Source organism: Pseudomonas sp. IT-P44, assembly GCF_949768225.1.
GTDB lineage: Bacteria > Pseudomonadota > Gammaproteobacteria > Pseudomonadales > Pseudomonadaceae > Aquipseudomonas > Aquipseudomonas migulae.
The window spans coordinates 170,854-227,928 of sequence record NZ_CATKQM010000024.1; the positions used below are offsets into that span (position 1 = coordinate 170,854).

Below are 57,075 nucleotides of genomic sequence, written 5' to 3' on the forward strand. Positions count from 1 at the left end.
AGAGCTGGCCTCCACCCGCTCGCTGCTGCGGGCGCGGCAGACCAAGTACAACTTCGCGCATTTTATCGGCACCAGCGCGGCCAGCCTCGAAGTCAAACGCCGCGCCCGACGCAGCGCCAGTGCTGATTCCCCCGTTTTGCTGCTCGGCGAAACCGGCACCGGTAAAGAGCTGCTGGCGCAGGCGATTCATGGCGCATCACCCCGTGCGCACAAGGCTTTCGTCAGCATCAACAGCGCAGCGATTCCCGAGGCGCTGCTCGAGGCCGAATTCTTCGGCACCGCCCCCGGCGCGTTTACCGGCGCCGATCGCAAGGGTCGCGTCGGCAAGTTGCAGATTGCTCAGGGCGGCACGCTGTTTCTCGATGAAATCGGCGACATGCCACTGCCGCTGCAAAGCAAGCTGCTGCGGGTGCTGCAGGAAAAGGAATTCGAACCGGTCGGGTCCAACGAAGTGATTCAGAGCGATGTGCGGGTGATCGCCGCGACCTCCACCGACCTTGAAGCGGCGATCAAACGCGGCGAGTTTCGCGCCGATTTGTATTACCGCCTCAATGTGCTGCCGATCCAGGTGCCGCCGCTGCGTGATCGTCTCGATGATTTGCCGGCACTCAGTGAAGCCATCCTTGAGGAGTTGCGCAGTCAGCACGAGCTGAACCACGAGGCGCTGGAGTTGCTGGCCCGACACGCCTGGCCAGGGAACATTCGCGAGTTGCGCAACGTGCTGGAACGGGCGGCATTGCTCAGTGACGATCTGATGCTGAACGCGACCGATATCCGCGCGGCGATTGGTACGTTTACGCTGGTGGAGCGTGTGGCGCCTTTAAAGGTTGAGTCGGTGGCACACGAGACGTTCAGTGAGGCACGTGAACGGTTTGACCGGCAGTTGATTGAATCAGCCCTCGCGCAATGCGGGGGGAAAGTGATTGAGGCGGCGGCGCGGCTGGGGCTTGGGCGGTCGACGTTGTACAAGAAGATGGTGGCGTTGGGGATTGCAGAGTCTCTATAACGAGACATTAATCTCTATTTACAGACATATTTTTGGAGCGCTTTGCGCTCATCGCCAGCAAGCCGGCTCCTACAGGGTTTTCGGTGTTGATGCGATCTTCTGTAGGAGCCGGCTTGCTGGCGATGACGGCCTCCAAACCACAAAAAATCTCAAAACAGAGACAAATACGCTCATCCTCCTCTGAAAAAACAATAAATATCCTTATATTTCAATATGTTGCCACCTTGGCACAAATCTCGCTAAAGCCCTCCCTCACACCGTTTCACCCCACAAAAATAACAATCCAGGAGACACACCATGAGTGTGATCATTGCCTTGGCAGCCCTCGCGCTGCTGATGCTCGCGGCCTACCGTGGCTACAGCGTTATCCTCTTTGCCCCGATTGCCGCCCTCGGCGCCGTCCTGCTCACCGACCCTTCCGCCGTCGCCCCTGCTTTTACCGGGGTGTTCATGGAGAAAATGGTCGGCTTCATCAAACTGTATTTCCCGGTGTTCCTGCTTGGCGCCGTGTTCGGCAAGCTGATCGAGTTATCGGGTTTTTCGCGCTCCATCGTTGCGGCGGCGATTCGCCTGCTCGGCACCCGTCAGGCGATGCTGGTGATCGTGCTGGTTTGCGCCCTGCTCACTTACGGCGGCGTGTCGCTGTTTGTGGTGGTGTTTGCGGTCTATCCGTTCGCGGCCGAGATGTTCCGCCAGAGCAATATTCCCAAGCGCCTGATCCCGGCGACCATCGCCCTCGGCGCCTTCTCGTTCACCATGGACGCCCTGCCCGGCACCCCGCAAATCCAGAACATCATCCCCAGCACCTTCTTCAACACCACCGCGTGGGCGGCGCCGTGGCTGGGTTTGATCGGCGCAATCTTCGTGGTCTGCGCCGGCATGGCGTTTCTGCAGCGCCAGCGCAACAAGGCTCAGCTTTCGGGTGAAGGCTACGGCACCGACCTGCGCAACGAGCCGGAAACCGCTGCCGATATCAAACTGCCGAATCCATGGATCGCGCTGTCGCCGCTGTTGGCCGTCGGCATCATGAACCTGTTGTTTACCCAGTGGATTCCCCAGTGGTACGGCAAGACCCACAGCCTCGCGCTGCCAGGCATGGCCGCACCGGTAACCACCGATGTCGCCAAACTCACGGCGATCTGGGCAGTTCAGGCTGCCTTGCTTGTCGGCATCATCATGGTGTTGGTGTTCGGCTTCCAGGCGATTCGCGGCAAGTTGGCTGAAGGCAGCAGAAGTGCAGTCAGCGGTTCATTGCTGGCAGCAATGAACACGGCGTCCGAATACGGTTTTGGTGCGGTAATCGCGTCCTTGCCAGGCTTTCTGGTGCTGGCCGACTGGCTCAAAAGCATTCCCAACCCGCTGGTCAACGAAGCGATCACCGTGACTTTGCTGGCCGGTATCACCGGCTCCGCATCGGGAGGCATGAGCATTGCGCTGGCGGCCATGGCCAATGACTTCATCGCTGCGGCCCATGCGGCCAACATTCCCCTGGAAGTGCTGCACCGCGTCGCCGCGATGGCCAGTGGCGGCATGGACACCCTGCCGCATAACGGCGCGGTCATCACCTTGCTGGCGGTGACCGGCCTGACCCACCGCGAAGCCTACAAAGACATTTTCTGTATTACGCTGATCAAGACCCTGGCGGTTTTTGTGGTGATCGGTACTTTCTACGCCACTGGCATTGTGTGAGGTATTCATGACGACTCTTTCAGGCAAGACCGCACTGGTCACCGGCTCCACCAGCGGCATCGGCCTGGGCATCGCCCTCAGCCTGGCCAAGGCTGGCGCCAACCTGATTCTCAACGGTTTCGGCGATGCCTCCACAGTGATTGCCGAGGTTGAACAGTTCGGCGGCAAGGTCGGTCATCACCCCGCCGATGTCAGCGACCCGGCGCAGATTGCCGACATGATCGCCTACGCCGAGCGCGAGTTCGGCGGCGTGGACATTCTGGTCAACAACGCCGGCATTCAGCACGTGGCGTCGGTGGAAGATTTTCCCGTGGAGCGTTGGGATTCGATCATTGCGATCAACCTGTCGTCGGTGTTTCACAGCACCCGTTTGAGCTTGCCGGGCATGCGCGCCAAGGGTTGGGGACGGGTTATCAATATCGCTTCGGTGCATGGCCAGGTCGGTTCGGTGGGCAAGGCGGCTTACGTCGCGGCCAAGCATGGGGTGATCGGTTTGACCAAGGTGGTCGGCCTGGAAACCGCCACGACCAACGTCACCTGCAACGCAATCTGCCCAGGCTGGGTGTTGACTCCGTTGGTGCAGAAGCAGATTGACGACCGCATCGCCAAAGGGGTTGATCCGCAGCAGGCGCAGCACGATTTGCTGGCCGAGAAGCAGCCGTCGCTGGAGTTCGTTACGCCGCCTCAGCTGGGTGAACTGGTGCTGTTTTTGTGCAGTGAGGCCGGTAGCCAAGTGCGGGGCGCGGCGTGGAATATAGATGGTGGGTGGTTGGCGCAGTGATTGGGCGATAGACCGCGTTATCGTTCTTCGCGGGCAAGCCTCGCTCCTACAGGTCATGCGTCGTTCATGAAAACACCGATAACCTGTAGGAGCGAGGCTTGCCCGCGAATGGATCTGAAGATAAAAGAAGAGGCAAAAAATGTCCGACATCCTCTGGCAACCTGACGCCAAACGCATCGCCAAGACCCGCATGGACGCCTTCCGGCGCTCCATCAATCAGCGCCACCACCTCGACATTGCCGACTACGCCGCCCTGCACCAATGGTCCATCGATCAACGGGTCGATTTCTGGCAAGCCATCGTCGATTTCTTCGACATCCGTTTCCACACGCAAGCGGATGCTGTGCTGATCGAAGGCGATCACATGCCCAGCGCCCAATGGTTTCCCGGCGCCACCCTGAACTTTGCCGAACACCTGCTGCGCCGTCGTGACGATGCCGTCGCCGTCATTGCGATCGGTGAAAACGGCCAGCGCGAACAACTGACCTGGGCCGAACTGGCCGAGCATGTCGCCGGTTTTCAAAACAGCTTGATCGCCGTCGGTGTCGGTCTTGGCGACCGCGTCGCCGCGTGCATGCCGAACACTTGGCAAACCCTGGTCGCCATGCTCGCCACCACCAGCCTCGGGGCGATCTGGTCCTGCTCGTCGCCGGACTTCGGCACCCAGGGCGTCATCGACCGCTTCGGCCAGATCGAACCGAAAGTGCTGATCACCTGCGCCGGTTACCGTTATGCCGGCAAAGACATCGACCAAAGCGCCAAGGTCAACGAAATCCTTGAACGCCTGCCGTCGCTGCAACAGCTGATCGTGGTGCCTTACGCACGACCCCAGGCGCACATCAAAGACTTCCGCACCCACGCAGGCGTGACGCTTTGGGATGCGTTCTACGAACCGGGCGGCGAGCCGGATTTCGTTGCCGTGCCTTTCGCCCATCCGCTGTACATCCTCTATTCCAGCGGCACCACCGGCGTGCCCAAATGCATCATCCACAGCACCGGCGGCGTGCTGTTGCAGCACGTCAAGGAACACGGCCTGCATTGCGATCTCGGGCCCGGCGACCGCTTGTTTTACTACACCACTTGCGGCTGGATGATGTGGAACTGGCTGGTGTCGGCCCTGGCCGTCGGCAGCGCCGTGGTGCTGTACGACGGCTCGCCATTTCATCCCGGCCCGGAGCGCTTGATCGACCTGATCGACGACGAACGCATCAGCGTGTTCGGCACCAGTCCCAAGTACCTCGCGACCCTGGAAAGCAACGGCGTGAAGCCTCGGCAAAGCCATGATCTCGGCACGCTGAAAACCTTGTTGTGCACCGGCTCGGCGCTATCGCCGCAAAGCTACGACTACGTCTACCGTGACCTCAAGGCCGACCTGTGTCTGGCGTCGATGTCCGGTGGCACCGACATCGTTTCGTGCTTCGTGAACGGCAATCCGCTGCTGGCGGTGCGTCGCGGCGAAATCCAGGGCAAAAGCCTGGGGATGGCGGTCGAAGTCTGGAACGATGCCGGCCGCGCGGTCATTGGCGAAAAAGGTGAACTGGTCTGCACCCGACACTTTCCGGCCATGCCCGTTGGCCTGTGGAACGACCCGACCGGGGAAAAGCTGCGCGCGTCTTATTTCAGCCTGTTCCCCGGCGTCTGGGCCCAGGGCGATTACGCCGAACAATTGGCTCACGGCGCGATGATGATTCACGGACGCTCGGATGCGGTGCTCAACCCCGGCGGCGTGCGTATCGGCACGTCGGAAATTTACCGTCAGGTGGAGAAAGTCCCGCAAGTCACCGACAGCGTGGCCATCGGTCAGCAATGGCAAGACGACGTGCGAGTCGTGCTGTTCGTGCGGCTGGTCGAGGGGGTCGAACTGGACGAGGCGCTGCAACAGCAGATCCGCCAAGTCATCCGCGCCAACACCACGCCACGGCACGTACCGGCGAAGATTGTCGCCGTGACGGACATTCCGCGCACCATCAGCGGCAAAGTGGTCGAGTTGGCGGTTAGGAACGTGGTGCATGGCCAGCCGGTGAAAAACACCGATGCGCTGGCCAATCCCGAAGCGCTGGAGCAATTTCGCAATCGCCCCGAACTCCAGGACTGATGAAGATCAACTGTGGGAGCGGGCTTGCTCGCGAATGCGATACGCCAGTCGACATCACTAGTGACTGATACACCGCATTCGCGAGCAAGCCCGCTCCCACATTTTTCATCCGTGTCAGTCCATCAGACCCCATTCGCCGGGTTGTGCGTTGGGTCCCGGTGATGCGTCGGCATGCAGCTTGAGCCGCAGGCGCAAATTGTTCAGCGAGTCCGCATGCTTCAAGGCCTCTTCTTCGCCGATAGCGCCTTCGATCACCAATGCGTACAGCGCGCAATCGAACGTCTGCATGCCCTGTTCGGTCGACTTCTCCATGATCCCTTTGAGCTCGTCGAATTCATTGCGCCGTATCAGGTCGCCTACGGTCGGCGTGCCCAGCATCACTTCTACCGCCGCCCTGCGCTGACCGTCACGAGTGCGCACCAGACGCTGGGAAACGAACGCTTTAAGGTTGTTGCCCAGGTCATGCAATAGTTGCATCCGCCGTTCTTGCGGGAAGAAATTGATAATGCGGTCCAGTGCCTGATGGGCGTTGTGAGCATGCAAGGTGGAAATCACCAAATGCCCGGTGTCGGCAAACGCCAGCGCATGCTCCATGGTCTCGCGGTCGCGGATCTCACCGATCAGCACCACATCGGGTGCCTGGCGCAGGGTGTTTTTCAGCGCCGTATGAAAACTGCGGGTATCGACGCCGACCTCGCGCTGATTGATGATCGATTTTTTGTGCCGGTGGATGTACTCGATAGGGTCTTCGATGGTGACGATATGCCCGCTGCTATGGCGGTTGCGGTAATCGATCAACGCCGCCAGCGAGGTCGACTTGCCTGAGTCGGTGGCGCCGACGAACAGCATCAGCCCTTGTTTGAGCATCACCGTTTCCAGTAGCACGGGTGGCAACTTGAGGTCTTCGAAACGCGGAATGTCGAGCTTGATGTTGCGCACCACGATCGACACATCGTTGCGTTGCTTGAAAATATTGACCCGAAAGCGCCCGACACCCGCCAACGAGATCGCCAGGTTCATCTCCAGTTCCCGATCGAACTCCAATCGCTGTTCGGCATCCATAATGGACGCGGCAATCGCGGCGATTTCCCCCGGTTTGAACGGCTGGTCGGCCAAGGGTTTGAGTACACCATCAAACCGGGCGCAGGGTGGCGCACCGGTGGACAGGTACAAATCGGAACCCTCCTGGCTGGACAGGGTCTTTAACAGCGCATCGATTTCCATGGCAAAAAACACCCGCGAAGCATTCAATGAACAGAAATGACCCGAAAAATCGGTCATTCAGCGTCTACCGCCCTAGGATAGTAGACGCCGTCACCCCGACCGACGTGCAGGACACCTTGATGAACGCAGTACCCACCGGCAGCGATGCCCAGGCCTTGATTGCCAGACTGGACTGGACGTGCACCCCGCTCGGCGCCGCCAGTGACTGGCCGCAGAGCCTGCGCACAGCGGTGGACATCGTGATTCACTCACCGATGCCGATGCTGTTGCTGTGGGGGCCGCAGCTTACGCAGATCTATAACGACGGCTTCGCGCTGCTGGCCGGCAGCAAGCATCCGCATGCTTTCGGACAACCGACGCACCAGATCTGGCCAGAACTCAAAGACTTTACCGACCCGATTTACAGCGCCGTCCTACAAGGCCAGGTGCGGACTTACAGCGAACAGCGCTTCACCCTGCAACGCGACGGGAATGATTCCGACTTCTGGCTGGATTTGACCTACAGCCCGATCCGCGATGAACACGCCGACGTCGCCGGGATTCTGGTCACGGCCATCGAAACCAACGAACGCCGACGTATCGCCCTTGAACTGGAGCAGCGCTCGGCCGCCAGCCTGAAGGCTCAGCGCGAGACCGAAGAACGCCTGCAACTGGCGCTGGCCGCCACTGACGCCGTCGGCACTTGGGACTGGGACATCGGCGAGGACCGCTTCATTGCCGACGCGCACTTCGCCCAATTGCACGGCATCGACCCGCTACTCGCCAGTCAGTTGCCCATCAGCGACTATCTCGAAGCCGTGCATCCGGAAGACCGCTCGATGGTCACCCGCGGCATCAAGCAGTGCATCACCCAGGGCAGCGAATACGCCGAGGAATATCGCCTGTTGCAACCCGACGGCCAGTTGCGCTGGGTGTTTGCAAGGGGCCGCTGTTACAAGGACCACCATGGCCGGCCGATCCGTTTCCTCGGCGCCGCGCTGGACCTGACCGAACGCAAACACACGGAACAAGCCTTGCGTCAGAGTCAGACCGAGCTGCAACTGATCATCAACGCCATGCCGATTCTGATCAGTTACGTCGACAGCGAGGAACGCTTTCGCCTGAACAACGCGGCGTACCTCGACTGGTACGGCCTGACGCCCCAGGAGCTTTATGGTCGGACCATTCGTGAGGTGCTGGGTGAAGAAGCCTACGCCTTGCGCGCCGAATACATCGCCGAAGCACTGGCGGGCAGGACCTGCTGTTTCAGCATCAGCACGCCGCATCGTGATGGCAGCACTCGACAAGCCTTGATGAATTACCTGCCCCGCCACGGGCCGGATGGCGCGGTGAACGGTTTCTATATTTTTGTGATCGACGAAACCGAGCGCAAACAGACCGAAGAAGCCTTGCGCAACCTCAACGAAACCCTTGAGGAACGTGTCGCCGCCCGTACCCAGCAATTGGCCGAAGCGAACCAGCGCCTGCAAAACGAAATGTTCGAGCGCGAACGTGCCGAAGATGCCCTGCGCCATGCGCAAAAAATGGAAGCGGTCGGCCAGCTCACCGGCGGTATCGCCCATGACTTCAACAACATGCTCACCGGGATCATCGGCAGCCTCGACCTGATGCAGCGCTACATCGCCGATGGGCGTACCGCCGAGATCGGCCGTTTCACCGAAGCGGCGGTGTCGTCAGCCAACCGCGCAGCCGCCCTGACCCATCGCCTGCTCGCCTTCTCCCGGCGCCAGTCGCTGGACCGCAAGCCGCTGAACGCCAACGAACTGATTCATTCTCTGGAAGATTTGCTGAGCCGCACCAAGGGCGACCACATCGAGCTGAAACTGCAACTGGCCGATGAAGCCTGGCCGGTCAGCACCGACGTCAGCCAACTGGAAAACGCCCTGCTCAACCTGGTGATCAATGCGCGGGATGCCATGCCCGATGGCGGCGAGTTGCGTATCGAAACCGCCAATGTCTATCTGGACAGCAGTGACATCAACATTCTGGAACCCGTCAAGGCCGGGGATTACCTGATGATCGCCGTCAGTGACAACGGCACCGGCATGACCCCGAAAGTGTTGGCCAAGGCGTTCGATCCATTCTTCACCACCAAGCCTATCGGCCAGGGCACGGGGCTGGGTTTGTCGATGATCTACGGTTTTGCCCAGCAGTCGGGCGGCCACGTGAGCCTGTTCAGCCTGCCGGGCCAGGGCACCAGCGTGCGCCTGTTCTTGCCGCGCTTGCACGAGATGGAGCCGCAAGATGTGCTGACGCCGGTCATCGGCGAGGCCCCCTCGGCGATAGCCGGGGAAACCGTGGTGTTGGTGGAAGATGATCCGGCGGTGCGCATGCTGGTGTTCGATCTGCTCAAGGAGCTGGGTTATCACGCCCATGAGGCCGAAGATGCGAAGACCGCCCTGCCCCTGCTCGAATCCGGTCTGCGGGTCGATCTGCTGGTGACCGATGTCGGGCTGCCGGGCATGAACGGTCGGCAATTGGCAGAAATCGCCCGTCAGCACCGTCCGGAACTCAAAGTGCTGTTCATGACCGGTTACGCGGAAATGGCCGCCGAGCGTCAAAGCTTCCTTGAGGAAGGCATGGACATGGTGGCCAAACCGTTTTCGGTTGACCTGCTGGCCAACAAGATTCGCACGATGATCGGCCAACCCGAGTGAGTTGAGGCATAATCGCGCGCCCCGCCGTCACGACCGTTGCAAGGTACTCGTCCCATGAAAGCTCAAGCCCGCCATATTCTGGTGAAAACCTCGGAAGAAGCCGAGCAGCTCAAACAACGCATCGCCAAGGGCGAAGCCTTCGATGTGCTGGCCAAGAAGTATTCCACCTGCCCGTCCGGCAAACGCGGCGGTGATCTCGGTGAAGTACGGCCAGGGCAGATGGTCGGTGTGATTGATGCGGTGATTTTCAAGAAGCCGTTGCGGGTGGTGCATGGGCCGATCAAGAGCAAGTTTGGCTATCACCTGGTGCAGGTGTTTTATCGGGATTGAGCGGCTGACTTGAGGGCCTCATCGTCGGAACGCCGCCCGGAGCCGGCTCACTCCCACATTGGATTTGCGGCGTACACAGATCCATTGTGGGAGCGAGCCTGCTCGCGATCCGACTGCGCAGCAGCCGGCCATTCACCACCTACCGCGGAATCAACGCCCCCGGCACCTGAATCACCCGACTCGCCAACCGATGCCCCGCCTCGGCCGCCTCCACCGGGCTCCCCCCTTTGAGCCGACTGGCCAGGTACGCCGCACTGAACGAATCCCCCGCCGCCGTCGTGTCCACCACGCGTTCGACCTTCTGCGCCGGCACCTCGAACGACTCGCCCTCACAACGAATCAGACAGGCCTCGGCACCACGCTTGAGCACCACTTCCGGCGTACCCACCTGCTCGTAAGCGGCGAACACCGCCTCGCAATCGGAAAAATGAAACAACGCCTGTTCGTCGTCGACAGTCAGCAACGCCAGATCCACATACGGCAACACGCTGCGGTACGCCGCCCGAGCGTCCTCGATCGATGCCCACAAACGTGGCCGGTAGTTGTTGTCGAACACAATCCGCGCATCCCGCTGCCGTGCTTCGATCAGGGTTTCCAGCAACTTCTCCCGACCTTGCACACCGAGCACCGCCAGGGTGATGCCGCTGAAATACAGCACGTCGTAATCCGGCAGCGCCGCGAGGATCGGCGCGGCGGCTGGCGTGGTAAAGCAATCGCGGACGGCGGCTTCGTTACGCCAGTACAAAAAGCGACGTTCGCCGGCGGCGTCGGTCTGGATGCAGTACAAACCGGGCAAGCGACCGGGCAGGCGCTGGACCATGTCCAGGCCGATGTTTTCGGCGGCCCAGCTTTGGCACATGGCATCGCTGAAACTGTCATCGCCCAGGGCGGTGACGTAATCAACGCTGCCGCCTTCGCCGAGTTCCCGGGACAGATAGACCGCCGTGTTCAAGGTATCGCCGCCGAAGCTCTGTTGCAGACTGCCGTCGGCGCGGTGTTGCAACTCGATCATGCATTCGCCGATCAGGGCGATGCGCGGGATGTTGGGGCCGAGTGTGTTGATGGTGTTCATTGTTGTGGTGTCTCTGGTGGTTCGGTGGTGTCTGGTCGGGCGCCTTCGCGGGCAAGCCTCGCTCCTACAGGTTTTGTGTCATTCGCAAATGATGATTACGGCACAAATCCTGTAGGAGCGAGGCTTGCCCGCGAAGGCCGCACCTCGGTCTGGAACCCTAGAAACAGGTTTCCATGGTTTCGATGACATTCAACTGCTCATCCACCAGACACCCCGTGCGCCACTTGTCGAACGTCAGGCACGGGTGCGAAGTGCCGAACGAAATGATGTCGCCCACCCGCAACTCAATCCCCGGCGCCACGGTCATGAACGCGTGCTGATCCATCACCGCCGTCACCTTGCAGGCACTGACGTCGTCGCCCGTTGCCGGCACCACACCAGCCTTGTAACGCAGCAACGGCACCGGCAGCCCGGCGTCGTAGGCCACGTCGCGTTTGCCCAGGGCAATCACCGCAAAACCTGGCTCCGGCAACGACTGCACATGCGCCCAGACTTCCAGCGCCGGGCGCAGGCCTTCGTGCAGATCGCTACGACGGTCGAGCACGCAGCATTGCGCCTCTTTATAGATGCCATGGTCGTGGGCCACGTAGCTGCCAGGGCGCAACACGCTGAGGAAACGTCCGCCAGCGTTCTGCGCTTCGAAGGACTCGGCGATCAGGTCGTACCAGGCCGAACCCGACGCGGTGATGATCGGCTTGGCAATGGCGAACGCGCCGCTGTCCTGCAACTGCACCGCCAGACGCACCAGCGACGCGGCGAATGCGCGAATGCCGGTGACCGCATGATCACCATGAATCACGCCTTCATAACCTTCGATACCGGTCAGTGCCAACGCGGGTTGTGCGTTGATGGCCTTGGCCAGGGCGATCACTTCCTCTTCGGTCCGGCAACCGCAACGGCCACCCACCACGCCGTACTCGATCATCACGTTCAGGCGCACACCGCGCGAGGCGAAATACGCGCCGAGGTCAGCGACGTTGTCCGGGTGATCGACCATGCAATGGAAATCGAATGTCGGGTCCGCCAGCAAATCGGCGATCAGCGCCATGTTCGGCGTCCCCACCAGTTGGTTGGCCATCAGCACCCGACGTACACCATGCGCGTACGCCGCGCGGGTTTGCGTGGCGCTGGCCAGGGTAATGGCCCAGGCGCCGGCGTCCAGTTGGCGGCGAAACAAGGCCGGGGTCATGCTGGTTTTGCCGTGAGGCGCGAGTTCGGCGCCGCTGTTGCTGACGAACGCCTGCATCCAGCGAATGTTGTGTTCCAGCGCCTCGCGATGCAGCACCAGCGCCGGCAGGCTGACGTCGCGCACCAGATGGGCACCGGTCTGGGCAAAGCCCTTTTCCACGGCAGCAGTATTTTGGGCAGAAGACATGGTCGAACTCCTCACATTTTCGCGGCCGCGAACAGCCGCTGTTATTCGTTAATGCGACGGGCCAGGCGGTTGGCGTTGTCGATCAACACCCGGCGATAGTCGTTGTAATGCGTCTTGGCATCGGCCCGTGGGGCGACGATGCACAGGGTCGCAATGGCCACGCCGTTCGGGTCTTTGACCGGGGCGGCGAAGCAATGGGTAAAGGTGTCGGCGACACTGTCGAAGGAGAAAAAACCGTCGATACCGGCCTGACGGATTTCACCGAGAAACTGCTCCAGCGGCAGGCGTTCACCGTTAGGCAGGATGAAGTCGTCGTGATCGATCAGGTCGATGATTTCCTGGTCGCTCAGGTGCGCCAGCAACAGGCGCCCGGACGCGGTCCAGGGGATCGGCGCGTTCTCGCCGATGTCCGAGGAAATGCGGAAATGCCGCTCGCCCTCTTTCATCAATGCCACCGTGTATTTGCGCCCGTTGAGCAGGCACATCTGCGCGGTTTCATGGGTCTGGCTGACGATCTCCTGCAGGGCGTGATCGGCCTCGCGGGTCAGGTCGAAATGACGCAAATGCGCCTGCCCGAGGAAGTACAGCTGACGGCCGAGGTAGACGTGACCGTCCTTGCCCACGGGCTCCAGAATCCGCCGTTCAAGCAAGGACGCCACCAGTTCGTAGACCGTGGATTTCGGGCTGCCGATGCCACTGGCAATTTCATTCGGACGCAGGGGCTGGCCGATTTCCTTGAGGAAATCGAGGATATCGAACGCCCGGTCCAGACCGCGAGCCCGGCGCTTGATGGTGTCTTCGGTCATGTTTCAAATTCCCATTCAAAGTGCCGGGAGTTTACCTAGAGTGCTGTGCTGACCGTTAGGCCGCCTTCGCGGGCAAGCCTCGCTCCTACAGATCACCTCGACCTGTAGGAGCGAGGCTTGCCCGCGAAGAATTCACCGCAAATCTCAGGCCTTTTTCTTGTACGCGATGCAGTCGATCTCAACCTTGCAATCAACCATCATGTTCGCCTGCACGCAGGCCCGGGCCGGTGCGTGTTCGGGTTTGAAGTACTCGGAGAAGACCTTGTTGAAACTGGTGAAATCCCGCGGATCTTCCAGCCACACCCCGGCGCGCACCACGTCTTCGAGGCCATAACCGGCCTCTTCGAGAATCGCGATCAGGTTCTTCATGGTCTGGTGGGTCTGCTCGACGATGCCGCCAACAATGATCTCGCCATCCAACGCCGGCACCTGGCCAGAAACGTGCAGCCAGCCGTCGGCTTCAACGGCGCGGGCGAAAGGACGAGGCGTACCGCCAGCGGCGCTGCTGCCGGTGCCGTAACGAGTAATGCTCATGAGTGTTTCTCCTGATTGAAAAGCTAGAAGTTAAAACCGCGTGTTTTTGAGGAACTCAGCCAGACGCGGTGATTGCGGGCGTTCGAACAGCTCCTTGGGAGGCCCCTGCTCTTCGATACGCCCCTGATTCATGAAAACGATCTTGTCCGAGACCTCGAAAGCGAAGCGCATTTCATGGGTCACCAACAACATGGTCATGCCATCCTCGGCCAGGCCCTTGATCACGCTCAGCACTTCGCCCACCAGTTCCGGGTCGAGGGCCGAGGTGACTTCGTCAAACAGCATCAGGCTCGGGTTCATTGCAATCGCCCGGGCAATCGCCACGCGCTGTTGCTGGCCGCCCGACAGTTGCCCCGGATAGTGATCACGGCGCTCCAGCAAACCGACCCGCTCGAGCCATTTTTCGGCGAGCGCGACAGCCTCGTCCTTGTGCAGTTTTTTGACCTTGAGCAAACCCAAGGTGACGTTCTGCAATGCGGTCAGGTGCGGGAACAGGTTGAACTGCTGGAACGCCATGCCGGTCATGGCCCGATGGCGGGCGATGACTTTTTCCGGGTGGCGTATGCGCTTGCCGTTGACCTCGTCATAGCCGATGGATTCGCCATCGAGCATGATCTGTCCGCCCTGGAATTCTTCGAGCATGTTCACGCAACGCAGCAGCGTGGTCTTGCCCGAGCCGCTGGAGCCGATCAGCGTGACCACGTTGCCGCGCTGCATGGTCAGGTCGACACCCTTGAGCACTTCGAGCTGGCCATATTTTTTGTGCAGCCCGCGAATGTCCAGCAGGGGCTGCTCATTTGGAACGTTCGAAACTTGAGGTTGAGTCATGGCAAGGCCACCCGCTTTTCAATGTGCCGGCCGAGTAATTCGATGGCGTAGTTGATGACGAAAAACAGAAATCCGGCGAACAGGTAAAACTCCAGCGTCATGAACGTCCGGGCGATGATCTGCTGGGTGCTGAGCAGCAACTCGGCCACGCCGATCACCGACAGCAGCGTCGAAGCCTTGACGATCTCGGTGGACGAATTGACCCAGGTCGGCAGGATCTGCCGCAGCGCCTGAGGCAACAGCACATAACCGAGGGCTTGATAAAACGTCAGGCCAATCGCCTTGCTCGCTTCCATCTGACCGCTCGGCAACGCTTGCAGCGCGCCGCGCACAATCTCGGCGACGTGGGAACCGCAGAACAGCGTCAACCCCAAGGCTCCGGCCTGGAATGCACTGATCTGCCAGCCCAGTGCGGGCGCCATGTAGAAGCAAGCGAGCACCAACACAAACACCGGTGTGCCGCGAATAATGTCTACGTAAAAACGGAACGGCGCACGCATCCAGAACTTGCCGTAGGTCAGCACCAGACCGGCGACAATGCCGACCATCGTGCCCAGCAAAATCGCCAGTGCCGAGACCTGCACACTGGTCAGGAAGCCTTGCCACAACACTTCGCGGGCAACCCATAACTCATGCAACCAACTGGGTGATTCGTACATGAGGGCCTCCTATCGGCGGATCGCCAGACGCTGCTCGAGGTAACGCAGCATCATGGCAATGAGGTAACAGGCCGCAACATAGAGCGCTGTGGTCACCAGCCAGGTTTCAATCACCCGGTAGCTCTCGACATTGATCTTGCGCGCGTAATAGGTCAGCTCGGGCACGGCAATCGCCGCCGCCAGCGAGGTGTCCTTGAACAGCGAAATGAAGTTGTTCGACAAGGCCGGCAGCACGTTGCGCAACATCACCGGCACAGTGACGTAGGCCTTGACCTGCCACTCGCCCAGGCCGATGGCCAACCCGGCTTCGCGCTGGCCCTTGGGAATGCTCAACAACCCGCCACGGAACACTTCGGTCAGGTACGCCCCGGCATACAGCGACAGGGTGATGATGAACGACGGGATCTTGTCCAGACGAATCCCCAGGCTCGGCAACGCGAAGTAGATCAACAGAATCAACACCAGAATCGGCGTATTACGGATCACCGTCACATACACCGACGCCATCACCCGCAATGCGCGGTGCTTTGAGAGCAAAGCAAACGCCATCATCAGGCCGATCACGCAACCGATGGCGATCGACACCAGCGCCAGCTCCAGGCCCAGGCCGAGCCCCGCCAGCAAGGTGTCGAAATCGCGCCACACGGCGGCAAAGTTCAACTGATAGTTCATGGTCAGCAGTACCTTGAACGGGGCGCGTTATGGGCGCCCCACTCTCACGGGGTCATTTGAATTCGACGGGAAAACCGATGGCCGGGGTGGGCAGATCCACACCGAACCACTGCTTGAAGGACGCCGCGTAGGTCGGGAATTCAACGCCGGTCATGGCTTCATGCAACGTGGTGTTGACGAAGTTCAGCCAGTCCTGATCGCCGCGTTTAACTGCGCACGCGTACGTTTGCGGGCTCCAGGCGTAGGTCGGGCTGCGATAGCGACCGGGGTTCTGCACCATCAGGTACTTGACCGAAGACTGGTCGGTGGCAGCGGCGTCGGCACGGCCGGAGTTCACGGCCTGGTACATCAAATCCACGCTGTCGTACTGATCGACCTTGGCTTTGGGCAGCGCCTGGTGCACCAGTTCTTCGGCGTAAACGTTCTGCAACACCGCCACGGTCACGCTGTCATTGGCCGCCTTGAGGTCTTCGATTTCCTTGTACTTGCTGTTGGCCGGCAACAGCAGGCCGACACCTTCGCGGTAGTACGGCAGCGTGAACGCCACTTGCTGCGCACGGCTGGCGGTCACGGTAATGAACTGGCAACTCATGTCGACCTTGTCGGTCAGCAGGTTGGGAATCCGCGCATCGGACGACTGCACCACGAACTCGACCTTGCTCGGATCGTTGAACAACCCTTTGGCGACCATTCGCGCGATATCGATATCGAACCCCTGCAACTTGCCGTCCGCTCCCTGGAAATGCCACGGCGCATTGGTACTGCCCGTGCCCACGATCAGTTTCCCACGGGCCAGCACGCTATCGAGTTTGCTGTCCGCCGCCTGGGCAACGCCCATGGCAGCAGCCGAAGCTGCAAAAAGAAAAACACACGCTTTAAACAAGGAAGGTCGGCGATGCATGGCAAGCACTCCAGGATGATGTGTATTCCGCTATACCGGAACTGAGTATGTAACAACGGAATAGACAGCAGAAAGTGTGCCACAGGTTGTGGGGCCATTTCTCGGAAAATTACAAATCGAGTGAAATCAACGGGATGCGCTGCAACAGGAAAAAACGGTAGCGCTCGTGCAAACGACTGGGCGCTACCGTTCGCCACAACGGGCGGGTAAAAGCATCTCAATTGGGCGAAGGCTGACCCGATCGGGTGCGCCCGCCTTGCCTGCGCCTGGCTCACACTTACCTCTCAACCCGGAACAAACCGCTTAACCCCCCTTTGTTATAGAACAAGCCATCGAGCAGTTCGATTGCATACCCGGCCCTGGACTCCTTGCCAATGAGGGGCCGAAGCACGGCCGGATCCACTCGAAAGCTCAGAAAACCATCCGCGGTCGTGCGAATCTGCTGCCACTCCAACAAATATTCGACGCCTGGGCCACAAGGTGGAGGAACGTCGGGACCGCACGGGATACCACCTGTCGTGGAGTAAATCCTGAGCCCGAGGAACATTCCCCGGTGCAGACCGCGAATCGGCGGAATACGGAATATGGCGCCATTCGGAACATCAGCAAGGTTGAGGACGCGGTCCCGCGCCTCGACAATCTCGACATCCAGCAGGTGATCAATGTCCAGTTCGCCAGTGGCCACTACGAAAGAGAACACATGGGAGTGCGATTGCGTGCCATCCGGATGGCTGACGGTATAGCTAACGTCAACCGCGACACCCGAATGCATTAATACGGCGGCGTCGGGAATAGCGACCTGTTGCAGCCCGGAAGAAACAACGGGATGAGGTTCGGCCTCATATTTCCCTTTATCGCTAAGCAACGTGATGTACACGCAATCGCCTGGCGCCAGCGCAGGATCAGAGATATGCGTGGTCACCACGCCGGGGCGGTAGTCGACCAGTAGCGGAAGAAACACTCGCACGACTTCGTACGCGGAAAACCACACCGTCGGTGCCGCGAGTAAAGAGAGGGAGTATCGTGATTGCCTATCGAAAAAACCGCTGTCCACTGCTGTCGAGATCATGCCGGCCACCCTTCCATATCCAGAAATGAATTCATCAAACTGGCTGAAAAACTGTCGGCACGGCCTGGAGCCCAACAATCAACCGAGTGCAATCAAGCACTCCTGCCGATGCTCCTGTCTACTGTCAATTCTGACAGGAGGCGATGTCTGCGCACGGGCATCCTCGTTGGCGCTTTGCGACAAGACCATGCTCAATTACGGTGTGGAGAACGCATCACGTATACTCGATACCCGAAAATTGCCTTCAATCCGAATCAGCCAGGCTGATCGAATAAGTGCGAGGCCCAAACCGGCTGGCTGCGACCTTCTTTGCACTGAATTGAACGTTTAAGAAAAGTGCCATCTAATAGCCATAATCGGCTGAGCATTTGCTGCAATTTATTGACATCAATCAAGCCTCAAACCCAATTGGACAAGCTCCAATCCGGCTGCTTTTATTTACATCTCAGTAAGCGGCAAAGCATTGCTGGCCTTGAGCCAGAGCCTTGCCACATTCCCAGGAGGGGTCAATGTCTTTCAACATCATGATGGTTTTCGGTACGCGTCCGGAGGCCATCAAGATGGCGCCACTCGCCAGAGTGTTGCGTCAATTGTCCGGGGGCAGACTGAGCTTCTGCGCCACCGGCCAACAGGATGACGAGGTCCACTTCGAACGCATGAGCCGCATTCACAGCCCCTATGGCGACGGCCACGCCAGCGAACGCATCGGCACTCGATTGTTCGAGCGTCTGAGCGTGCGTTCGGCGGCGGTCAAAGCACGATGACTTTCGGTTTTGTCGATTTTTTTGCCTACGTCCTGTTCGGTCTCAAATACCTCGCGATCACCCTGGCGTTTTTGATGTTCCTCCTCGGGCTCGATGACCTGTTCATCGACCTCGTGTACTGGGGCCGCAAGTTGGTCCGGCGCTGGCGGATCTACGAAAAATTCAAGCGCGCGGATGAAGAGCGCCTGTACGCCATCGCCGAAAAACCCCTGGCAATCATGGTTCCGGCGTGGAACGAAGTCGGTGTGGTCGGTGAAATGGCGCGCCTGGCGGCGTCGACCATCGATTACGAGAACTATCAGATTTTCGTCGGTACGTACCCCAACGATGCCGAGACGCAGGCCGACGTCGATGCGGTCTGCCAGCACTACCCCAACGTGCACAAAGTGGTCTGCGCCCGCCCCGGCCCCACCAGTAAGGCCGACTGCCTGAACAACATCATCGACGCGATCCTGCGCTTTGAAAGCGAGGCGAAAATCCAGTTTTCCGGGTTCATTCTGCACGATGCCGAAGACGTGATTTCGCCGATGGAATTGCGCCTCTTCAACTACCTGCTGCCGGCCAAGGACCTGATCCAGATTCCGGTCTACCCCTATGCGCCGGAGTGGCGAGGCTTCACCGCCGGGCATTACGTCGACGAGTTCGCCGAGAACCATGGCAAGGATGTAATCGTCCGCGAAGCCATGACCGGCCAGGTGCCCAGCGCCGGGGTCGGCACCTGCTTCAGCCGTAAAGCCATCAGCGCCCTGCTCGAAGACGGTGACGGCATCGCCTTCGACGTGCAGAGCCTGACCGAAGACTACGACATCGGTTTCCGCCTCAAGCAAAAGGGTATGAAGTGCATCTTTGCCCGCTACTCGGTGACCGACCCGAAACTGGCGCTCGAACAGCCCTGGGCGTTCGGCATGGACCGTGTGTTTTCCCAGGTCATCTGCGTTCGCGAGCATTTCCCCCGGGACTTTCAGCATGCCATCCGCCAGAAATCGCGCTGGATCGTCGGCATCGTCTTTCAAGGCACCAAGAACCTCGGTTGGAGCCCCACGGGCGTGCTCAACTATTTCCTCTGGCGCGACCGTCGCGGCATGATCGCTTACCTGCTGAGTTTCCTGGTGAACCTGTTGTGCCTCGTGCTGCTGGCGATGTGGCTGATGACAGTGATTGCACCGACCGCCTGGCGCTATCCGTCGATCCTGTCCAACAGCCCGGTACTCGCTACGCTCTTGTGGCTCAACGGTTTGATGCTGATCAATCGGCTGTTCCAGCGTGGCTGGTTCGTCACCCGTTACTACGGGCTCGTCGAAGGCCTGTTGTCGGCACCGCGCATGATATGGAGCAACTTCATCAACTTCTTCGCCAACGTGCGGGCGCTGCGCCAGGTCATGGAAATGGGCGATTCGCGCCGTGTGGCGTGGGACAAGACCACTCACGAATTCCCGGCCCTGACCAAAGCCCAGCGCACGCCGCTGGGTCATCGCCTGGTGGAAAAAGGCCTGCTCACCGAAGAGCAACTGGAAGCGGCGATCACCAACCCGATACGCCGGCGTCTGGGCCACGAACTGCTGCTGCGTGAACACATCGACAGCACGCAACTGGTAGAAACCCTCGCCGAGCAGCTGGATCTCGAATGGGCGCCACTGAACCCGTTCAAACTCGACAAACGCCTGATCGACGCCGTGCCGCGCAAGATCGCCTCCCACTACGGCGTGCTGCCGGTGGCCGAGGAAGGCAACACCCTGGTGCTGGCCTCCGAAGGGCCGGTGAGCCAGGTCTCCCTCGGCGCCATCAGCCGTCAATTGAAACGCCCGGTGCGCTGCCGTCTTGCGCCTCAGGGCCGGGTCACGCTGGGTATCCGCTACTGGTACGCCAGCCCCCGCCAGAATAAGGAAGTGCACCACATGCTCGAAGTGCTTGAGCGCCATCAGGACGATGAAGCCTTGCTCGAACGCGTCAGCCATCACCAGGTGCTGCTGGGCAATCTGCTGCAAGTGCGCGGCATGGTCCCGCCGAGCCTGTTCAATCAGGCTTTGATCGACTTCGATGCCGAACACATGTCCTTGGGTGAACACCTCATCTCGCGCGGCATGATCACGCAGGAAGTGCTCGAACAGGCCCTGGCCGACCAGGCCAGTGAACAGCAAGCGGCCTTCCGCATTGTCCGGGAGGTTGCATGAAGCCTGATCGCCATGCCCTGCTCATCGGCAGTCTGTTGCTGAGCCTGGCCACCAGCTCATGGGTACAGGCTGAACCGCTGACCGAGTTCGAACAATTTCGCAGCTTCCCCTACATGGATCGCAGCTACCGCGAAGCGAAAAAGGGCAACTGGGCCGAAGTCGAACGACTGATGCGCCACCTGCTGGTCAAGGTGCCGAAAAACGATGAAGCCCGCGCCCTGCTGGTGGAAGCCCTGGCCAAGCAACGACGGTACAAGGATGCCGTGCAGGCGCTGCCGGACAACCCGGACAACAACGACGCCCTGCTCAACCTGCGTCTGACCTGGATCGAACAGGATCCTCCGGGCAGCGAGCAAGTAGAACAATGGATCGCCAACAGCAACCTCAGTCAGCGAGTACGCCTGTGGCAGGCCTATAGCTTGAGCCTCGCGAAGTTTGGTGGCGCCGGCAGGGCTCACGACTGGCTGGCACAACTGACGCCCAAGGGTGACGACAACATCCTGCAACTGGCCCGCTCCAATTGGTCCGAGCAATTGCGCGACTGGAACGGCACCATCGAGCAACTGGCGCCACTGGCCGCCAGCGATCAACTGGACGCCGAAGGCTGGCAGCGACTGGCCAATGCCTATGTGCAGCGGCTCGACGAACAGCCTTTGCAGCAATTGTTGCAACAAGCCCCGTCACCCGAAGCCGCGCGCAAGGCACGCCTCGCGATGATCGATCGGGCGATCGCCATGGGCCAAGTGCAACTGGCTCAACGCTGGATTCAATCATTGCCCGCCAGCGAACTGGCGGATCCGGCGCAACGCCAGCGCCTGTGGGAACTGGCTCGACAAAGCGGCGATGTACCGACCGTGCAACGCTTGAGTAGCGAATTGCAGCGCCCGTGCCTGGAGACGGCCGAATGGTTGTCCGGTCGAGATCCGCAAGCCGCACGCACGCAGCTGCGTGGCTGCCAGCCGAACGATGACCCGCAAAAATGGTTGATTCTGGCCCAGCGCCTGCAAGACACCGAGCTGCTGCAAGGCACGCGCCTGCCCGAACCCTGGGACAGTCGCCGCCAGGCACGGCTGCTGGACATCTGGCAGGACCAGGGCGAGAGCGACAAGGTCATGGCCTGGCTCGCCGGCCAGCCACAGACGGCTGACGTGGTCAAACGCCGGGCCGAACTGGTGCAAGCCCTGGGTCGCAATACAGAAGCCGCGACGCTCTGGGAGCGACACTACCAGCAGACCGGCAACCTCGGCTCGCTCAATCAGGCAACGTATCTGGCGCTGAACGCCGGCCAGCGCGAACACGCGCAACAGTGGCTCGAAAACGCCTATGACCGTCATGGCGGCAAGTTGCCCGTTGCCCTGCTGCAACGGCTGGCGGGGCTCTATGCCTCGTCGACGCCGACCCCGGCGCAGCAGAAACGCATGGTGTCGCTGCTCAATCGCGTCGATCCCGCCACACGCGGCCAACTGCTGGCGCAACTGGCCGAGAAAGGTCAGTGCGGCGCGGTTCAACAAGCCATTGGCGACCACCCGCAGGTCGCAGGCGACTATCGAGCCCTGGGCCGTTGCGCCATGCCGGATCGGCCGGGTGAAGCCGTCGTCTACTACCAGACCGCAGAAAAACTCGGCGACCGTGGCAGTCGTCTGCCACTGGCGTATGCGCTGGAAGCGTCCGGTGATTCGGCGGGTGCCCTGGCCATCTGGCGCAGCCTGCCGGAGGCTGAGTTGAGCGATAACGCTAAGCTGACGGCCAGCCGCAGCGCCCTCACCGCAGGCGACACGCAGCTCGCAGAACGTTACTGGCAACACAGTCGCGCCCGGGGGGCCAATGAATGGGCGCTGGGCGCAGCGATTGCCGACGCGCGCAGCGATCATCTCGAAGCATTGCAACGTCAGCGTTCAGCCTTGCAGCAGGCGCCGGATGCCGGGAATTTCTACGCAGCGTCGGTCACCGCGCAAAAGGCCGGCGAACTGGAACAAAGCACCGCGTGGCTCGCCGAAGCCGTGCGTCGCGAACCGGACAACCCGCGCTATCGCGCCGATTACGGCATGCGTCTGGCGGGGGCCGACACCCGGGAACAGCGCGCCCACGCCATCCCTTATCTGCAAAGCGCCACCCGTGATTTTCCGGAAGACTATCGCCTCGGCGAAACCCTGGCGCTGCGTTATGACGAGGTGAAGGACAGCGCGGCGGCGCGCAAGGAATTGCGCCGGGTCATTGATCTGGAACAGCACCCGGTAGCCGCTGACGATGAGGACGGCAGCATGGAAGCCAGGCGTTATCGCCAGCGCCGCGCTCACGAAACCCTGTCCCGTCGCGACAGCCGCACGCTGGCCAGCACCTGGTCACCGGCCGGCGTCTCGACCAACGACAGCTTCCGCCCCAACGGCACCTTGCGCGACAGCTCACGACGCGCCACCTCACAGAACGTACAAGTGGCGATCTGGGACCATGCGCTCGGCGAAGAGCCGAGTCGCGCCGGCAGCACGTTGTCGGTTTATGGCCGCGTACTGCTTGGCGGTCAGGGTCGATCGAGTTACGGCGAATCCCTCGGCACCGGCGTGGGTCTGCGCTACAAGCCCTGGGGCACGGCGAACATCAACTTCTACGGCGAGCTCTACAAACAGAGTTCGTTCGATGACAACGACAATCAGCGCCTGAGCCTGGGTCAATTGCTGATTCCTGAAAAACTTGCCGACCAGTTCAACGATCACCGCCAGGACGGTCATACCAGCACTGATTACCTGTTGCGCGCCACGGCCTCGTTTCTTGATCAGGGACGGTTCCGCAACGACTGGCGCATTGATGAAAACGATTGGGAGGAACGTTTCCTCTACCTCGACGCCGCGTGGTGGACCAAGGCCGGTGATCACCAATGGCTGTCCCGCTTCCAGCAGGGTCACACCTGGAAGTTGCCGTTCAACGGCGCGCAAACCGTCATGCCGTACGGCTTTCTCGAGTTCGCCAGCCAGGACCCGAACAATGACTGGCGCCAGGACCTGCGCACCGGTATCGGCCTGCGCTGGCAATGGTGGTTCGACGACGACATCTACAACGCTTACCGCGCGCACCTGACGGTTCGTACCGAGTATCAGCAATCCCTGAGCGGCAATCTGTATGAAGGCGGCAACGGTGTGTTGCTGGGTGTGGAGTTGAATTTCTGATGACGCGTTTTCTCCTGGTTTTTTGCCTGTTAATGAGCAGCACAATGGCCCGCGCCGATGAGCGGATTTTTTACCAACCCCTGAACGTCGACGCCAGTCTGAGCCAGGCGCAATGGCAACGGATCTGGCAGGACACCGCCCAACACGGCGTGCAGACCGTCATCGTGCAATGGACGGCGTACGGTGATTCAAACTTCGGTGGCGTCGATGGCTGGCTCGCCAACAGTTTGAAACTGGCCCACGAGCAAGGCCTGAAACTGGTACTGGGCCTGAACATGGACCCGGCCTATTACCAGCGTATCGATGAGCTGGACAGCGCCGGGCTCGCGGCTTATTGGCAGGTGCAACTCGGGCAATCGCTCGCCCAGCAACAGCGGCTGCGCCAGGACTGGAAGTTGCCGGTCAGCGGTTGGTACCTGCCGATGGAGCTCGATGACTTTCACTTCCTGGCGGTCGAGCGACGGCAAACCCTGCAGCGCCAACTCAAGGATTTCGCCGGCAAACTGGACGCACCGCTGCACGTCAGCGCCTTCACGGCCGGCAAACTTGCGCCACAGGTCAATGGGCAGTGGCTCGATGGGCTGACGAGCGTGGGCGTTCAAGTGTGGTGGCAGGACGGCGCGGGCACCGGGCGTTTACCACCACTGGTGCGCAACGGCTACGCCAGCGCGCTGCCCTGCCCGGTCGGCATCGTGCGCGAAGCGTTCCGGCAGGTCAGCGCCGAAGGCCAACCGTTCCGCGCAGAGCCGGCCGCCCCGGACGCCTCCTCGGCTGGTTGCCATCCGACAGCGGTGTTTTCCCTGCGTTATCGACCGTGGGGCAAGGTGATTCTCGACAACCAGCGCAAGCAATAGGTCGGCGATGTATAAAACCATTGAAGATGAAGTCCTGAAAAAAGCCGCGCATAACGATTTAGAAGGAATCGACAATGGCCGTTGACCAACCCGCCCCCGCCCTGAAGGAAATCTTCAACGCCGAGCGCCTCAAGCACATTGCCACCGAGATGACCGCGGTCTACCCCGACTTCAACGCCAAAGCCTTCCTCAAACTGGCCAACGACGGGCTGGCCGAGCTGTCGATCATGCAGCGCATGGCCCGTGTCAGCGAATCACTGCACGCCGTACTGCCGCTGGGTTTTGATGAGTCGCTGGAGGTATTGCGCGCCCTCGCCCCGCGCCTGAACAGCGGCTTCGTCAGCATCTCGCTGCCGCATTACGTCGCGACTTACGGCGCCCATGCTTTCGAACCGTCCATGGCTGCGCTCAAATACTTCACCACATTCGGCTCTGCTGAATTCGCGATCCGCTATTTCCTGCGCAGTGACCTCAAGCGCGCGTTGGCCGTGATGCACGATTGGTCGCTGGATGAAAACGAACATGTCCGGCGCCTGGCCAGCGAAGGCTGTCGCCCGCGCCTGCCGTGGTCATTTCGCCTGGAGCAGATCCAGGCCGACCCGAGCCTCGCCGCCGCGATCCTCGACAACCTCAAGGCGGACGCCAGCCTTTATGTGCGCAAGTCGGTGGCCAACCACCTCAACGACATCACCAAGGACCATCCCGAGTGGGTGCTGGACCTGATCGAAGGCTGGTCGCTGGAGAACAGGCACACCGCATGGATCGCCAGACATGCACTACGCAGCCTGATCAAACAGGGCAACCAGCGGGCGCTGGCGATCATCGGCGCGGGCGGCAAGCCCGAGGTTGAAATCATTGATGTGAACGTTGAACCGGCCGTGATTGGCCTGGGGGAAAAAGTCACCTTGTCCTTCAGCGTTAAATCCACGGTTGAGGACAGTCAGCGCCTGGTGATCGACTACGCCATCGATTACGTCAAAGCCAATGGCAGCACCTCGGCGAAGGTGTTCAAGCTCAAGGCATTGACGCTGCCCGGCCATGCGACCGCCCTCCTCAGCCGTGGTCAGCACATCAAGGAACTCACCACGCGCAAGCACTACGCCGGCCGACACGCGGTGCACGTCCTGGTGAACGGCGAACGCCTCGCCAGCACGGCCTTCGAAATCCTCCCCTGAACACGCGGTCCCCTGTAGGAGCGAGGCTTGCCCGCGAAGAGGCCCTTGAATCTGGTATCAATTTCAAAACCGCCTTCGCGGGCAAGCCTCGCTCCTACAAAGGGTCAGGGTTTAGCAGCAGGTTTTGTTCTCGCTCACACAACTCCACCACGTAATCCCACAACACCCGCAACCGCACGGACTTGTGCAGCTCGCGACGGGTACTGATCCAGTAGCTGCGCTGGATGCTTTCATCCGGCAACAACGGCACCAGCTGCGGATCGGCGCTGGCCATGTAGCACGGCAGCACCGCAATCCCCAACCCCGAGCGCGCCGCCTGTTGTTGGGCGATCACGCTGGTGCTGTGGAACACCACCTGCGGATTGCGGCAGAAGCTGTTGAGGAACATCAATTCCTGACTGAACAGCAAGTCGTCGACATAGCCGATCCACGCGTGGCGCCCGAGGTCTTCGCGGCTGCGCAACGGTGGCGCCCTGTCGAGGTAAGCCTGGCTGGCATACAGCGCCAGGCGATAGTCGGTGAGTTTGCGCGTGACCAGCATGTCGGCTGCGGGGCGTTCGAGGTGGATGCTGATCTCCGCTTCGCGGTTGAGGATGCTGACAAATCGCGGCACCGCCACCAGTTCCACTTCCAGCCCCGGATAGCGCTCGAACAAACCGTTCATGCGACTGGCGAGGAACATGATGCCCAGGCCCTCGGTCACCCCCACGCGAATCTTGCCCAGCGGCGCAGTCGATTGGGTGATCTCTTCCTGGGCCAGCAAGGCGACGTTCTCCATCGCTTCAGCGTGCTTGAGCAGCGCTTCACCCGCCGGCGTCAATTCATAGCCCTGGGCATGCTGGACGAACAGCGCAGTACCGAGGCTTTTTTCGATGGCCTCGATGTGCCGGGCCACGGTGGCATGGGTGGTGTTCAAACGGCGGGCAGCGGTGAGCAAACGCCCGCTGCGCTGCAATTCGAGAAAAAAACGCAGGTCATTCCAATCGAACATGAACCGTCCTTAGGGATACGCTGTTTAAAAACGCACAGCGGCTGCGCAAAAACTAACATTCTTTTGACGAAAGCTAACAACTAGGATGATCGACAACAAGAACAACAATACGAGGTCAGGGATGCAGACTTCCCTTGATGAATACGATTACATCGTGGTCGGGGCCGGGCCGGCGGGATGTTTGCTGGCCAATCGATTGTCGGCCAACCCGCAACACCGGGTGTTGCTGCTCGAAGCCGGCGGCCGCGATAACTACGCATGGATTCACATCCCCGTGGGTTACCTGTTCTGCATCGGCAACCCGCGCACCGACTGGTGCTTCAAGACCGAAGCGCAAGCAGGCCTGCAAGGTCGCGCCCTGAGTTACCCGCGCGGCAAGGTGCTCGGCGGCTGTTCCTCAATCAACGGCATGATCTACATGCGCGGCCAGGCCGGCGACTACGACGGTTGGGCAGCCGATGGCAATCCCGGCTGGCGTTGGGACGATGTGCTGCCGCTGTTCAAGAAAAGCGAAAATCATTTTGCTGGCGACTCGCAATTTCACGGCGCCGCCGGGGAATGGCGGATCGAGCGCCAGCGACTGTCCTGGCCGATTCTCGATGCGTTCCGCAGCGCGGCCGAACAAAGCGGCATCGCCAGCATCGATGACTTCAATCAGGGCGACAACGAAGGCTGCGGCTACTTTCAGGTCAACCAGAAGGCCGGGATTCGCTGGAACGCGGCCAAGGCATTTCTCAAACCGGTCCGCCATCGCCCTAATCTCACCGTGCTGACTGACGTTGAAGTCGACCGTGTGCTCCTGGAAAACGGCCGTGCAGCGGCGGTCAGCGCACGCTGGCAGGGTCAGGCGAAAACCTTCAAGGCGCGCAAGGAAATCGTCCTTTGCGCGGGTGCCGTCGGTTCGCCGAGCATCCTGCAACGCTCCGGCATCGGCCCTCGCCCGCTCCTGGAAAAACTGGGTATCGGTGTGGCCCATGAGCTGCCCGGTGTGGGTGGCAACCTGCAGGATCACCTGCAACTGCGGCTGATCTACAAACTGCAAAACGCGCGCACCCTGAACCAGATCGCCGGCAGTGTGTGGGGCAAGATCGGCATGGGGCTGCGTTATCTGTATGACCGCAGTGGCCCGCTGTCCATGGCGCCGAGTCAGCTCGGTGCGTTTGCCCGCTCCGGGCCGGAGCAGACTTCGGCGAATCTCGAATACCACGTGCAGCCACTGTCGCTGGAGCGCTTCGGCGAGCCGCTGCATGCCTTCCCGGCCTTCACGGCGTCGGTCTGCGATCTGCGTCCGCAAAGCCGTGGGCGAATCGACATTCGCTCGGCCAACCCGCAGGACGCGCCGCTGATTCAACCCAATTACCTGAGCCATCCGGAAGATTTGCGCGTCGCTGCCGATGCGATCCGCCTGACCCGACGCATCGTTTCCGCGCCTGCCCTGCAAGCGTTCAAACCGGTGGAATACCTGCCCGGCGACAGTTTGCAGAGCGAAGAACAACTGCACGAAGCCGCCGCGCGAATCGGTACGACGATTTTCCATCCGGTCGGCACCTGCCGCATGGGCAATGACGGGGACGCGGTGGTCGATGCCGAATTGAAAGTCCACGGCATCCCCGGCCTGCGTATCGCCGACGCCTCGATCATGCCGCGCATCACCTCGGGCAACACCTGTTCGCCGACGCTGATGATTGCCGAAAAGGCCGCACAACTCATCCTCAACCCCGCCACAAGGAGCCTGACCTCACCGATGGAACTGGTGACCAATGCCTGACCTCCAAACACGAACATTGTAGGAGCCAGCTTGCTGGCGAAAGCGGCGGATCATTCAACATCGATGTCGCCTGAGACACCGCTTTCGCCAGCGAGCTGGCTCCTACAAGGGTTGTAGGTGGGGCACAAGAAATATGAACGACAAAGATCAACTGTAGGAGCCGGCTTGCTGGCGATAGCGGCGGATCAATCAACATCGATGTCACCCGATGCACGGACAGTAGCGGCACCCGCCCACAAAGCATGTGCCGACAGTGGAACAACAAAAACAATCACTGTGAGGGATACCGATATGTCAGAACACGTTCAATCTCTGGAAATCACGGGCAGCGCCGATGCCAGCCGTGACACCCGCAAAGTCATCTTCGCTTCGTCACTGGGAACGGTGTTCGAGTGGTATGACTTCTTCCTCTACGGCGCCCTCGCGGCGGTGATCAGCAAACAGTTTTTCGCCGGGGTCAACGACACCACCGCATTCATCTTTGCACTGATGGCGTTCGCCGCCGGCTTTATCGTGCGGCCCTTCGGTGCGCTGGTGTTCGGGCGGCTGGGGGACATGATCGGGCGCAAATACACCTTCCTCGCCACCATCGTCCTTATGGGCGTCGCGACGTTTTGCGTCGGGTTGCTGCCGACTTACGCGAGCATCGGCATCGCCGCGCCGATCATCCTCGTGGTGCTGCGCATGCTTCAGGGCCTGGCCCTGGGCGGTGAGTACGGTGGCGCTGCGACCTATGTCGCCGAACACGCGCCCATCGGCAAACGCGGTTTCCACACCAGCTGGATTCAGTCCACCGCGACCCTCGGCCTGCTGCTGTCGTTGCTCGTGGTGCTGGGTTGCCGCTACTTCACCGGTGACCAGTTTGAAGTCTGGGGCTGGCGGATTCCGTTTCTGTTTTCCATCGTGCTGCTGGGCATCTCGACCTGGATTCGCCTGAGCCTGCACGAATCGCCTGCGTTCGTGAAAATGAAAGAGGAAGGCAAGCTCTGCAAATCGCCACTGCGCGATTCCTTCGGCAAATGGGAAAACCTCAAGGTCGTGCTGATCGCGCTGTTCAGCATCAACGCCGGGCAAGCGGTGACGTTTTATGCGGCGCAGTTTTACGTGCTGTTCTTCCTCACCCAGTTCCTGAAAATGGACCCGGCCCTGGCCAACAGCCTGCTGATCGTCAGCGTGATCATCGGCGCGCCGTTCTTCATTTTTTTCGGTTGGCTGTCGGACAAGGTCGGGCGCAAACCGGTGCTGATGATCGGCCTGTTGCTGGCCACCGCGCTGTACTTCCCGATCTTCAAGACCCTGGCTCATTACGCCAACCCGGCGATCGACCAGGCCAGCCGTCAGGCACCGATTACCGTACTGGCCGACCCGGCGACCTGCACCTTCCAGTTTGATCCGGTGGGCAAGGCGAAATTTGACAGTCCGTGCGACAAGGTCAAAACCTTCCTGGTGAAACAGGGCCTGCCCTACAGCAGCGAAGCGGCCCCGGCCGGCAGCGGTGTGCAGGTCAGCGTCGGTGACGTGAGGCTTGAAGGCTTTGACGAAGCGGCCCTGCGGGGTGCGGTGACCCTGGCTGGGTATCCGTCAAAAGCCGACGTCCAGTTGATCAACAAACCGATGATCGTGGCGCTGATCGTCGCGCTGATCATCATCTCGGCCATGTGCTACGGGCCGCTGGCGGCGTTGATGGTCGAGCTGTTTCCGACGCGCATTCGCTACACCTCGATGTCCCTGCCGTATCACATTGGCAACGGGTGGTTTGGTGGATTCCTGCCGACGGTGTCGTTTGCGTTGGTGGTGTACACCGGGGACATTTTCTATGGGCTTTGGTACCCGGTGGTGATTACTGCGGTGAGCCTTGTGGTGGGGATGATCTGTCTGCGTGAGACCAAGAACGTGGATCTGGATACTAACTGAGGGTTGGTTGGTGTTTGGGCGGTTGGGGGCATGTCCATTGTTTCGGTGATGGCTGCTGGCGGTTTCGCCCTTACGGCGAGTCACTTGGAAAAGCCCCAAGTAACCAAGGGCTCTTGCCCCTTTCGTTCGGTGCCTCGCTCCGGTCCTGCTCCGTGGGCCCGCCGCCATCGGCCATCCATGGCCGGGGGCGGCTAACCCGGCATCCATGCCGGGTTGCCCACTACGCAGAACCTCCACTCGGCCTCTCGAGGGGGCGCTCAGATCAAAAGCTGAAGGCGAGCTAACGCTCGGCCTGATGAGTGGTGGGAATCAAAAGCGTATGGGGTTCCCTGTAGGAGCCGGCTTGCCGGCGAAAAGCGCCGGGGCAACGCGTTCATTCAGACAGCACGCGTTATCGTTGGCGTCCATCGCCAGCAAGCTGGCTCCTACAAGGGGAATGCATATGTGTCTGGATAAATACGATCAACTGTAGGAGCCGGCTTGCTGGCGATAGCGGTGGGTCAGTTAACGTATGTATTGGCTGGACGGACGCCATCGCCAGCAAGCCGGCTCCTACAGGGGTTTGGTGTACATGTCCGGAATGAGTGAACGCAGCTGAGAAGGCGAACGCGGACGACTGAAGAGCCAGGTCGGCTTTCAGGCCGCCTCGGCGGCTGTGGCGGTCGTCGCCCCCTCGAGAGGCCGAGTGGAGGTTCTGCGCAGTGGGCAACCCGGCATGGATGCCGGGTTAGCCGCGCACGGCCAAGGATGGCCGATCGCGGCGGGCCCACGGAGCAGGACCGGAGCGAGGGTATGGCGAGCATTAGCGAGGCACCGAACGAAAGGGGCAAAAGCGCTTGGTTACTTGGCGCTTCTCCAAGTGACTCGCCGTAAGGGCGAAACCAATAGCCGCCGTTACCCCAATAACGGATATGTACACCCCCCAAAAAAACCCAAACACCCCACACAAAGCCTTCGCGAGCAAATCCCACCAACACCGCGAAAAACAGAATTACCGCAAACACGAGCCGTTTTCGCTACTCTGGCTCCAAGCACCCATCGCCCCGCCACTCACCCGACCGAGGCACCATGATCATTTCATCCGCATCCGACTATCGCGAGGCAGCCCGCCGCAAACTCCCCCGGTTCTTGTTCGATTACATCGATGGAGGCGCTTACGCGGAGCACACACTAAGGGCCAACAGCGCCGACCTGACAGGCATCAGCCTGCGTCAGCGCATTCTGAAAAACGTCGAAACCCTGAGCCTGCAAACCACCCTCTTCGACCAGCCCCTCGCAATGCCGATCATCCTGGCGCCCGTAGGCCTGACAGGCATGTTCGCCCGTCGAGGCGAAGTACAAGCCGTGAAAGCGGCGCAAAACAAAGGCATTCCCCTGTGCCTGTCGACGGTCTCGGTGTGTTCGATCGAGGAAGTGGTGGCGCAAAGCCAACAATCCATCTGGTTCCAGCTGTACGTGCTGAAAGACCGGGGCTTCATGAAAAATGCCCTGGAACGGGCCAAGGCTGCCGGGGTGAAGAACCTGGTGTTTACCGTCGACATGCCCACGCCCGGCGCCCGCTACCGGGATGCGCACTCAGGCATGTCCGGACCGTTTGCGTCATCGCGGCGAATACTTCAGGCGATGACCCGCCCCGACTGGGCCTTCAACGTCGGCGTCATGGGACGCCCGCACGATCTGGGCAACATCTCGAAGTACCTTGGCAAAGCCGTCACGCTCGAAGACTACATGGGCTGGCTGGCGAACAACTTCGACCCGTCGATCAGCTGGAGCGATCTGGAGTGGATTCGTGACTTCTGGAAAGGCCCGATGATCATCAAGGGCATTCTCGATCCTCAGGACGCGCGAGACGCCGTCAGCTTTGGCGCGGACGGCATTGTGGTATCGAACCACGGCGGACGGCAGCTGGACGGCGTGCTTTCCACCGCCAAGGCATTGCCGCCCATAGTACAAGCGGTGGGGAATGATCTGACGGTGCTGGTCGACTCGGGGATCCGCTCGGGGCTCGATGTCGTGCGGATGCTGGCCCTGGGCGCGAAAGGTGTATTGCTGGGGCGATCCATGGCCTATGCGCTGGCCGCCGATGGTCAACGCGGGGTGGAAAACATGCTGGATATTTTCGCCAAAGAGATGCGCGTGGCCATGACGTTGACCGGAGTGACCTCGATTGCTCAGATAGATGAGTCGACGCTGGTGCGAGCGGTTCGTGAACTGAACGCTTGATCGTAAAAACGCCCTGTCGATGCAGGGCGTTTTCAATTACTCGACGTCTTTGAGAATCTCGAACTTCACCTGATCGGGATAGAACGCAATGTAGCCCCGAATCTGTTCTACCGACACTTTGGGATCTTCATAGCTCCACGCCGCATTCGCGCCCTCATGCCCCGGGACCTGCAGGCTGAAATAGCTCGCATCACCCTTGTAGGGGCAGTAACTCGTGTGGTCGGTGCGGGCAAAATACTTCTCGTCGATATCCTCCCGGGGCACGTAGTACACCGGAGGGTAATTGGCCTCCAGCAGCACCAGCGCGCGCGCCGACGCAGCCACCTGAATGCCGTGAAACTTCACCAACAGACAGCCAGGCTGCTCGGCGATGGTAATGACAGGGCTAGGACCGGAGCTTTTCATGAAATGCGTTCCTCGGGACGGTGAAAAACCTGTGGGAGCGTGCGATGCGGCAATCCGACTTGCCCGCAATGGGTCGCACAGTGCCCCAAAACTTGAGAACACAGCTTTGTCAGGTATAACCCAGATTTCATCAGCGCGACGGCTTCACAGCCGAACGGGGCGCTGAAGCTATCCGTCGCAGGACCGGCACAAGCGCAGAGGCGGATAACGTCAAATGCAGAAGCGAGATGCCGTTCGTTGCAATGAGTCGAAACGCACGAGCTGTACATCCATACAGATAAAGATTGCTCCATCGCTCATCAGCCGCCATTCTGTGCACCTCCCGGCAGTTGATGAACGATGGTGGTTATGCGGTTGTACCTCTGTGAAAAACCTTCCCAGGCCAAAGACATTGCGGCCGTGCTCGGCGCCCGGCGTCGCGGCGACGGCTGCTGGTTGGGAACGGACGTCACGGTGACCTGGTGCATCGGCCATCTGCTGGAAACCGCGCCACCGGATGCCTACGACGCACGCTACAAGCGCTGGGTGCTGGCGGATCTGCCGATCATTCCGGACAAATGGAAAATGACCGTCAAACCGCGCACCGCCAGTCAGTACAAGGCCGTCAAACGCTTGCTCGGCGAGGCCGATGAGTTGGTGATCGCCACCGACGCCGACCGTGAGGGCGAAATGATCGCCCGGGAACTGGTGGAGCATTGCCGTTATCGTGGGCCGATCCAGCGGTTGTGGCTGTCGGCGCTGGACGATGCGTCAATCCGCAAGGCATTGGCTGCGCTGAAGCCGGGGGCGGAGACCTTCAGCCTTTATCATTCGGCATTGGGCCGTTCACGGGCCGACTGGCTGATCGGCATGAACATGAGCCGGTTGTTCACGCTGCTGGGGCGCCAGTCCGGTTATCAGGGCGTATTGCCGGTCGGTCGAGTGCAAACGCCGACCCTGCGTCTGGTGGTGGACCGCGACCGCAGCATCGCCGATTTCGTCCCCGTGGCTTACTGGGCCATCGACGTGCAGCTGCTGCACGATGGCACCGCGTTCACTGCACAGTGGCGTGCGCCGTCCGACGTTTGCGACGACCAGGATCGCTGCCTCAATCAGGCACTCGCACAACAGGCAGCTGCGGCGATTGGCAACGCGGCGAGCGCCCGGGTGATCAAACTGCGTACCGAGCGCATGCGCGAAGTGGCGCCATTGCCGTTCGATCTGGGCACCTTGCAGGAGGTCTGTTCGAAGAAACTCGGGCTTGGCGCTCAGGAAACCCTCGACATCGCCCAGGCACTCTACGAAACCCATAAAGTCATCACCTACCCTCGCAGCGACTGCGGTTACCTGCCGGTGAGTCAACACAGTGAAGCGCCCGGTATTCTCGCCGCCCTGCGGCAAGCAGATCCGACGCTGAACGCCTTGCAGGACCACCTTGAACCGCAACGGCGCTCACGGGCCTGGAATGACGCCAAGGTCAGCGCTCACCACGGCATCATCCCCACGGCTGCGGCAAAGAACCTGGATCGACTGGTGGGCAAGCAGCGAGCGGTCTACACGCTGATCCGCGCGCGGTATCTGGCGCAGTTTCTGCCCAACCATGAATACGACCGGACCCAGGCCGACTTCGACTGTGCCGGCGAAGCCTTGCGCGCGGTCGGCAAGCAGATCGTCGAACCCGGCTGGAAACGCGCCCTGCCCGAGGCCCTTGCTCCGGCCAAGGGCCGCGAAGTACCGGCGCCGCAAACACTGCCGACATTGAGCGAAGGCCGTGATTGCGCGGTGGCCGAAGTGAAGCTCAAGGACCTTTGGACGCAGCCGCCCAAACCGTTTACCGAGGGTGATTTGATCAAGGCGATGAAGAACGTCGCCAAGCTGGTCGAGGATCCACTGCTGAAACAGAAACTCAAGGACACCACCGGGATCGGCACCGAGGCCACCCGCGCCTCGATCATTCAGGGCCTGCTCGACCGTGGTTATCTGATCAAGAACGGCAAGGCCCTGGCCGCCACCCCGGCGGCATTCAGCCTGATCGACGCCGTGCCGCGCGCGATTGCCGACCCTGGCACCACGGCGATCTGGGAGCAGGCGCTGGACATGGTGCAGAGCGGCGAAATGAGCCTGGAAGAATTCGTCACCAAACAAGCGGCGTGGATGAGCAAGCAGGTTGCCCGCTGCTCCGGCCTGAGCCTGACCATCAGCGGGCCTGCAAGCCCTGCCGGGCGAGGTGCCACACCCTGGAAAAACAAACGCAAGCCGGCCAAACGCAAGCCATCGACCGGCGCCAAACGTGCAGCAAAAACGCCGGGTAAAGCTTGATGGCACTTCGACTGGCCAGCGATGGTCTAGTGTTCTTCAAGCCCGGCTACAGCCCTGTTTCCTGAAAAGGCATCGACCATGATTATCGTGCACCACCTGAACAACTCCCGCTCCCAGCGCATTCTGTGGCTACTGGAAGAACTGGCCATCCCTTACGAACTGAAGCTCTATCAGCGCGATCCGAAAACCAACCTGGCCCCGCCGGAACTGAAAGCGATCAACGCCCTGGGCAAATCGCCGGTCATCGAAGACGGCACGCAGAAGCTGATTGAGTCCGCCGCAATTATCGACTACCTGATTCGTCGCCATGGCGAGGGGCGGCTGCAACCCGATCCGTCCACCCCGGCCTACGATGAATACGTGCAGTGGCTGCATTTCGCCGAAGGCTCGGCCATGTTGCCGCTGATGTTGAACCTGTATGTCGGACGTCTCGGTGAAGCCGGCGCACCGCTGCATCCACGGATCAACTCGGAAGTAGCCAACTACCTCGGCTATCTGAACACGGCACTGAACCAGTCCGATTACCTGCTGGGCAAGGAATTCAGCGCAGCCGATATCCAGATGAGTTTCATAGGTGAAATCGCCCGCGCCCAAGGCAAGCTCGGCGACTACCCTCATGTAGCGGCCTGGGTCGAGCGCTTCCAGGCGCGCCCGGCCTATCAAGCCGCACTGAAGAAAGGCGGAAAATACGACTTCGCGCCTCACTGATTGATTCCGCTCTGAACAGGAGCCAGCCCGCATGCCCTCGATAGAACTGCACGCCGCTCAGCGCGACGAACTGGAAACGCTCGAAAACCTGATGCAGTTCTATATGTACGACCTCAGTGAGTGGCTGCCGCTCAAACTCGGCGGGCATGGCTTCTTCCACATCCAGTCGCAACAGGACTACTGGCGCAACCCCGCAACCCGCCCGTTCCTGATCAAGGTCGACGGGGAGCTGGCCGGTTTTGTGACCGTGGATGACAACACCCATCTGCCTGGCGCCCAGAACAACATCGGCTACCTTTTTGTCAGCCGACGCTTTCGTGGCCAAGGAGTCGCGACGTTTGTCGTTTCTACCCTCTTGAGCCAGCTGCCCGGGCAATGGCAGATTTTCCACATCGATGCCAACCCGCCTGCACGGCAGTTCTGGGCCAGTGTGATGCCACACCTCACGGGTGACGCGTTCTCCCGGCATCAGCACTCAGTGGACGGTTATCCCTGCACCTTTTACCGCTTCCAAAGCGCGCCGCCCTCGTCCTGAGGGGCGCTTTCTCCCTGCTGCTTTCTAATTCCAAACAGCTTTGTCCGACAATATGTAGTGACTGAAAATAATCACTACAAAACCGTTGACGCCTCCGATTTGCCCTTGCATGATGCAGACATCTCCCCGATCGGGAGTACAGCAACATGTTTGAGCAAGCTCGTCTGACCGCCGAGCTGTTTTTCCCGGATACACGCTGCCCACAAGGCAGATTGAAGAAGCTGACCTGGCCCGAACGTCCAGTACAAGGACGAGAAGCGCTGGCGATCAATCCTCATGAAGCTTGTGGCCGACCCTGAAAACGTCGGCAGTGGCCTGAAGGTATTCGCTGCTTCTCTTCGTTGTGACGCTATTGCGTAGCAGTTATTCAACACGACTACATGCAACAGACGCGGAACCCCGTCACTTTCGACGGCCGAACGCTGACGTCCTGGTTTCGGTGCCAGGGATCAACTAACCGATGGGCTACTTGTATTAGCGAATCAACTTTGAAAGATCACCAAATGGTCAAGGGGCATATTATGAATCTGAACAATCAACCTACTATCGATGAACTGGCTCGTATGTTCGCTGCGCAAAAAGACAGCCACGACAGCCACATTCTGTGGATCAGCAAATCGGGCCAGGTTCATATCGATTGCCTGTCGCCGCATGCCCATGAAGCCGAGTTCGACCAGAACAACCAGAACCTGTTGGCCCGATTGAAAATGTACCGTCGCGGCCAGGGTTATGTCGGCAAGAAAGCTGCAGCCGACAAAGACTTCATCGGCAATGTCCTGCAAACGCTGAAGCAGGCTTGGGACTCGATGCAGAACCAGAATGAAGTTCGGGTGATTGATCGGTTCTACTGATAAACCATCGCAATAAAAAAGGCCCCGCTCGAATAAACGAGCGGGGCCTTTTTGTTTGTCTCCGGTTTGCCAAACAAAGCTATTGTTAAGCGTATCCGCTGTTGGTCACTGGAGACTTGCGATGAAAAACAAGCTGATATTCCCGCTGTTGCTGGTTCTGACAAGTGTTGCTCAGGCAAACAGCGTCGACGGTGTCCCGTCATTCGCGGTGGAGTGCCCCGGCAAGTTTCTCGTCCAGGCGGATCAGGATGGGCCGGTCATGATCAACGGCAAGGAAGCCGATACCAAAATCATCAGTGAGCGCCGCTTCGAAGCCAAAGGCTCCGGCATCACCTTGTCAATTGTCCTCGCCGATGACGATTCGGTCGCCGTGACCTCCACCGGCAAAGCCTCCAACGGCGTGTGTCAGTCAGTGGATGACTGACGTCGCCTCAACGGTTCCCAGCAACAGTTCCATGAAGGCCACCGACGCCGCGCTGTGGTAGTTGTTTTTACGCCGCAGCAGCGCGGCCCCGCGCTTGGGCGCCTCCCCCAGCAACGGGATCCTGCGTAATGCGCGGTCCTGAGTGGCGATGGGTTCCGGAAGGATGGTGGCAATCGCCGTGTGGCGGATGACTTCCAGCAAGGTGCTGACCGAGTTCACCTCGATGGCCACTTTTGGCGTGATCCGCTGCTCAGCGAAATACTCATCGATTCGGGTTCGGGTGACGAAGTCCGTGGCCAACAGGGCAAACTCCAGCTGGGCCACCGCTTCAGCGGATAACGCGACCCGGCTTTCGTACAACGGATGATCCCGCCCGACCATCACGCCCAGCGTCTCGGTAAACGCCGGGATCGACTCGATGTCGGCATTCCTGACCTGATCAAATGCAATGGCGATGTCCAGCGAGTCATCCAGCAGCCCGGCCTCAATGTCGTCCATCGACAACTCGAAAATCTCCAGGTGAATATTCGGATAGCGCGCCACGTAGTCGCGCACCAATGGCCCGACCAGATACGCCATGAACGTCGGCGTCATCGCCAATCGCAACGTCCCCCGGGACAAGTCCTTCACGTCATGCAACGCCCGTTTACCCGCCTCCAGTTCCACCAGCACCCGCCGAGCGCACTCGATATAGGCCTCACCCGCATCGGTCGGCTTGACTGTGCGCGAGGTGCGATCGAACAGGCTCACGCCGAGGGTTTCCTCCAGTTGGCGGATCTGTTGCGACAAGGTCGGTTGGGACACGTGCAAAGCCTCGGCAGCACGGGTGAAGCCGCCGTGGTCGGCGACCGCCAGCAAGTAGCGCAAATGTCGGAGCAACATCGGGATCAACCTATAGGCAGGGCTTATGCAATGCATTGTATATCGGTCTTGGACGCTATGAATCAATCGGCAGAAGATTGCTTCACACCCAGCAGTACTCAACCCGATAGGAGATTCACCATGCAACAGTCCCACGCTTACAACGACCCGAGCCTGGCCCTGACCACCTCGATCCTCGATGCCAAGGCGCGCAAGAACCTGTCGTGGCAGGACCTGACCGACGGCACCGGCCTCGGCCTGGCCTACGTCACCGCCGCCCTGCTCGGTCAGCACCCACTGCCGGAAAGCGCCGCCAAAGTGATTGGCGAGAAACTCGACCTGGACGCCGACACCGTGGCCCGCCTGCAAATCATTCCACTGCGCGGCAGCCTCTCTGGCGTGCCGACCGACCCGACCATCTACCGCTTCTACGAAATGATCCAGATCTACGGCACCACGCTCAAAGCCCTGGTTCATGAACAGTTCGGCGACGGCATCATCAGTGCGATCAACTTCAAGCTCGACATGAAAAAAGTCGAAGACCCGGAAGGCGGCTCCCGCGCCGTGATCACCCTCGACGGCAAGTTCCTGCCACTGCGTCCTTTCTGACTTGATCCCGGCCCGCACTCAAGTGCGGGCCAGTTCCAGAACCCCGCTTGTTTCTTTGTTCACCACATTGGCCTGGAGGATGCCCCATGAAAAAAATTCTGTTGGTGCTGTCGTTATTAGCGGGCATGTCTGCCCAGGTTCACGCAGAAGAAACGGCCGTCGCGTACGAGTACGGCATGAAACTGGACATCGCGCATGTCGTGAGCATCACGCCGATTGCCGATGAATGCGGGGTCGTCCCTGTGAAAATGACGTACCAGGACTCCACAGGTGCCACCCACATTCTGGACTACAGCGTGTTTGGCACCGGCTGCTCGAACTGATCCCCCATCATTTGAAAGGAAATTCCCCCATGAAAGCGCTCATCGACGGTTTTTTGAAGTTCCAGACGGAAGCCTTCCCGCAACGGACCGACCTGTTCAAACACCTGGCCACCACGCAACACCCCGGCACGCTGTTCATCACCTGTTCCGACAGCCGTGTCGTGCCGGAACTGCTGACTCAGCAAGAACCCGGCGAACTGTTCGTGATCCGTAACGCCGGCAATATCGTGCCCTCCTACAGCCCGCATCCGGGCGGTGTATCGGCCACGGTCGAATACGCGGTGGCCGTACTGGGCGTCACCGACATCGTGATTTGCGGCCATTCGGATTGTGGCGCGATGACAGCCGTCGCCAACTGCAAATGCATGGATCACCTGCCCGCCGTCAGTGGCTGGTTGCAACACGCGGAATCGGCGAAGGTCATCAACGAATCCCGGCCTCATGCCAGCGACGCGGCGAAAGTGAGTTCGATGGTGCGGGAAAACGTGATCGCGCAACTGGCGAACATTCAGACGCACCCGAGCGTGCGACTGGCTCAGGAAAAAGGCCTGCTGAACCTGCATGGCTGGGTCTACGACATCGAAACCGGGTCGATCGATGCACTGGATGCCAACAGCCGCACGTTCGTGTCGCTGGTCAAGCACCCGAGCACGTGCGCCGTTCACGGCAAAGCGGTTGAAGCGGCTTGATCCGCGCACCAGAGGGCCATCGCCCTCAGCTGGCACCGTGCAGCCAATCAACATCCGCGCTCAATAGCCGCGAAGTGAAAATGCAGCGCGCCCGATTCACGGAAGCGCTGCACCCCGCTTTATTTGTCTTCCGGTTTGGCTGACGAGGATGGCCGGATCTCCGGGTTTTCCTCGGCGTTTGGCGGTGTTGGAAAGCTTCCAGGCGTGAACACGTGAGTCAGCAATTCCCTGGCATCGATTTCATTGACACCACTGACCGTGCGAGCCAGCGCAACAGCCTGCTCACATTGCTTATGCGTGTTGACGCGACCACTCAACATCACCGTTCCCGCGAGGGTTTTGACATGGACTTGCAGGCCAAGGGTCGGATCGGCCAACGCCAAGGCCGACTTCACCCGGGCTGTCAGCCACACGTCGTGCGTGGCCATTTCCAGCTTATGAGAGTAATGATCGAAGGATGGAAGTTTCATGGCGGACCCCTGTCTCAAGACGCAGTCGCAGACACCCTTAATTATAGTGCGGTCTGCGCTTGAGGTCGGGTTCTCAGCGTTTGACCGACAGATCGATCTGGGTCATGCGACTACGGATCGTGAACACGCCATCGCCCGAGAGAATCGCGCTGCGAGCGAACAGGCGACCACTCTCCCAGTTCGAAAGCCCCAGTTCCGGTTTGTTCAGCGCGTACTGTCCGTCAACCCAACGGGTAATCCCGTTGCCGACAAAAGGCGCGTTGACTGCGTTGTAGAAGCGCTCATGCGCCTCGGCATCTTCACTGATCAACGACACGGTGAATTGCGGGCTGTAGCGATTGAACAAGACGATGGCCTGGCCCAGATCATCGACGATCTTGAGGCTGACCTCCGGGGTTTCTTCCCATTCCCACTCGCGGCCCAACTGGTCTTCGGGCAGTGGTTCGGCCAACGCTTCAGTCTGGTAGCCGTCAGGACGATAGACCTCGACGGTTGCACTCCGCCAACGGCCAGGCAAATACGTTTCGCTGCCCTCGACGATGTGCAACTTGCAGCCCTCTTCCCGGGCGCTGCCGGCTTTTTCCAAGGCGTCCAGAAACAGCGGCACCAGTTCGGCGGCGCGGTCGCGGTGGATCAGGCAGACGTTCAGGGTGTTGCAGACTTTACGGTCCAGGGAATTGCGCACGACGGCGGCAAAACGCTTGGCGTCGGCGTCCTTGTCGGCGACCAGCCAGGCGCCACCGGTGCCATGCAGGCTGACGGCAGTGCCGACCTGTTGCGCGATGCTGCCCAACTGACTGACCGCACGCCCCGAACCACGGGCCACCGCCAACGACAGACGACGGTCGGCGAACATGGCCCAACCGGCGGCGTGATTGACGCTTTCCACCAGCGACACTGCGCCCACCGGCAAACCGGCCTCACTCAATGCCGGATTCAACGCGTGGGTGACAATGGCTTGCGCCGTGCCCAAGGCATCGCTGCCAATGCGCAGCACCGCGGTGTTGCCGGTGCGCAACACGCCGGCGGCGTCGGCGAAGACATTCGGCCGGCCCTCGAAGACGAAGGCGACGATGCCCAACGGCGAAACCACCTGCTCGACTTTCCAGCCGTCATGCTCGACGCAACTGATCACTTTGCCGCGCGTGGCTGACGCATCGCGCCAGGCCCTGAGGCCCGCGATCATGTCACGACGCATGCGCTCATCGGCCAGCAACCGTGTGGTGGAGCGTCCACGCGACTTGGCCCATTCGATGTCGGCCCGGTTGGCGGCTTCGATCAAGTCCCAGCAGTCCTGGTTTTCCAGGCGTTGGGCAAAAAGGTCGAAAAACGCACTGATCGCCTGATCGGAAACGGCAGACATCGCCGTAAACGCCGCTTCAGCCCGCTCAATCGCGACCGCCGCTGCTTTCTGGTCAGCAACGGGAATCAGCAGCAACTCGCCGCTGACCTGCTCCACCAACAGGTGGTCCCCGGGCTGAAAGCGCAAGGCCAGTTCGGGGCTGACCACAGTGACGCGGTTACCAGCGAAAGGGATTGGCGTGCCAGCGACTAGACGTTCGAGCGCAAGAGACATGAAGCGGTTTCACCATGCAATGGGCGGTCAGAAAATGTATAGCAAAACTTCTGGAGCGTCATTAACCGGTGGCCATCCTGCGCATTTCGTTCGATTGCAAAACCGTACGCAAATCCCCTGTAGGAGCCGGCTTGCTGGCGATAGCGGTGGATCAGTCAACGTGTGTATTGGCTGGACAGACGCCATCGCCAGCAAGCCGGCTCCTACAGGGGATCGGTGGACATGTCCAAAATGAGCGGTCGCAGTAGTGAAGGAGAACGCGGACAACTGAGAAACAGGTCGGCTTTCAGGCCGCCTCGGCGGCTGTGGCGGTAGTCGCGCCGGCCACAACCCCGCGCTATCAGAACACCGACCAGCCGATCCGCTGGCTCAACAACTCCAGCGCGGCCATGCCCGCCAGTGAGTTACCGGCGGCGTTGAGTTCCGGTGACCAGACGCACACTGTGAACTGCCCCGGCACCACCGCGACGATCCCGCCGCCCACGCCGCTTTTGCCTGGCAAACCGACGCGATAGGCGAAGTTGCCCGCCTCGTCGTAGAGGCCGCTGGTGGCCATGATGGAATTGACTTGCTGGGTCTGGCGGCCGCTGAGGATCTGTTCGCCGCTGTGCTTGCAGAAGCCGTCGTTGGCCAGGAAGCAGAACGCCCGCGCCAGGTCCACGCAGCTCATGCGCAGGGCGCAATGGCTGAAGTAGCTGCGCAGCACCGCTTCGACATCGTTGTGAAAATTGCCGAAGGATTGCATCAGGTACGCCATGGCGGCGTTGCGCGCACGGTGCTGGTATTCGGACTCGGCGACCTTGCCGTCCACCATGACTTGCGGATTGCCCGACAGGCGCCGGACGAAATCACGCATCGACAGCGCAGGGGCGGCAAAACGTGACTGATTGATGTCGCAGATCACCAGCGCACCGGCGTTGATGAACGGATTGCGCGGGCGCCCGCGTTCGAATTCCAGCTGCACCAGCGAGTTGAATGGCTGCCCGGAAGGCTCGTGACCCAGGCGTTGCCAGATCGCTTCGCCGGAATGCTCGATGGCCTGCACCAGGCTGAACACCTTGGAAATACTCTGCACCGAGAACGGCGTGTGGGCGTCACCGGCGCAAAACAGCTCGCCGTCGTTGCCGTACACGGCGATACCCAGTTGATTGGCCGGCACGGTGCCGAGGGCAGGAATGTAGTCAGCCACCTTGCCCTGACCGATCAGGGGCCGAACTGCGTCAAGGATCTCGCTCAACAGCGCTTGCATGCCGGGTTCCGAAGTCTCGCCCCAAGGGATTGCGGGGACACTGACGCTAGACGCTGGTGGTCAGCAGCGGATCACAGTTGTGAATTGGAATGCCATTGTAGGAGCCGGCTTGCTGGCGATAGCGGTGGTTCAGTCGACACATTTATCGCCTGAACGGACGCTATCGCCAGCAAGCCGGCTCCTACAGGAGTTTGTGTAGGCCAAGGAAATTTCGGGGGTTACGTATCAGAGTGTGTACAGCCCCGTCCTTGACACACCCCGTCCATAAAACCCCACCCCAACGACACATCGCAGATACACCCGATTGATGAAATGTGCCTGTCGATTGGCTCAGCCGATCAAAGCGCTCAACTCACTCAATGCTACGGAGTATCACCATGTTCAAGCTCTCGACTTCTTCCCTGACCCTCGGCCTGATCATCGCCGGCGGCCTGGCCCTGTCCAACGTCGCGTCGGCCTCCGAGTCCGAAGCGTTCAGCATGAAACAGCTGGCCCACGGCTACAGCCAGGCCCACGCCGACACCGCGGAAAAACCGGCTGAAGGCAAATGCGGCGAAGGCAAGTGCGGCGCCGGCGAGTAACCCTTGCGCGGGGCCGCGAGCCCCGCATCCCTGACTGAACGGAGACCACGTCCATGAACTCTGCAATCTCGTCGGCCGTGAAAGGCCTGCACCTGAACCTTGACCGTGCCGGTAGCTGGCTCGCCCCATTGACCCTGCGGTTGTTCATTGCCTGGGAATTTTTCGAGTCAGGCCTGGAAAAATGGAATGGCGAAAACTGGTTCGCCGACATTCAGGATCGCTTTCCGTTTCCCTTCGACCAGATACCGGCGACGCTGAACTGGGAACTGTCGATGTGGGCCGAACTGCTTTGCGCCCTTGCCATCCTCGTCGGCCTTGGCACGCGGATTTCGGCCATCGCGTTGATCGTGGTCACCCTTGTGGCGACGGCCGCCGTCCACTGGCCGGCCGATTGGTCTACATTGAGTGAGCTTGCTCAGGGTTACGCCATCAGCAACAAGGGCCACGGCAACTTCAAACTGCCGCTGATTTACCTCGCCGCCCTGATGCCGCTGTTGCTCTCGGGTGCCGGCAAGCTCAGTCTCGATACGTTGTTGGCTCGCTTCTTCTGGCGTCGCAATCATCGCTGAGGCGCCAGGGTTTCGATAACGTACCTGCCACTCCCAATAGAACAGGAGCAATCGCCATGAGTCTCACTCTCTACGGTTTTGACGGCAGTACTTATGTGCGCACAGTGAAGATGTTGCTGGTGGAAAAAGACGCGGACTTCGAGCAGGTGCAGGTCAACGTGATCAAAGGGGAACCACACCTGCCGGAGCATCTGGTGCGCCACCCGTTCGGCAAGGTGCCCGTCGTCGACCACGACGGCTTTCGGGTGATCGAAACCGGTGCGATCATTGCCTATCTGGACGAAGTCCTGCCCGGCCCGTCAATCACCCCGGACAACGCCCACGACCGTGCGCGCACCCACATGGCCCAGGGCATTTATGATTCCTACGGTTATGGCGCGCTGGTCTCGGTGTTCGGCTACCATCTGTTTCCCGACTTCATTGGCGGGCAGAATGAAGATTCGCGCCGCCAAGGCATCGAGAACTCGAAACGAGTGCTGCGCGAGTTGATGAAGATTAAAGGCACCGATCCGTATATCGCCGGCCTTGAACCGAGCATCGGCGACTTCTACCTGGCACCGGGTTGCGCCTACATCGCGATGACTCCGGATGCGCCACAGGTATTTGCCGTGGACGGCTTCAACAGCTGGTGGAAACGGATGCAGGGGCTGACGAGCTTCAAAGCCACACAGCCGCATTAAGCTACGCCCCAACTCACTTGCGAAGACAGGAGCCACCATGAGCGTGACCACCCAATGGATCGAGATCGACAGCGCTGAAGGTAAATTCGGCGCTTACCTGGCGATTCCGCATACCCAGAAAGGCCCGGGGATTGTGCTGATCCAGGAGATCTTCGGTGTGAATGAACACATCCGCTCGGTCGCCGAGCAATATGCCGCCGACGGCTACCTGGTGATTGCACCGGACCTGTTCTGGCGCAACGGCCCGCGCATTGAACTGACCTACGACGAAGCCGGCTGGAAACGCGCCGTCGAATTGATGAACGCCACCGACGTCGGCAAAGCGCAGAAAGACATCGAACTGGCCATCGACGCCCTGAAAGCACAACCGGGTCTGGATGGCGGCATTGCCTCCATCGGCTACTGCTTCGGCGGCTTGCTCTCCTACCACACCGCTGCCAACGGGCTGGTGGACGTGGCGATCGCCTATTACGGCGGCGGCATCCAGAACCAACTGGACCGCGCCGATGAAATCGAAGTGCCGCTGTTGATGCACTTCGGCGAACAGGACAGCCACATCCCGCTGGAAGCCGTGGAGAAAATCGCCGAGCGTTTCGACAACAACGATAACGTTGAAATCGTGGTTTACCCGGAAGCCGAGCATGGTTTCAACTGCTCGCATCGCGACAGCTACAACCAGCGTGCCGCGGCTGAAGCCCATGGCAATACGCTGATCTTCCTGGGCATGGAACTCTAAGACCGACACGCTTCAGGTAGGAGCCCGGCTTGCTGGTGATGGTGATTTCAAAGACGCCTTCGCCAGCAAGCCGGCTCCTACGGATCACAGGTGTGTTCGGGGTCGCGGGTTCACGCAAAACCTGTAGGAGCCGGCTTGCTGGCGATGGCGATTTCACTGACGCCTTCGCCGGCAAGCCTGGCTCCTACAGATCTCGGGTGTGTTCGGGGTCGCGGGTTGACGCAAAACCTGTAGGAGCCAGCTTGCTGGCGATGGCGATTTCAAAGACGCCATCGCCGGCAAGCCTGGCTCCTACAGATCTCGGGTGTGTTCGGGATCGCGGGTTGACGCAAAACCTGTAGGAGCCGGCTTGCTGCGGGCGGCGTTCCGACGATGGCGATTTCAACGACGCCTTCGCCGGCAAGCCTGGCTCCTACAGGTTTGGCGTTTATTGATTGATCGTCATGACTTTCATAATCACAACTCTTCCGCTTGCGCAGTGTCGGCCAGCTTCGGCTGTGCGTTGCGCTCGTGCACATGGCGATGCGGTGTGCGGTCGATGTTCAGGCTGAGGATTTCCGGACGGCTGTAGTGGCCGCGCCCATCCATCTGACGCTTACGCACTTCGATCTGGAACAAGTCGATGTCGGCAATGACTTCACCTTCACCTTCGGTCAGTGCGCCGACGACTTCACCTTGCGGATCGATGATCGCGGTGTAGCAACCACCGGAGATCGGACCAATGCCGCAACCGGTGTCAGCCATGATTTGCGCCTGCTGTTCCGGGTACAACCAGGCCGTCGAGTTGACCACGAAGCACGCCGATTCCAGCGCGTGCATGCGGATGCTGACTTCCATCTGGCGGGTGAACCGCTCACCGGCGAACGAACCGGGGTACATCGAGGCGTGGATCTGTTCGCCATCTTCGATCAAGGCATAACGCGCCAGCGGATTGTAGTGTTCCCAGCAAGCCAGTTGACCAATGCGGCCAACAGCGCTGTCGGTTGCGCGCAGGCCGGAACCATCACCCATGCCCCAGATCATGCGCTCATGATAGGTCGGCGAAATCTTGCGACGGGCCTGAATCAGGGTGCCGTCCGCATCGAACAGCAATTGCGTGTTGTACAGGGTACTGCCATCGCGCTCGTTGACGCCGATGGACACCACCATGTTGGCATCCTTGGCGGCTTTGCCAATGGCATCGGTGGTCGCGGAAGGCACGACGACGGCCTGATCGAGCAATTTGTAGTGCTCGGAACCCATTTCGAACGGCGCCTGCACAAAGGAAAAGTACGGGTAGTACGGCACGATGGTTTCCGGGAAAACGGCGAACTGCACGCCTTTCTCGCCGAGTTCACGGATCTTGTTGACGACCTTTTCTACAGTGCCTTCACGGCTGTAGAGCACAGGTGCGATCTGGACGGCAGCGGCTTTGACGATGGTCATGGCGGTGATCTCAGTGGGGAATGGGCTTCAACGAGACCGAGATTACGCCAATAATATTTTGGCTCAAATGTCGAATACACCACCTTTTAAGCCACACAGATAGCGATTTCAAATACGCCATCGCCAGCAAGCCGGCTCCTACAGATCGAGGGGATGTCCAGAATCGAGGATTCACACCCAACCTGTAGGAGCCGGCTTGCTGCGGGCGGCGTTCCGACGATGGCGATTTCGAGAACGCCGCCCGCAGCAAGCCGACTCCTACAACGTCAGCCTCGATTCGCACGCTGGATGACTTGCGGCGGTTGACCAAAGGCGCGAATAAACGCCCGGCGCATCCGCTCGCGATCACCAAAACCGGTCTCTGTCGCCACCACATCGATGGCGTGCCGGCCGGTTTCCATCATCAGGCGCGCGGCCTCCACCCGCAGGTTTTCAATGGCCTTGGCAGGAGACTGACCGGTTTCGGCATGGAATACGCGACTGAACTGTCGCGGGCTGAGGTTGGCGGCACTGGCCAGTTCCTCGACCGACAGCTCGGACTTCAAATGCTGCTTGGCATAGGTCAACGCGGCTTGAATGCGGTCAGTCTTGGGCTCGAGTTCAAGCATCACCGAAAACTGCGACTGCCCGCCCGCGCGTCGGTGGTACACCACCAATTGCCGGGCCACCCGCCGCGCTACGTCTGCACCGAGGTCACTTTCCACCAGGGCCAATGCAAGATCGACACAGGCACTCATGCCCGCAGCGGTCCAGACGTTGCCGTCGTTGATGAAGATCCGGTCCTCCTCCACCTTCACCTTCGGGTAAGCCCGTTGCAACGCAGGCGCATGGCACCAGTGCGTGGTTGCTCGCCGGCCATCGAGCAGACCGGCCTCGGCCAGCGCGATGGCCCCGGTGCAGATCGAGCCGACCCGGCGGCAGCTCTGACTGGCGCTGCGCAGAAACGCCACCATGCCCGATGAAACCGGACGGATCAGGTTGTCGCCCATCACCAGCAGCGTGTCGAACGAGCGCTGATCGAACGCGGTGGTCTCCACGCCGAAGCCGGCGGAGGTCTGCACCGTCCCGCCGTGTTCCGACAACAAGGTGAGGCTGTACACCGGCTCGTCGGCGGCGCCATTGGCCATTTCGAACGCCGCACACATGGCCAGGCCCAGCACCTGGAATTCGGGGTAAACGATGAGGCCGATCTCGTGCATGACGCCAATTCCCGATGACCGTAAAGGAGGTTTGATAGCTTTTAAGGCCATCTAACTTGCACTGTACGCCCTGATCAGGTCTACACCTAACGGAAAGCCGTTGGCCGGCAACACGAGGCTCGGCCGTGGTCGATGCGTTGAACTATGCGAAGTTATGAAGGGATCGCGGCTGGCACTCAGTGCCGGGACATCAACCCATGCAGCACACCGAACCGCAAACCGGGCTCGGACGGTGTCATGTGCGAGACGCCGAAGACTTTGAACGCTGCCAGCATCAGCACCAGCCCACCGGGCAGGATGCTCAGGCGGTGACTTTGCAGGCCCGCGAGCCTGAGTTGATTGACGTGCCCCACTTCCAGCAGGCGCAGCGACAGGCGCAACAGGCCGCTGTAGGTAATGCCGCTCTGGCCTTCGTCGTTCAAACCGTTGGCCTTGAGCACTTTGGCGAGCATCCGTGCGGTGCCTGATGAGCCGATCACCTGCTGCCAGCCCAGCGAGCGATAACGGCGCGCCACGCGTTCGAATTGCAGGGTGGCGACACGCTCGGCTTCCAGCAGCGCCGGGGCCGTGATGCGCCCTCCTTGAAAATAACGCGCACCAAAGGTGCCGCTGCCGATGGCAATGCTCTCGGTCAACAGCGGCTGCGCGCCCTGCCCGAGGATCAATTCCGTGGAGCCGCCACCGACGTCGATCACCAGCCGTTTGCGTTCCGTACCGGGAACCGTGTGAGCCACACCGGCGTAAACCAGCCTTGCTTCTTCATGCCCGGAGATCACGTCGATGCGAAAACCCAGATGCCGCTCAGCGCTGGCCAGGAATAATTGGGCATTGTCGGCTTCACGCACGGCGCTGGTCGCCACCGCCCGCACACGACCGGGCTCAAAGCCGCGTAACTTTTTGCCGAATCGCGCGAGTGCCTGCCATCCGCGATCCAGTGCCATTTCGTCCAGCGCACCGCCCTGAAAACCCTCCGCCAGACGCACTGGCTCGCGCAGGGTTTTCACCTCCTGGATCACCAGTTGCTGATTCCGCTTGACCGACTGGCCGATCATCATGCGAAACGCATTGGAACCCAGGTCGATGGCCGCAAACAGGGAGGCATCTCCTTTCATTGAGGTATTCCTTGCAAATTCATCTGTCAGCAGACCCAGGCCCGCTGAACGTTCAAGACGGTTTGCAAGAATTTTTACATAGGTTCGATGACATCCAGATGACATCGCTAATGGGCCTCTCCGCCCTTGGGCTTATAGAAGAGAAACATGCTGGTCTCGGTGGTCTTGATGTATTTTCTGGCCCAATCGGGGTTCACGTTGCGGTCGTGAAAATACATCGCGCCGTGGGTGCGGTCGTTGAGCTGCTTGTTGAGCGCCTTGCGCGCGATTTCCTTGGCGATCATGTATTGGGTTTCTTCCTGGACCTGATCGGAACGCCCGTCACACCACCAGGAAAACTGGCAATTCTTGGTTTCAGATCCCTGTTTGACCACCGCGCACACCGTGTCCGGAAAGCCCTCATGGCCCAGGCGATTCATCACCACGCTGGCCACGGCTTCCATGTCGGCGGAGGATTTGCCCTTGGCTTCCCAATAAATGGAGCGCGCCAGGCAGGTGATTGCATCGTCCAGCGGCGACGCACCTGCCGGGTCGACTGCCTGCACTTCGGAGGTGGTAATCGCTTCGGACTTGGGCACCGGCACATCGGCCCCCTTCTCCGCCGCTTTCTGTTCCAGCACTTCGGCCTTGTTTTCGGCCGCTTCCTTTTTTTGTTCCTGTTCAGTCGCCGCTGCCTGGCCGCCGAGTAACGTGATTGCAAAGCAGGTCGCTATCCAAATCAAGCGCATGATCGACCCTTCTGAGTGGACTGGATTCAAGCAACAAACTGTCGACGCTGAGCGCCCCTGGCCGGCGACATCGCTTGATTGTAGTTGCCCGTTTTCATTTCGACAGACGGCCGACAACCTGTATTTCGGTGTGAAAAGGCATTGCGCTCACAGGGGTGAAATCGCGCATCATGGGCGCAGTCCGAACAAGGGAGATTTCCATGCGTGTCCTGCCACCCGTTTTGCGTCTTGCCACGTTGTCGCTGGGGCTGTTGTTCGCCATGAATGCGCTGGCGGCCGACGAGAAACAACTGATCGACTCGATCAACGATTACCGCAGCCAGAACCAGCGGTGCGCAGGCCAGGTCTCGTCGGAACTGCCACCGCTGGCGGGTGATCCACGGCTGGTGTTGTCCGCCACCAGCATCGGCAATCTGCAACAGGCCATGGTCGCCGCGAATTATCCGATGAAGAACGTGCAGGCGATCAGCCTGTCCGGGCCGCGCGATGCGGCGGCGGCGATGAAAGCGATCCAGGAGAGCTTTTGCCAGATCGTGCTCGATCCGCAATTCGTCGACATCGGCGTGAGCCGCCAGGACCGTGAATGGCGCATCGTGGTCGCCCGTCCATTGTTGAGCGCGCGCCTGGGCGACTGGCAGGCGGAAGGCCAGAAGCTGCTGGCCGAACTCAACGTCGCCCGCAGCCGTGCACGTCAGTGCGGCACGCAATCCTTTGCCGCCGCCACGCCGTTGACCTGGAACGCCACACTGGCGACAGCCGCCGAGACGCATGCGCGGTCCATGGCCAACAACAATTACTTCGATCACAAGGACCGCGACGGTCGCACGCCGGGTGACCGGGCAGAACTGGCGGGTTACAGCGGCCAGCAGATCGGCGAGAACATCGCCGCCGGGCAAGACAGTGTGCGCAAGGTCGTCGATGGCTGGGTCGCCAGCCCCGGTCACTGCGCGAACCTGATGAACCCGCAGTATCACGAGCTGGGCGCGGCGTATGCGGTGGACCCGAAGAGCGATTCGGGGATTTACTGGACAGTGATGTTTGGTTCGCCGTAAACGCCCGCCGACAAACGCAAAAACCCGGACCGCCTTGACGGCGTCCGGGTTGTTTTTTTCAAGTCAGTGCGAGCTCATTCCCGCCGCATGCATCAACAATCGCAATGCCCCCGCCACGACGCCCAGCGCCAACACACTGCCGAACCAGATCAGCACCAGCCAGCCGAGGCGCCGATACCAACGCACGGGTTTTGGTTGAAGCGGTTTAGTGGTAGCCATCGCCGATCCTCACTTTGCCGCGGAACACGTAGTAACTCCAGACGGTGTACATCAGGATGATCGGCAGAATGAACAACGCCCCGATCAAGATGAACAACTGGCTGGTGGGTGGTGATGCCGCGGCCCACAGGCTGATGGAGGGCGGCACGATGTTCGGCCAGATGCTGAACGCCAGTCCGATATACCCCAGGAACACCAGCGCCAAGGTAAAAACGAAGGGCCAGTGGGTGTGGCGCTGACGCAAAGTACTGAGCAGGCCGAAGAACGCGAGTGCGGCCAACAACGCCAAGCCGCCAAACACCACCAGGTGAGCGTGGGCAAACCAGCGCGTCGCGATGTCCGGGTGCAGGATCGGTGTCCAGACACAGATCACGCCGATCACCGCCAACAGCAACCAGGCCAACGGACGCGTGAACAGGCGCATCCGCGATTCGAGCATGCCTTCGGTCTTGACCAGCAACCAGGTGCTGCCCAACAACGCGTAAGCGACGATCAACCCCACCCCGCAGAACAACGGGAACGGTGCCAGCCAGTCCAGCGTGCCACCGGCGAACTGCCGATCGACCACCGGGATGCCGGCGATGTAAGCACCGATCACCACGCCTTGGGCGAAGGTCGCCAACAGCGAGCCACCGATAAACGCCAGGTCCCAGATGTGACGCTTTTGCGGGCTGGCCTTGAAGCGGAACTCAAACGCGACACCGCGAAAAATCAGCCCGCACAGCATCAATATCAGCGGCAGGTACAGCGCTTCCAGAATCACCGAATACGCCAGCGGAAACGCGCCATACAGCGCCGCGCCACCCAGCACCAGCCAGGTTTCATTGCCATCCCAGACCGGCGCCACGGTGTTCATCATCACATCGCGCTCCCGTGCATCCGGGATCAACGGGAACAGGATGCCCAACCCCAGATCGAAGCCGTCCATGATCACGTACATCATCACGCCGAAGGCGATGATCACGCCCCAGATCAGCGAAAGATCGATACCTTGAATACCCATGATTCAACTCCCCTTATTCAATGGACGCGGGCGTCGGTGTCGAGGTTTTCGGCGTCGGCGGACAGCGGCCGACGTGGCGTTATTACTTGAGCGGACGAGTCGCCGACAGGATGCGCGTGATGCGGTTGCGGCCCCTTGCGCACCAGTTTCATCATGTAGCCGATCCCCACCGTGAACACCGAGAAGTAGATCACCACGAACAACGCCAATGAGATGCTCAGCTGTGCGACCGAATGGTGAGAAGCCGCGTCTGCCGTGCGCAACAATCCGTAGACCACCCATGGCTGACGGCCCACTTCGGTGGTGATCCAGCCGGCGAGCATCGCGATCAGGCCGCTGGGGCCCATCCACATCACAAAGCGCAGGAAGCCGCGATGCCGAAAGATTCCACCATTGCGACGCAACGCGAGCCCGAGCAGACCGGCGAGAATCATCAACATGCCAAGGCCCGCCATCACGCGAAAACTCCAGAAGATAATCGTCGCGTTGGGCCGGTCTTCTTTCGGGAAGCTTTTGAGCGCGGGAATCTGTTTGTCCAGGCTATGGGTCAGGATCAGGCTGCCCAGGTACGGGATTTCCACGGCGTAGCGGGTTTTCTCGGCCTGCATGTCCGGGATGCCAAACAGCACCAGTGGCGTCGGCCCGTTATCGGCGTTTTCCCAGTGGCCCTCGATCGCGGCGATTTTTGCCGGTTGATGCTCCAGCGTGTTCAAGCCATGAGCGTCACCCACCACCGCCTGAATCGGCGCCACGATCAACGCCATCCACAGCGCCATCGAGAGCATTTTGCGCACCTGACGGGTGTCGTTGCCGCGCAGCAAATGCCACGCCGCTGACGAGCCGACGAAAAACGCAGTGGCGACAAACGCGGCAATCGCCATGTGCGCCAGGCGGAACGGGAACGACGGGTTGAACACGATAGCCAGCCAGTCCATCGGCATCACCCGGCCATCGACGATCTGGAAACCTTGCGGTGTTTGCATCCAGCTGTTCGACGCGAGAATCCAGAAGGTCGAAATCAACGTGCCGATCGCCACCATCACCGTGGCAAAAAAGTGCAAGCCGCGCCCTACCCGGTTCCAGCCGAACAGCATGACCCCGAGGAAGCCCGCTTCAAGGAAGAATGCGGTGAGCACTTCATAGGTCAGCAACGGGCCGGTGATGCTGCCTGCGAAGTCGGAAAAGCGACTCCAGTTGGTGCCGAACTCATACGCCATGACCAGGCCAGAGACCACGCCCATGCCAAAGTTGACGGCAAAGATCTTCGACCAGAAGTGGTAGAGGTCGCGATAGGTGTCGTTGTGGGTCTTGAGCCAAAGCCCTTCGAGCACGGCGAGGAAACTCGCCAGGCCGATGGTGATGGCGGGAAAGATGATGTGGAACGAAACCGTGAACGCGAATTGAATGCGCGCCAGGTCCAGTGCCTCCAGATTAATCATGCTGAACATCCTCATCGAGGCTGAGTTGAAAACGGCACACAGCCGGGCCACCGTCGGGCCGTAGGGCCCGCAGCCAACTAATGTCGAAAGGGTGAAACCGGTGCGGCGTGCGGCGCCGCTCCGGTATGAACTACGCGACGGAAGACATAATCACGTTGCTGGCCCCCGCCTGTTCGAGGCGGATGGCGACGAACTTGGAGGTCGGGGTGAACGTGCGGTCACCGTAGCTTTCCAGCGGAACCAGTGGATTGGTTTCCGGGTAGTAAGCGGCGGCTTGGCCTGGCGGAATGTCGTAGGCAATCAGGGTAAAGCCGCTGACACGACGCTCGCGGTCATCGTCCCAAAGCGCAACCAGATCGACTTTCTGCCCCGGCTCGAAGCCGAGTTTGCGAATGTCCTGCTCGTTCACAAACACGACGTCGCGCATGCCGTAGACCCCGCGATAACGATCATCCAGACCGTACAGGGTGGTGTTGTATTGATCGTGGGAACGCATGGTTTGCAGGATCAGATCCGGCTTCTCTGCCAGGTTGCGCACGCCTTCGCTGATCAGGTGCTCCGGCAATACACTCGGGGTGAACTGCGCTTTGCCGGTCGCGGTTTTCCAGACGCGATTCGAAGCGTTGTTCGGCATGTGGAAACCGCCCGGGTGCAGCAACCGTTGATTGAAATCTTCGAAGCCTGGAATGGTGTCGGCAATCATGTTGCGGATGCGGCCGTAGTCACCGATGGCCCAATTCCAGTCGATCGGACGCTTGCCCAGCGTGGCGGCGGCGATCCCGGCAATGATCGCCGGCTCCGAGCGCAGATGCACCGACTTGGGTTTCAACTGGCCGTGGGAGATGTGGATCATGCTGAAGGTGTCTTCCACGGTGACGCCTTGTGGTCCTTCGGCTTGCATGTCGATATCGGTGCGACCCAGGCACGGCAGAATCAACGCTTCCCGTCCGGTGACCAAATGGCTGCGGTTGAGTTTGGTGGCGATGTGCACGGTGAGGTCGCACTTGCGCAACGCGTCGTGGGTACGCGGGGTGTCCGGGGTGGCTTGAGCGAAGTTGCCGCCCAGGGCGATGAACACTTTCGAACGGCCCTGCTCCATCGCCGAAATCGCCATCACGGTATTGTGGCCGTGCTCGCGTGGCGGCTTGAACGAAAAGCGTTTTTCCAGTGCATCCAGCAGCTCGACCGGTGCCAGTTCATTGATGCCCATGGTCCGGTCACCTTGCACGTTGCTGTGACCGCGCACCGGCGACAGGCCCGCGCCGGGGCGGCCGACGTTGCCCCGCAACAGCATCAGGTTGATGACTTCCTGCAGCATCGGCACCGAGTGCGTGTGCTGGGTCAAGCCCATCGCCCAGCACATGATCACGGCTTTGGCCTTGGCGTACATGCGCGCGGCGAGTTCGATATCCGGCAGGCTCATGCCGGACTGTTCCTCGATGTGCGCCCAGGTGGTGGCATCGACTTGCGCCAGATACTCATCCATCCCCGAGGTATGTTCAGCGATGAAGGCGTGGTCAAACACCGGTTCGCCACCGCAGGCTTGAGCTTCGCGCTCCCACTGCAAGAGGAACTTGACCATGCCGCGCATCACCGCCATGTCGCCGCCGAGTGCCGGGCGGAAGTAGGCGGTGTTGGTCGGCTCGGAGCCATTCAACAGCATTTCGATCGGGTGCTGCGGATGCTGAAAACGCTCCAGCCCGCGCTCTTTGAGCGGGTTGATGCAGATCACCTGTGCCCCGCGTTTCACCGCTTCGCGCAGCGGTTCAAGCATCCGTGGATGGTTGGTGCCGGGGTTCTGGCCGATGACGAAGATCGCGTCGGCGTGCTCCAGGTCATCGAACACCACGGTGCCTTTGCCCACGCCCAGGCTCTCGCCCATGCTGACGGCACTGGCTTCGTGGCACATGTTGGAGCAGTCCGGGAAATTATTGGTGCCGTAGGCCCGTACGAACAACTGGTACAGAAAAGCCGCCTCGTTACTGGCCCGGCCCGAGGTGTAGAACTCGGCCTGATCCGGCGATTCCAGCGCATTGAGGTGCCGGGCAATCAGGGCGAACGCGTCATCCCAGGTGGTTTCCACGTAACGGTCCGACTGCGCGTCGTAGCGCATCGGATGGGTAAGCCGGCCCTGATACTCCAGCCAGTAATCGCTTTGCTCGGCCAGCGTCGACACTGTGTATTTGTTGAAGAAAGCCGGGTTCACCAGCCGGCCGGTCGCTTCCCAGTTAACCGCCTTGGCGCCGTTTTCGCAGAACTTGACCATGCCGTTTTCCGGCGACTCACCCCAGGCGCAGCCCGGGCAGTCGAAGCCACCGTTCTGGTTGGTCTTGAGCATGGCGCGGATATTTTTCAGGGCGTTCTCACTGCCCAGCCAGTTCTTGGTGACGGCGATCAACGCCCCCCAACCGGCAGCGGCACCCTTGTAAGGTTTGTAACGGTCGACTTGAGACATGATGCTTCTCCGTGACATTGCACACAGGCTTTTCGAAGTACGGAGCAAGCATATTAATGGGGTCTGAATATTGTCTAATCGCTATTAATGACCACATTATCGAAGAGATCTATCACGGGCTTTATCCCTTTATTTTCAATGGCTTGAGTGTTTAATAAAT

General features: G+C 60.3%; 51 protein-coding genes and 1 pseudogene (1 of these 52 only partly in view). 28 read left to right on the forward strand and 24 right to left on the reverse strand.

Annotation, left to right across the window (positions count from 1 at the left end; all coding sequences use genetic code 11):
• The 4 genes from ACM6IO_RS14360 to ACM6IO_RS14375 all read left to right on the forward strand — a co-directional run.
• Window positions 1–1,006 carry the 3' portion of a sigma-54 interaction domain-containing protein gene (locus tag ACM6IO_RS14360; RefSeq protein ID WP_414911714.1) on the forward strand. It extends 410 nt beyond the left edge of the window, so the window shows 1,006 of its 1,416 coding nt (coding positions 411–1,416); its start codon lies off the left edge, out of view; the stop codon is at window positions 1,004–1,006.
• Between the two features lie 297 nt (window positions 1,007–1,303).
• Window positions 1,304–2,695 (forward strand): GntP family permease, encoded by a 1,392-nt coding sequence (locus tag ACM6IO_RS14365; protein ID WP_223480418.1) that lies wholly within the window; start codon window positions 1,304–1,306, stop codon window positions 2,693–2,695.
• Between the two features lie 7 nt (window positions 2,696–2,702).
• Entirely contained in the window at window positions 2,703–3,476 is a 774-nt protein-coding gene (gene hbdH, locus ACM6IO_RS14370) for a 3-hydroxybutyrate dehydrogenase (protein WP_008033792.1), read from the forward strand.
• Between the two features lie 139 nt (window positions 3,477–3,615).
• Entirely contained in the window at window positions 3,616–5,571 is a 1,956-nt protein-coding gene (locus ACM6IO_RS14375) for an acetoacetate--CoA ligase (RefSeq protein WP_414911715.1), read from the forward strand.
• A gap of 114 nt (window positions 5,572–5,685) precedes the next feature.
• On the opposite strand, the gene ACM6IO_RS14380 is transcribed toward ACM6IO_RS14375, so the two are convergent.
• Window positions 5,686–6,795, reverse strand: a complete 1,110-nt coding sequence (locus ACM6IO_RS14380) for a PilT/PilU family type 4a pilus ATPase (protein WP_207284630.1) — start codon at window positions 6,793–6,795, stop codon at window positions 5,686–5,688.
• A gap of 119 nt (window positions 6,796–6,914) precedes the next feature.
• Between ACM6IO_RS14380 and ACM6IO_RS14385 the strand changes: the two genes are divergently transcribed.
• Together ACM6IO_RS14385 and ACM6IO_RS14390 are read left to right on the forward strand one after the other, a co-directional pair.
• Window positions 6,915–9,452 (forward strand): PAS domain-containing protein, encoded by a 2,538-nt coding sequence (locus ACM6IO_RS14385; RefSeq protein WP_192496310.1) that lies wholly within the window; start codon window positions 6,915–6,917, stop codon window positions 9,450–9,452.
• A gap of 54 nt (window positions 9,453–9,506) precedes the next feature.
• Window positions 9,507–9,782: a peptidylprolyl isomerase gene (locus ACM6IO_RS14390; RefSeq protein ID WP_007898282.1), complete on the forward strand. Its 276-nt coding sequence runs from the start codon at window positions 9,507–9,509 to the stop codon at window positions 9,780–9,782.
• Window positions 9,783–9,921: 139 nt separating this feature from the next.
• Here the strand turns inward: ACM6IO_RS14390 and ACM6IO_RS14395 are convergent, their stop codons facing one another.
• From ACM6IO_RS14395 to ACM6IO_RS14435, 9 genes are all read right to left on the reverse strand, one after another.
• Window positions 9,922–10,854, reverse strand: coding sequence for a sugar kinase (locus tag ACM6IO_RS14395; protein WP_414911716.1), 933 nt, complete (start codon window positions 10,852–10,854; stop codon window positions 9,922–9,924).
• 157 nt (window positions 10,855–11,011) lie between these two features.
• A complete protein-coding gene (locus tag ACM6IO_RS14400) occupies window positions 11,012–12,229 on the reverse strand; it encodes an amino acid deaminase (protein WP_414911717.1) in 1,218 nt (405 codons plus the stop codon).
• 41 nt (window positions 12,230–12,270) lie between these two features.
• A complete protein-coding gene (locus ACM6IO_RS14405; protein ID WP_008033782.1) occupies window positions 12,271–13,035 on the reverse strand; it encodes an IclR family transcriptional regulator in 765 nt (254 codons plus the stop codon).
• Window positions 13,036–13,179: 144 nt separating this feature from the next.
• Window positions 13,180–13,569, reverse strand: coding sequence for a RidA family protein (locus tag ACM6IO_RS14410; protein ID WP_008033044.1), 390 nt, complete (start codon window positions 13,567–13,569; stop codon window positions 13,180–13,182).
• A gap of 30 nt (window positions 13,570–13,599) precedes the next feature.
• On the reverse strand, window positions 13,600–14,397 hold the full coding sequence (locus ACM6IO_RS14415) for an amino acid ABC transporter ATP-binding protein (protein WP_008033043.1): 798 nt from the start codon (window positions 14,395–14,397) through the stop codon (window positions 13,600–13,602).
• Entirely contained in the window at window positions 14,394–15,056 is a 663-nt protein-coding gene (locus tag ACM6IO_RS14420; protein WP_008033040.1) for an amino acid ABC transporter permease, read from the reverse strand. Before ACM6IO_RS14420 ends, ACM6IO_RS14415 begins: the two co-directional genes overlap by 4 nt.
• Window positions 15,057–15,065: 9 nt before the next feature.
• On the reverse strand, window positions 15,066–15,728 hold the full coding sequence (locus ACM6IO_RS14425) for an amino acid ABC transporter permease (protein WP_008033038.1): 663 nt from the start codon (window positions 15,726–15,728) through the stop codon (window positions 15,066–15,068).
• A 52-nt stretch (window positions 15,729–15,780) separates the two neighbouring features.
• The gene (locus ACM6IO_RS14430) at window positions 15,781–16,629 is read right to left on the reverse strand and encodes a transporter substrate-binding domain-containing protein (protein WP_008033036.1); all 849 of its coding nucleotides are present in this window, start codon (window positions 16,627–16,629) and stop codon (window positions 15,781–15,783) included.
• A 277-nt stretch (window positions 16,630–16,906) separates the two neighbouring features.
• Window positions 16,907–17,698, reverse strand: coding sequence for a hypothetical protein (locus tag ACM6IO_RS14435; protein WP_414911718.1), 792 nt, complete (start codon window positions 17,696–17,698; stop codon window positions 16,907–16,909).
• Between the two features lie 509 nt (window positions 17,699–18,207).
• Between ACM6IO_RS14435 and ACM6IO_RS14440 the strand changes: the two are divergent.
• The 5 genes and pseudogenes from ACM6IO_RS14440 to ACM6IO_RS14460 form a co-directional block, all read left to right on the forward strand.
• Window positions 18,208–18,327: pseudogene (locus ACM6IO_RS14440) on the forward strand (UDP-N-acetylglucosamine 2-epimerase (non-hydrolyzing)); the annotation flags it as partial.
• Between the two features lie 131 nt (window positions 18,328–18,458).
• Window positions 18,459–20,633 carry a cyclic di-3',5'-guanylate-activated glycosyltransferase NrfB gene (gene nrfB, locus ACM6IO_RS14445; RefSeq protein ID WP_008037135.1) on the forward strand — a complete coding sequence of 725 codons (2,175 nt, stop codon included), beginning with the start codon at window positions 18,459–18,461 and terminating at the stop codon, window positions 20,631–20,633.
• Window positions 20,630–23,794: an NfrA family protein gene (locus ACM6IO_RS14450; RefSeq protein WP_414911719.1), complete on the forward strand. Its 3,165-nt coding sequence runs from the start codon at window positions 20,630–20,632 to the stop codon at window positions 23,792–23,794. Before nrfB ends, ACM6IO_RS14450 begins: the two co-directional genes overlap by 4 nt.
• Entirely contained in the window at window positions 23,794–24,648 is an 855-nt protein-coding gene (locus ACM6IO_RS14455; RefSeq protein ID WP_414911720.1) for a DUF4434 family protein, read from the forward strand. The genes ACM6IO_RS14450 and ACM6IO_RS14455 overlap by 1 nt, the downstream gene beginning before the upstream one ends.
• A gap of 74 nt (window positions 24,649–24,722) precedes the next feature.
• The gene (locus tag ACM6IO_RS14460; RefSeq protein ID WP_192496317.1) at window positions 24,723–25,823 is read left to right on the forward strand and encodes a DNA alkylation repair protein; all 1,101 of its coding nucleotides are present in this window, start codon (window positions 24,723–24,725) and stop codon (window positions 25,821–25,823) included.
• 94 nt (window positions 25,824–25,917) lie between these two features.
• Here the strand turns inward: ACM6IO_RS14460 and ACM6IO_RS14465 are convergent, their stop codons facing one another.
• Complete coding sequence (locus ACM6IO_RS14465) at window positions 25,918–26,814, reverse strand: LysR family transcriptional regulator (protein WP_008035628.1); 897 nt, start codon at window positions 26,812–26,814, stop codon at window positions 25,918–25,920.
• Between the two features lie 121 nt (window positions 26,815–26,935).
• Here ACM6IO_RS14465 and ACM6IO_RS14470 point away from each other — a divergent pair, with 121 nt between their 5' ends.
• From ACM6IO_RS14470 to lldD, 3 genes are all read left to right on the forward strand, one after another.
• The gene (locus ACM6IO_RS14470; protein ID WP_414911721.1) at window positions 26,936–28,582 is read left to right on the forward strand and encodes a GMC family oxidoreductase; all 1,647 of its coding nucleotides are present in this window, start codon (window positions 26,936–26,938) and stop codon (window positions 28,580–28,582) included.
• A gap of 291 nt (window positions 28,583–28,873) precedes the next feature.
• Window positions 28,874–30,496: an MFS transporter gene (locus tag ACM6IO_RS14475; RefSeq protein WP_192496319.1), complete on the forward strand. Its 1,623-nt coding sequence runs from the start codon at window positions 28,874–28,876 to the stop codon at window positions 30,494–30,496.
• 1,068 nt (window positions 30,497–31,564) lie between these two features.
• Window positions 31,565–32,719: an FMN-dependent L-lactate dehydrogenase LldD gene (lldD, locus tag ACM6IO_RS14480; RefSeq protein WP_414911722.1), complete on the forward strand. Its 1,155-nt coding sequence runs from the start codon at window positions 31,565–31,567 to the stop codon at window positions 32,717–32,719.
• 36 nt (window positions 32,720–32,755) lie between these two features.
• Here the strand turns inward: lldD and ACM6IO_RS14485 are convergent, their stop codons facing one another.
• Window positions 32,756–33,124 carry a DUF427 domain-containing protein gene (locus ACM6IO_RS14485; RefSeq protein WP_008028168.1) on the reverse strand — a complete coding sequence of 123 codons (369 nt, stop codon included), beginning with the start codon at window positions 33,122–33,124 and terminating at the stop codon, window positions 32,756–32,758.
• A gap of 348 nt (window positions 33,125–33,472) precedes the next feature.
• On the opposite strand from ACM6IO_RS14485, the gene ACM6IO_RS14490 reads away from it, so the two are divergent.
• The 6 genes from ACM6IO_RS14490 (at window position 33,473) to ACM6IO_RS14515 (ending at window position 37,940) form a co-directional block, all read left to right on the forward strand.
• On the forward strand, window positions 33,473–35,422 hold the full coding sequence (locus ACM6IO_RS14490; RefSeq protein ID WP_192229294.1) for a DNA topoisomerase III: 1,950 nt from the start codon (window positions 33,473–33,475) through the stop codon (window positions 35,420–35,422).
• Window positions 35,423–35,500: 78 nt separating this feature from the next.
• Window positions 35,501–36,130 carry a glutathione S-transferase family protein gene (locus ACM6IO_RS14495; protein WP_223481069.1) on the forward strand — a complete coding sequence of 210 codons (630 nt, stop codon included), beginning with the start codon at window positions 35,501–35,503 and terminating at the stop codon, window positions 36,128–36,130.
• 31 nt (window positions 36,131–36,161) lie between these two features.
• Complete coding sequence (locus ACM6IO_RS14500; protein WP_414911723.1) at window positions 36,162–36,665, forward strand: GNAT family N-acetyltransferase; 504 nt, start codon at window positions 36,162–36,164, stop codon at window positions 36,663–36,665.
• 146 nt (window positions 36,666–36,811) lie between these two features.
• On the forward strand, window positions 36,812–36,964 hold the full coding sequence (locus tag ACM6IO_RS14505; protein ID WP_007946257.1) for a hypothetical protein: 153 nt from the start codon (window positions 36,812–36,814) through the stop codon (window positions 36,962–36,964).
• A 222-nt stretch (window positions 36,965–37,186) separates the two neighbouring features.
• A complete protein-coding gene (locus ACM6IO_RS14510) occupies window positions 37,187–37,516 on the forward strand; it encodes a hypothetical protein (RefSeq protein WP_008028159.1) in 330 nt (109 codons plus the stop codon).
• Between the two features lie 121 nt (window positions 37,517–37,637).
• Window positions 37,638–37,940, forward strand: a complete 303-nt coding sequence (locus tag ACM6IO_RS14515) for a hypothetical protein (protein WP_223449562.1) — start codon at window positions 37,638–37,640, stop codon at window positions 37,938–37,940.
• Here the strand turns inward: ACM6IO_RS14515 and cynR are convergent.
• A complete protein-coding gene (gene cynR, locus ACM6IO_RS14520; RefSeq protein ID WP_192229298.1) occupies window positions 37,926–38,822 on the reverse strand; it encodes a transcriptional regulator CynR in 897 nt (298 codons plus the stop codon). The genes ACM6IO_RS14515 and cynR overlap by 15 nt on opposite strands.
• A gap of 120 nt (window positions 38,823–38,942) precedes the next feature.
• Between cynR and cynS the strand changes: the two genes are divergently transcribed.
• From cynS to ACM6IO_RS14535, 3 genes are all read left to right on the forward strand, one after another.
• On the forward strand, window positions 38,943–39,410 hold the full coding sequence (cynS, locus tag ACM6IO_RS14525; protein WP_008043963.1) for a cyanase: 468 nt from the start codon (window positions 38,943–38,945) through the stop codon (window positions 39,408–39,410).
• 86 nt (window positions 39,411–39,496) lie between these two features.
• Entirely contained in the window at window positions 39,497–39,733 is a 237-nt protein-coding gene (locus ACM6IO_RS14530) for a DUF2790 domain-containing protein (RefSeq protein WP_223435671.1), read from the forward strand.
• A gap of 29 nt (window positions 39,734–39,762) precedes the next feature.
• Window positions 39,763–40,422: a carbonic anhydrase gene (locus tag ACM6IO_RS14535; protein WP_414911724.1), complete on the forward strand. Its 660-nt coding sequence runs from the start codon at window positions 39,763–39,765 to the stop codon at window positions 40,420–40,422.
• Window positions 40,423–40,541: 119 nt separating this feature from the next.
• On the opposite strand, the gene ACM6IO_RS14540 is transcribed toward ACM6IO_RS14535, so the two are convergent.
• The 3 genes from ACM6IO_RS14540 to glsB all read right to left on the reverse strand — a co-directional run bounded on the left by ACM6IO_RS14540 (window position 40,542) and on the right by glsB (window position 43,717).
• On the reverse strand, window positions 40,542–40,892 hold the full coding sequence (locus tag ACM6IO_RS14540; RefSeq protein WP_414911725.1) for a BON domain-containing protein: 351 nt from the start codon (window positions 40,890–40,892) through the stop codon (window positions 40,542–40,544).
• A 73-nt stretch (window positions 40,893–40,965) separates the two neighbouring features.
• Complete coding sequence (locus tag ACM6IO_RS14545) at window positions 40,966–42,468, reverse strand: aldehyde dehydrogenase family protein (protein WP_192229302.1); 1,503 nt, start codon at window positions 42,466–42,468, stop codon at window positions 40,966–40,968.
• 340 nt (window positions 42,469–42,808) lie between these two features.
• A complete protein-coding gene (gene glsB, locus ACM6IO_RS14550; protein ID WP_192229303.1) occupies window positions 42,809–43,717 on the reverse strand; it encodes a glutaminase B in 909 nt (302 codons plus the stop codon).
• A 377-nt stretch (window positions 43,718–44,094) separates the two neighbouring features.
• Between glsB and ACM6IO_RS14555 the strand changes: the two genes are divergently transcribed.
• Genes ACM6IO_RS14555 through ACM6IO_RS14570 form a run of 4 tightly spaced genes read left to right on the forward strand, consistent with a single transcriptional unit; the run spans window position 44,095 to window position 46,283 of the window.
• The gene (locus ACM6IO_RS14555; RefSeq protein ID WP_008043946.1) at window positions 44,095–44,298 is read left to right on the forward strand and encodes a hypothetical protein; all 204 of its coding nucleotides are present in this window, start codon (window positions 44,095–44,097) and stop codon (window positions 44,296–44,298) included.
• Window positions 44,299–44,351: 53 nt separating this feature from the next.
• Window positions 44,352–44,867 (forward strand): DoxX family protein, encoded by a 516-nt coding sequence (locus ACM6IO_RS14560; RefSeq protein WP_008043945.1) that lies wholly within the window; start codon window positions 44,352–44,354, stop codon window positions 44,865–44,867.
• Window positions 44,868–44,923: 56 nt separating this feature from the next.
• A complete protein-coding gene (locus tag ACM6IO_RS14565) occupies window positions 44,924–45,547 on the forward strand; it encodes a glutathione S-transferase family protein (protein ID WP_008043943.1) in 624 nt (207 codons plus the stop codon).
• Between the two features lie 37 nt (window positions 45,548–45,584).
• Entirely contained in the window at window positions 45,585–46,283 is a 699-nt protein-coding gene (locus ACM6IO_RS14570) for a dienelactone hydrolase family protein (protein ID WP_280161411.1), read from the forward strand.
• A gap of 456 nt (window positions 46,284–46,739) precedes the next feature.
• On the opposite strand, the gene ACM6IO_RS14575 is transcribed toward ACM6IO_RS14570, so the two are convergent.
• The 4 genes from ACM6IO_RS14575 to ACM6IO_RS14590 all read right to left on the reverse strand — a co-directional run bounded on the left by ACM6IO_RS14575 (window position 46,740) and on the right by ACM6IO_RS14590 (window position 50,747).
• A complete protein-coding gene (locus ACM6IO_RS14575) occupies window positions 46,740–47,708 on the reverse strand; it encodes a nitrilase-related carbon-nitrogen hydrolase (protein WP_192229305.1) in 969 nt (322 codons plus the stop codon).
• A 266-nt stretch (window positions 47,709–47,974) separates the two neighbouring features.
• Complete coding sequence (locus ACM6IO_RS14580) at window positions 47,975–48,907, reverse strand: GlxA family transcriptional regulator (protein ID WP_192229306.1); 933 nt, start codon at window positions 48,905–48,907, stop codon at window positions 47,975–47,977.
• 176 nt (window positions 48,908–49,083) lie between these two features.
• Window positions 49,084–50,019 (reverse strand): phosphatase, encoded by a 936-nt coding sequence (locus tag ACM6IO_RS14585; protein WP_008024127.1) that lies wholly within the window; start codon window positions 50,017–50,019, stop codon window positions 49,084–49,086.
• Between the two features lie 107 nt (window positions 50,020–50,126).
• Window positions 50,127–50,747 carry a cell wall hydrolase gene (locus ACM6IO_RS14590; protein ID WP_414911726.1) on the reverse strand — a complete coding sequence of 207 codons (621 nt, stop codon included), beginning with the start codon at window positions 50,745–50,747 and terminating at the stop codon, window positions 50,127–50,129.
• 200 nt (window positions 50,748–50,947) lie between these two features.
• Between ACM6IO_RS14590 and ACM6IO_RS14595 the strand changes: the two genes are divergently transcribed.
• Window positions 50,948–51,799, forward strand: a complete 852-nt coding sequence (locus ACM6IO_RS14595) for a CAP domain-containing protein (RefSeq protein WP_192229309.1) — start codon at window positions 50,948–50,950, stop codon at window positions 51,797–51,799.
• Window positions 51,800–51,862: 63 nt separating this feature from the next.
• On the opposite strand, the gene ACM6IO_RS14600 is transcribed toward ACM6IO_RS14595, so the two are convergent.
• From ACM6IO_RS14600 to ACM6IO_RS14615, 4 genes are all read right to left on the reverse strand, one after another.
• A complete protein-coding gene (locus ACM6IO_RS14600) occupies window positions 51,863–52,018 on the reverse strand; it encodes a DUF2474 domain-containing protein (RefSeq protein WP_414911727.1) in 156 nt (51 codons plus the stop codon).
• Entirely contained in the window at window positions 52,005–53,021 is a 1,017-nt protein-coding gene (gene cydB / locus ACM6IO_RS14605) for a cytochrome d ubiquinol oxidase subunit II (RefSeq protein WP_192416008.1), read from the reverse strand. Before cydB ends, ACM6IO_RS14600 begins: the two co-directional genes overlap by 14 nt.
• A 17-nt stretch (window positions 53,022–53,038) precedes the next feature.
• Entirely contained in the window at window positions 53,039–54,460 is a 1,422-nt protein-coding gene (locus ACM6IO_RS14610; protein WP_414911728.1) for a cytochrome ubiquinol oxidase subunit I, read from the reverse strand.
• Window positions 54,461–54,590: 130 nt separating this feature from the next.
• Window positions 54,591–56,915 carry an FdhF/YdeP family oxidoreductase gene (locus ACM6IO_RS14615; protein WP_414911729.1) on the reverse strand — a complete coding sequence of 775 codons (2,325 nt, stop codon included), beginning with the start codon at window positions 56,913–56,915 and terminating at the stop codon, window positions 54,591–54,593.
• Window positions 56,916–57,075: the final 160 nt, after the last annotated feature.

Excerpts from the sequence above, each read along its gene's own strand:
- ACM6IO_RS14365 (WP_223480418.1), top strand. The coding sequence starts at position 1,304 with ATGAGTGTGATCATTGCCTTGGCAGCCCTCGCGCTGCTGATGCTCGCG.
- hbdH (WP_008033792.1), top strand. The coding sequence starts at position 2,703 with ATGACGACTCTTTCAGGCAAGACCGCACTGGTCACCGGCTCCACCAGC.
- ACM6IO_RS14375 (WP_414911715.1), top strand. The coding sequence starts at position 3,616 with ATGTCCGACATCCTCTGGCAACCTGACGCCAAACGCATCGCCAAGACC.
- ACM6IO_RS14380 (WP_207284630.1), bottom strand. The coding sequence starts at position 6,795 with ATGGAAATCGATGCGCTGTTAAAGACCCTGTCCAGCCAGGAGGGTTCC.
- ACM6IO_RS14385 (WP_192496310.1), top strand. The coding sequence starts at position 6,915 with ATGAACGCAGTACCCACCGGCAGCGATGCCCAGGCCTTGATTGCCAGA.
- ACM6IO_RS14390 (WP_007898282.1), top strand. The coding sequence starts at position 9,507 with ATGAAAGCTCAAGCCCGCCATATTCTGGTGAAAACCTCGGAAGAAGCC.
- ACM6IO_RS14395 (WP_414911716.1), bottom strand. The coding sequence starts at position 10,854 with ATGAACACCATCAACACACTCGGCCCCAACATCCCGCGCATCGCCCTG.
- ACM6IO_RS14400 (WP_414911717.1), bottom strand. The coding sequence starts at position 12,229 with ATGTCTTCTGCCCAAAATACTGCTGCCGTGGAAAAGGGCTTTGCCCAG.
- ACM6IO_RS14405 (WP_008033782.1), bottom strand. The coding sequence starts at position 13,035 with ATGACCGAAGACACCATCAAGCGCCGGGCTCGCGGTCTGGACCGGGCG.
- ACM6IO_RS14410 (WP_008033044.1), bottom strand. The coding sequence starts at position 13,569 with ATGAGCATTACTCGTTACGGCACCGGCAGCAGCGCCGCTGGCGGTACG.
- ACM6IO_RS14415 (WP_008033043.1), bottom strand. The coding sequence starts at position 14,397 with ATGACTCAACCTCAAGTTTCGAACGTTCCAAATGAGCAGCCCCTGCTG.
- ACM6IO_RS14420 (WP_008033040.1), bottom strand. The coding sequence starts at position 15,056 with ATGTACGAATCACCCAGTTGGTTGCATGAGTTATGGGTTGCCCGCGAA.
- ACM6IO_RS14425 (WP_008033038.1), bottom strand. The coding sequence starts at position 15,728 with ATGAACTATCAGTTGAACTTTGCCGCCGTGTGGCGCGATTTCGACACC.
- ACM6IO_RS14430 (WP_008033036.1), bottom strand. The coding sequence starts at position 16,629 with ATGCATCGCCGACCTTCCTTGTTTAAAGCGTGTGTTTTTCTTTTTGCA.
- ACM6IO_RS14435 (WP_414911718.1), bottom strand. The coding sequence starts at position 17,698 with ATGATCTCGACAGCAGTGGACAGCGGTTTTTTCGATAGGCAATCACGA.
- nrfB (WP_008037135.1), top strand. The coding sequence starts at position 18,459 with ATGACTTTCGGTTTTGTCGATTTTTTTGCCTACGTCCTGTTCGGTCTC.
- ACM6IO_RS14450 (WP_414911719.1), top strand. The coding sequence starts at position 20,630 with ATGAAGCCTGATCGCCATGCCCTGCTCATCGGCAGTCTGTTGCTGAGC.
- ACM6IO_RS14455 (WP_414911720.1), top strand. The coding sequence starts at position 23,794 with ATGACGCGTTTTCTCCTGGTTTTTTGCCTGTTAATGAGCAGCACAATG.
- ACM6IO_RS14460 (WP_192496317.1), top strand. The coding sequence starts at position 24,723 with ATGGCCGTTGACCAACCCGCCCCCGCCCTGAAGGAAATCTTCAACGCC.
- ACM6IO_RS14465 (WP_008035628.1), bottom strand. The coding sequence starts at position 26,814 with ATGTTCGATTGGAATGACCTGCGTTTTTTTCTCGAATTGCAGCGCAGC.
- ACM6IO_RS14470 (WP_414911721.1), top strand. The coding sequence starts at position 26,936 with ATGCAGACTTCCCTTGATGAATACGATTACATCGTGGTCGGGGCCGGG.
- ACM6IO_RS14475 (WP_192496319.1), top strand. The coding sequence starts at position 28,874 with ATGTCAGAACACGTTCAATCTCTGGAAATCACGGGCAGCGCCGATGCC.
- lldD (WP_414911722.1), top strand. The coding sequence starts at position 31,565 with ATGATCATTTCATCCGCATCCGACTATCGCGAGGCAGCCCGCCGCAAA.
- ACM6IO_RS14485 (WP_008028168.1), bottom strand. The coding sequence starts at position 33,124 with ATGAAAAGCTCCGGTCCTAGCCCTGTCATTACCATCGCCGAGCAGCCT.
- ACM6IO_RS14490 (WP_192229294.1), top strand. The coding sequence starts at position 33,473 with ATGCGGTTGTACCTCTGTGAAAAACCTTCCCAGGCCAAAGACATTGCG.
- ACM6IO_RS14495 (WP_223481069.1), top strand. The coding sequence starts at position 35,501 with ATGATTATCGTGCACCACCTGAACAACTCCCGCTCCCAGCGCATTCTG.
- ACM6IO_RS14500 (WP_414911723.1), top strand. The coding sequence starts at position 36,162 with ATGCCCTCGATAGAACTGCACGCCGCTCAGCGCGACGAACTGGAAACG.
- ACM6IO_RS14505 (WP_007946257.1), top strand. The coding sequence starts at position 36,812 with ATGTTTGAGCAAGCTCGTCTGACCGCCGAGCTGTTTTTCCCGGATACA.
- ACM6IO_RS14510 (WP_008028159.1), top strand. The coding sequence starts at position 37,187 with ATGAATCTGAACAATCAACCTACTATCGATGAACTGGCTCGTATGTTC.
- ACM6IO_RS14515 (WP_223449562.1), top strand. The coding sequence starts at position 37,638 with ATGAAAAACAAGCTGATATTCCCGCTGTTGCTGGTTCTGACAAGTGTT.
- cynR (WP_192229298.1), bottom strand. The coding sequence starts at position 38,822 with ATGTTGCTCCGACATTTGCGCTACTTGCTGGCGGTCGCCGACCACGGC.
- cynS (WP_008043963.1), top strand. The coding sequence starts at position 38,943 with ATGCAACAGTCCCACGCTTACAACGACCCGAGCCTGGCCCTGACCACC.
- ACM6IO_RS14530 (WP_223435671.1), top strand. The coding sequence starts at position 39,497 with ATGAAAAAAATTCTGTTGGTGCTGTCGTTATTAGCGGGCATGTCTGCC.
- ACM6IO_RS14535 (WP_414911724.1), top strand. The coding sequence starts at position 39,763 with ATGAAAGCGCTCATCGACGGTTTTTTGAAGTTCCAGACGGAAGCCTTC.
- ACM6IO_RS14540 (WP_414911725.1), bottom strand. The coding sequence starts at position 40,892 with ATGAAACTTCCATCCTTCGATCATTACTCTCATAAGCTGGAAATGGCC.
- ACM6IO_RS14545 (WP_192229302.1), bottom strand. The coding sequence starts at position 42,468 with ATGTCTCTTGCGCTCGAACGTCTAGTCGCTGGCACGCCAATCCCTTTC.
- glsB (WP_192229303.1), bottom strand. The coding sequence starts at position 43,717 with ATGCAAGCGCTGTTGAGCGAGATCCTTGACGCAGTTCGGCCCCTGATC.
- ACM6IO_RS14555 (WP_008043946.1), top strand. The coding sequence starts at position 44,095 with ATGTTCAAGCTCTCGACTTCTTCCCTGACCCTCGGCCTGATCATCGCC.
- ACM6IO_RS14560 (WP_008043945.1), top strand. The coding sequence starts at position 44,352 with ATGAACTCTGCAATCTCGTCGGCCGTGAAAGGCCTGCACCTGAACCTT.
- ACM6IO_RS14565 (WP_008043943.1), top strand. The coding sequence starts at position 44,924 with ATGAGTCTCACTCTCTACGGTTTTGACGGCAGTACTTATGTGCGCACA.
- ACM6IO_RS14570 (WP_280161411.1), top strand. The coding sequence starts at position 45,585 with ATGAGCGTGACCACCCAATGGATCGAGATCGACAGCGCTGAAGGTAAA.
- ACM6IO_RS14575 (WP_192229305.1), bottom strand. The coding sequence starts at position 47,708 with ATGACCATCGTCAAAGCCGCTGCCGTCCAGATCGCACCTGTGCTCTAC.
- ACM6IO_RS14580 (WP_192229306.1), bottom strand. The coding sequence starts at position 48,907 with ATGCACGAGATCGGCCTCATCGTTTACCCCGAATTCCAGGTGCTGGGC.
- ACM6IO_RS14585 (WP_008024127.1), bottom strand. The coding sequence starts at position 50,019 with ATGAAAGGAGATGCCTCCCTGTTTGCGGCCATCGACCTGGGTTCCAAT.
- ACM6IO_RS14590 (WP_414911726.1), bottom strand. The coding sequence starts at position 50,747 with ATGCGCTTGATTTGGATAGCGACCTGCTTTGCAATCACGTTACTCGGC.
- ACM6IO_RS14595 (WP_192229309.1), top strand. The coding sequence starts at position 50,948 with ATGCGTGTCCTGCCACCCGTTTTGCGTCTTGCCACGTTGTCGCTGGGG.
- ACM6IO_RS14600 (WP_414911727.1), bottom strand. The coding sequence starts at position 52,018 with ATGGCTACCACTAAACCGCTTCAACCAAAACCCGTGCGTTGGTATCGG.
- cydB (WP_192416008.1), bottom strand. The coding sequence starts at position 53,021 with ATGGGTATTCAAGGTATCGATCTTTCGCTGATCTGGGGCGTGATCATC.
- ACM6IO_RS14610 (WP_414911728.1), bottom strand. The coding sequence starts at position 54,460 with ATGATTAATCTGGAGGCACTGGACCTGGCGCGCATTCAATTCGCGTTC.
- ACM6IO_RS14615 (WP_414911729.1), bottom strand. The coding sequence starts at position 56,915 with ATGTCTCAAGTCGACCGTTACAAACCTTACAAGGGTGCCGCTGCCGGT.